This is a genomic window from uncultured Roseibium sp. (assembly GCF_947499295.1).
Classification (GTDB): Bacteria; Pseudomonadota; Alphaproteobacteria; order Rhizobiales; family Stappiaceae; genus Roseibium.
This window is the reverse complement of the sequence record NZ_CANMNP010000006.1, coordinates 57,672-115,020: the sequence shown is the minus strand read 5'-3', so window position 1 is coordinate 115,020 and position 57,349 is coordinate 57,672. Positions and strand designations below refer to the sequence as shown.

Here is a 57,349-nt window from a genome sequence, read left to right as displayed (position 1 = left end):
CGCGCACAGTGCGCACGATGAGCGAACACGTTGACGTGGACGTCTCCGGCATCTTGCGCCGGGAGATGACCATCGATGAGGCCGGCGACGAGTTGATCGATATGATCCGTCGCACTGCCAATGGGCGCAACACGGCTGCAGAAGCCCTCGGTCATAGAGAGTTCTCAATGACCAAACTGTACAGAAGCGCCTGATTTACGGGCCGGATGGCCGGTTCGCCGGCCATCTCTAGGAGTGACGACTTAATGGAAACCTCAGAGCGTATCGGTTTCGCCGATGCAGTCAGTCTGATTTCGGCGGCTTTTGTCGCGGCCGATGTCCCTTCCCCAGTGGCCCAGACAGTCGCCGAGGCCCTGGTTGCCGCCGAAGCAGAAGGTCAGATCGGTCACGGGTTTTCTCGCGTTGAAGACTACGTCGCCCAGGTCCGCTCGGGTAAAATTCGGGCGCAGGCGGCGGTCGACATCAAGGAAATCGGAAGTTCAAGTCTGCTGGCAGATGCCGGCTTCGGCTTTGCCTATCCAGCCCTCGATCTTGTTATTGCGCGTGGGGCTGCCCTAGCACAGGAACATGGATGCGCCACCATGGGTGTCACGCGCTCACATCACTGCGGCGCCCTATCCGTTCAGGTTGAAAAGCTTGCCAGACAGGGACTGCTCGGCATCATGGTCGCAAACGCGCCCGCTGCAATGGCACCGTTCGGAGCCAAGTCGGCGGTCTTCGGAACCAATCCGATTGCCTTCGCCGCACCCAGGGCGGGTCGGGATCCCCTGGTGATTGATTTGTCCTTGTCACGCGTGGCACGCGGCAAAGTTATGAATGCCAGAAAGGCGGGCAAACCAATCCCTGAAGGATGGGCACTCAACAAGGACGGCCAGCCAACCACGGATGCTTCGGAAGCACTGGAAGGCACCATGCTGCCCATAGGCGAAGCAAAGGGCACGGCGCTTGCCTTGATGGTCGAAATCCTGGCCTCGGTAATGACCGGGGCAGCCAAGAGCACTGAAGCATCTTCCTTTTTCAGCAGCGATGGTCCGCCTCCCGGGGTCGGTCAATTCCTGATCGCCATGAAACCTCAGGATCAGGCCCATTTCGCGGACCGTCTCGAAGGCTTGCTACATCTCATTGAGACAATGGAAGGCGCTCGCCTTCCCGGCACAAGACGATCCGCTGCCATTCGAGAGGCGAAAGACAAGGGCATTGAAGTACCGGCCCGGTATCTTGAAGTCGTGAGGGGACTTGCAGATGTCTCCGTCTGACCTCAATGAACAGGCCGCGTCCGGCAGCCCTGAAAACGCCAGCGGGTCAAAGTTCGGCACCAATGTGTTTCGAAAGATTATGCCAGGCGTGCTCGTTGCCCTGGTTATTGCGCTTGCCAGCCAATTCATTGCCGAGCATTACGGCGCTCCGGCAATGCTTCTTGCGCTCCTGATCGGCATCTCGTTGAACTTCCTGTCCGAGGATATCCGCTGCCAGGCGGGTATCGCATTCAGCGCGCGCACTCTCCTTCGACTGGGCGTCGCCCTTTTGGGGCTGCGCATCAGCTTCGATATGGTCAGCGCGCTTGGGTGGCCGGTCGTGGGTCTGGTCGTTGCAGGCGTCCTCCTGACCATCGCCTTTGGCCTTGCAGTTTCGCGCCTGTTCGGCTTCCGCTACCGGTTTGCGTTCCTGTCGGCAGGGTCTGTCGCAATTTGCGGTGCGTCCGCCGCCATGGCCATCGCCGCCATTTTGCCCAAGGATGAAAGATCAGAGGACAGGCTCGTCTTCACCGTGGTCGGCGTGACCATATTGTCGACACTTGCCATGATCCTCTATCCGGTCCTTTCAGATCAGCTTGCACTCAGTGACCGGGCGGCCGGCATCTATCTCGGTGCCACGATCCACGATGTTGCGCAGGTCGTCGGTGCCGGTTTTTCCGTTTCGCAGGAAGCCGGCGAGACGGCAACGCTGGTAAAGTTGCTGCGTGTCGCCATGCTTGCCCCCATCGTGATGACGGCGTTGATCGTGCTTCGCATGACCGTCGGCAGCAGTGCTTCCGGCAACGCCGGCATGCCCCTCGTCCCGGCATTCGTGGTCGGCTTCGTAGCCCTGGCGACACTCAACTCGGTTGTCGCACTTCCGGCAGTGATTACTGAGCTGTCGGCAGACCTGTCGCGCTGGCTTTTGCTGCTGGCAATCGCAGCGGTTGGACTGAAAACAGTTCCGAAAGACTTGATGAAAGTCGGCAAGGCAGCCGCAGGATTGCTGATTGCAGAAACCGTTTTTCTCGCTGCACTGGTCGCAATCGGGCTTCTTGTCCTGCTTCCAGGCCTGCAGGGCGTCTCATAAAAGTTCAGAAATGGAGGCTTCAGGTCGATGTACAAAAATGTTCTCATTCCCGTCGCGCTGGATCACGAAACGCTTGTTCAGCGGAAACTTGAAGTCGCACGGCATCTTTTGACTGACGATGGTCGGATCACCCTGCTGACCGTGCTTGAAAACATTCCAGGCTTCGTCTCCGAGTTCGTTGACCTGAAGATCGACAATCACCTGACTGACAAAGTGGCCGACAAGCTGCAAAAGGCTGCCGCCGGAGACAAGCGCGTCGGCTGCAAGGTCGTCACCGGCAAACCCGGTGTCCAGATTGCAAGCTATGCCAAGGAAAATAAGATCGACTTGATACTGGTCGGTTCCCATCATCCGTCTGCACAGGACTACTTTCTGGGGTCGACGGCGTCTCGTGTGGTGCGGCGCGCTGAATGCTCTGTATTTGTTGTACGCGATGACGACAGCTGAGGCCAGTCACCTCCGACAGACCTGGCACGGACGATACCAGCGAGCCGGTGTCCCCGCTTGTCTCGTCGCTATATGAGCTTGCGCGTTGAAAGGTTGGTCATCAATGCGCGGTTTCCGAAACGCCATTCAGGACAATCGGTTGACAGCCGGACCGTGTTTCGGAGCGTTCCCAGTTGGCGACAGGATATCTCGACGATGTCGCCAAGTTTGTGAGTGAAGCCCTCACCTGGCGTGTCGCGATCTTCCGTTGGCGCAAACAGCGTTCCGAGGAACAGGAAAAAACCGTCTGGATACTGGTGATGGCGGCCACATGCCTGAGCCACAAGATCAAGCGGGTCGCGGCTGATCTCGGTCATGGTCGAATGCCCCGACATCACAAACCCATCTTCACCCGTGACTTTCAGATCAAGTTCCAATCGACGTACATCGTCCATGCCGAACGTGTCATCGAACAAACGCACCGCAGGTCCGATGGACGTTGATGCGTTGTTGTCTTTGGCCTTGCCCAACAGCAATGCGGATCGTCCTTCGATGTCGCGCAGGTTCACGTCATTACCCAGCATCGCACCTTTGACCTGGCCGGAACTGCTGACTGCAAGTACGACTTCGGGCTCTGGATTGTTCCACCGCGAAGCTGGGTGCAGACCGACGGCAGCACCGGCACCGACAGCTGACATGGGCTGCGATTTCGTGAAAACCTCTGCGTCCGGCCCGATGCCAACTTCCAGATACTGCGACCACATATCTTCGGCAACGAGGGCGTCCTTCAGCTGCCCAGCCTTTTCAGAGCCGGGCACCACGGACTTCAGGCTTTCTCCCATGATAGCCGTGCAGCGTTCACGGATCTGTTCTGCCTTGCTGGGGTCTCCCTTCGCCCTTTCCTCGATCACACGCTCAAGCATGGAAGATGCAAACGTCACACCGCAGGCTTTGATTGCCTGAAGGTCCGCAGGTGCCAAAAGCCAAGGCACAGAGGTGTCCGGTGTTTCGCAGGAATTTGATGCGACCTGCTCGAGACTGCCAATCGGCTCACCCTTGGCAGTGGCGAGCCACGCTGCCGGGCTATCGAGCTCAAGAAGATCGTGAACCGTTGGCACAGCCTTGCAGGTGACATCGTGCAAAATGCCATTTTTCAATGCACAGATCGACGGTCCCGAAACATCGGGCCGCCAAACCCTGAATAAAAATGTGCCGTCTTTAGGAAGGTTCAGTGATGAACTCATGATGCTATCGTATCCGCATTTGTAAACACAGTCTGTCTTGCTGCCAGTCTCATTTATGTTGTCAAAGTGCGCCACTCACACCTGTCCGGAAATCAGACATTGGCTGGTTGCAGAAGACGGCACTGAAACATTCAGAACGCATATCATTCGGCCCGGCCTGGAACCAGCACCGACCCATCACCCAGCGTCTGAAAAAATGCAGACCTCTGTGTTCACTAGAAAACTTTATGGCGCTCAGGACTTTCGGACCACAAGCTCAGCCTGAAATTCGAAAATCTGAGCATCATCATCGTCGACTGTACCCGACTTCAAAACCTGAAGCGTCTGGTTGGCAAGAGGTGAAACCGGAACACGGATCGTCGAGATGCCACCTTCAATCCATGTATAGAATGACGGATCGCCATACCCGATAAAGGCAATGTCAGCACCCGGCCTCCGGCCCGACGTCAAAAGAGCGTGCAGAGCCCCATTTGAAATCTCAAACCCACCGCAGACAATTGCCGTTGCCTCTCTTTCTGACAAGAGAGCCTCTGCAGAAGCGCCTCCCATAGAAAACGAAGGTGGTGCTGTCTTGATCAATGCCTGAATTTCGGGAAGCCCGCTCTCGTGAAGCCCTCTGCGATAAGCCTTCAGACGGTTGCGACCGGAAGACAGATCCGCGTTGGCGCCGATATAGGCTATTTTCCTATGCCCTGTTGCATGAAGGTGCTTGACCGCGGCGGAGATCGCTCCGGCATCATCCACCAGGATTGCAGCTTCACGCCCTGTCTCGGAACGTTGGCGGATAAGCTGAATGACGTCGAGCCCGTCAAGATGATGAGGGTCGTGCCCGGTCGTGGCGGGATCTCCGGGGGCCGGCACTACGACAACAGCTTTTGCCTGAACTTCGCGCAGTTGCTGCATTGCCTTGTGTTCCGTTTTCAAATCATCATCGGTCAGATGAATGATCAACTGATAGGAAAAGGCTTCACAGATCCGGGCGAGTTCATTCGCGAAACTGGCATAAAACTCATTGACGATGTTTGGCAGCAGAAGACCAACAATTCGGGTGCCGTCGCCCCGCATGGCCGTCGCCGCTGCGATTTTGACATAACCGAGTTCAGCAGCCCGTTTTTTCACGAGCTCCCGCGTGTCTTTCTGGACATTCGGGTGATCGGAGAGCGCCCGGGAAACAGTCATATGCGAGATCCCGAGGTCCTTTGCGATGGTTTTGATTGTTACCCGAGCCGCCAAATTTCTGCTCTCCATTTTGTCACAGCGCGCAAACTATGACTTGACAGAGGCGAGAGTGCAATGGCAAATGTTCACGTGAACATAGATCAATCAAGTCAAACGAACGGATGAAGATGCCGACCGCGCTCAAAATAAGGTGCGAAGAACTGATTGCCGAGCTTGGACTGGCCGATCCGGCTTCGATCACCGACGTCCAGCCGCTCACCGGAGGCGTTGCTTCCGATATCGCCATGGTCGAAGTTGAAGACCGGCGCATGTGCATCAAGTTCGCCCTTCCGAAACTGAAGGTCGCTGAGGACTGGCAAGCGCCGGTGCACCGGAACAAAGCTGAGTTCGAGTGGCTGAAAGTAGCAGCAGAAATCGCTCCTGAAAGCGCCGTCAGGGTTTTCGGACGGTCGGAAGAAAAACACGGCTTTGCAATGGAGTTCCTTGCTGGCGATGATGTATCCCTCTGGAAGAAGGATCTGCTCGAAGGCCGTCGAATTCCGTCCCGTGCAAAGAAGGTTGGCAACCTGCTCGGAAGCATCCACACGGCCTCGTCCAGACCCGGGTTCGACACTGCCCCCTTCCGGAACAGGGATGACTTTTATGCGCTTCGCATCGAACCCTATCTTGTCTTCACAGCGAAAAAAGTTACAGAAGTTGCCGATCGGCTGACTGCATTGGCTGACCAGCTCTATGAAACCGATACGGTACTCGTCCACGGCGACGTCAGTCCGAAAAATATCCTGTTCAGGGGAGCGCAGCCGGTCGTACTCGATGCAGAGTGCGCCACCATGGGCGCACCTGAATTCGACGCCGCATTTTGCCTGAACCACCTCATCTTGAAAGCTCAGCACGTCCCCTCGCTTCGTCCGGCTCTCGCAGAAGACCTCGCATCGTTTTGGGATGCCTATGCGGCGCATGCCAGCTGGGATGCAGCTGGCCGGATCGAACGCCGCACCGCGGAGCTCCTGCCAGCCTTGATGCTTGCCCGCATCGACGGCAAATCTCCGGTTGAATATCTGGACGAAAGTTCCCGTTCAACAATCAGAGCGGCATCGATCACCTTGCTGAGACAGCCAAAATCAAAAATCGGCGAGATTGCCGAGACACTTGCACAAACATGGAAGGGTAACAGCCGTTGACCGCGATCACATCAGTCAGAGGACGGCGGGTCTGGGACTCCCGTGGCAATCCGACGCTAGAAGTCGACGTTATCCTTGAAGACGGAAGCCTCGGCAGGGCAATCGCTCCTGCAGGTGCAAGCCGGGGCACGCGCGAAGCTGTTGATCTGCGGGACGGAGGAAACAAACTGCGCGGCATGGGTGTGTCTCAAGCCCTGGAAAGCGTCAACAAGACGATTGCTCCGGCACTTGTTGGACTGAGTGCAGACAAGCAGCGAGCCGTGGATGACCGGCTGCTCGAACTGGACCCTTCACCAGTCAAGGAAACGCTCGGCGGCAACGCGATGGTAGCCACTTCGCTCGCCGTTCTTCACGCAGCAGCTGCCAGTACAAAGAAGCCGCTCTGGTGTCATGTCGCGGATCTCTATGAACAAACTCCGTCCATCCCCCTGCCTGAAATTCAGATCTTCGGCGGTGGTGCACATGCTGGACGAAGGGTTGATATTCAAGACTTCATGATCATGGTGCCGGGCGCTCAGAGTTTCGACGAAGTCCTTGAAATAACAAATGAAGTTTATTTCGCGGCGGGAGACATCATGGCTTCGAAAGGCCGGTTGGCCGGTGTCGCCGACGAGGGCGGCTGGTGGCCGGTTTTTGACAGCAATGAAGAAGCCTTGGAGACCCTTGTTAAAGCCATCGAAAAAGCAGGTGAAAAACCAGGCGAGCGGGTCGCGATCTCGCTGGACATCGCCGCATCTGAATTCGGCCAAAACGGAAAATACCGGCTTGCACTCGAAGACAAGGCATTGGACAGTGGCGAGCTGATTGACCTGCTTGGAAACTGGCTTGACACCTATCCAATCGTCTCGATCGAAGACCCGGTTGGAGAGGATGACACTGACGGCATGATTGAATTCACCAAACGGTTCGGCCAACGGGTCCAGATCATCGGCGACGACTATCTGGTGACCAATGCCAAACTGGTGGAAGCAGCAAACGCAGATCAAGCCTGCAATGCTGTCCTGATCAAGGTCAATCAGGCTGGAACCGTCAGCGAGGCTGTAGACGCTTTCGTTGCGGCAAAAAAATCAGACTGGGGGGCAATTGTTTCTGCAAGATCCGGTGAAACTGAAGATGTTTCCATCAGCCATCTGGCGACGGGTCTTGGATGTGGACAATTGAAGGTTGGTTCCTTCACCCGCTCAGAACGGATGGTTAAGTGGAATGAATGCCTGCGTATCCAGGAGCAGCTGGGCAGCGGGAATTTTGCTGCCGGGGCTGCCTTGAAAGGCACCTGGTGGGGCAAAAAACACTAAGGACGAGTACATGAAGTTTTTGAGACTTGGGGCAGTCGGTGAGGAAGTTCCCTGCCTTTTGGACGAGAGCGGCACAGCGCGCGACATTTCTTCTCTGGTGTCGGACATCACCCCTGATACCATTTCCGGGCTGACCACGGCTGTCGCCGGCATTGATCCTGCTTCCCTGCCGGAAGTCGACCAGACAGGTGTCCGTGTGGGACCTCCCGTCAGTCACCCGCGCAACATTTACTGCATTGGCCTCAACTACAGTGACCATGCCAAAGAAGCCGGCATGCCGATCCCCGATGAGCCCATCCTCTTTAACAAGTCGTCCGGCACGTATTGCGCGCCCTTCGATCCGATTCTGTATTCTGACAAGATGACCAAGCTCGATTGGGAGGTCGAGCTCGGCATCGTGATCGGCAAGCGAACCTTCAATATCTCCAAGGACCAAGCGCTGGATCACATTCTTGGCTACACGCTCGTCAACGATGTGTCTGAGCGATCCTGGCAGCTGGAACGCGGTGGGCAATGGGCCAAAGGGAAAAGTTTCCCCAATTTCTGTCCGACAGGTCCATGGATCGTCACCGGAGACGAGTTGGAAGATGCCAACTCCTTGCCGATGTGGCTGGACGTCAATGGCCAGCGCATGCAAAACGGCAACACCGACACGATGATCTTCGATCCGGCAACCATTGTCAGCTACCTGAGTGAATTTCTGCGGCTGGAACCGGGTGATCTGATTTGCACCGGCACGCCTCCAGGTGTCGGCGCCGGGATGAAACCCCCGGTCTGGCTAAAGGTTGGAGACAAGGTCTCACTTGGCATCCACGGGCTGGGAAGCCAGGAACAGATTGTGCAGAAGATCTGAAGGAAAGAACTGTGTCGGAGAGACTGAAGGGAAAAACCGCGATAGTAACAGCCGCAGGCCAAGGCATTGGCCGGGCCGTTGCAGAACGCCTGCGCGACGAAGGTGCCGCGGTATTTGCCAGTGATCTCAATGAAACGCTCTTTGACGGCCTGGCCGGTGTGACGACCGGCCGGCTCGATGCCACTGATCAGACCGCCATTGACGTTTATTTCGGAAACTTTAAACAGGTCGATATTCTCGTTCACTGCGTCGGCTATGTCCATCAGGGAACGATCGAAGAATGCAACGAAACAGAGTGGATGCGGTCCACTGACATAACTCTTACCAGCGCTTATCGCGTCCTGCGGGCTGCGGTCCCTAAAATGAAGACCTCCGGCGGCAGCATCATCACCATCGGGTCAGTGGCAAGCTCCGTCAAAGGCTTCCCCAAGCGAGCTGCCTATGGCGCCGCAAAGGGTGGCGTAATCGGCCTGACCAAAGCCGTTGCGGCGGACTATCTGACCGACAGGATCAGGTGCAATTCTGTTTGCCCGGGTACAGTTGACAGTCCAAGTCTTCGGCAACGCATTGAAGATCTTGCTGAGGAACTCGGCGGCCGAGAGGCGGCGGAAAAGTTCTTCACCAGCCGACAACCATCTGGCCGATTTGGCCAAGTGGACGAAGTTGCATCGCTCTGCGCTTATCTGGCGTCAGATGAAAGTGCCTTCGTTACAGGACAGGCAATAAACATCGATGGAGGCATAACGATTTAAGCAGGGCATATGCAGTCCTGCGAAATTGAAAACCACTTTTTGTTCACGTGCACATCAAATTGTTCACGTGAACTAATAACAGCCTGCATATCCAACAGCGTCATGACCGAGGAGGAAGAACCGATGACGAGCTTGCATAAGAAACTGATGGTAACGGTGGCAGCGGCTGCAGTTACGACATTGGCGATCGCCGGTGGAGCACACGCGGAACCCAAAACCAACCTGCTTCACCAGTGGCATTCGGGTTCGAATGCCGAAGCTATCAATGTGCTTGGCACCATGTTTGAGGAAAAAGGCGGCAGCTGGAAGCAGACGGCCATACCGGGCCACACGTCCAACACGATTGCCCGTCTGCGCGCTGACGTAATTTCCGGCAATCCCCCATCGGCGGTTCAGCTTAAAGGCCCTGAAATCGGCGAATGGGCAAAGACCGGCCTGACGGCCGATCTCAACGCGCTCGCTGAAGAAGAAAACTGGGAAGCAGTCGTTGCCCCTGAACTCGTCAGCGTCATGAAACCGCACGGCACGTGGGTTGCGTCGCCCATGAACATCCACCGCATCGACTGGATGTGGGCGTCCAAATCCGCGATGGACGCGATCGGTGCTGAAGAGCTGCCAAAGACCTGGGATGAGTTCAACGTTCTGGCCGAACAGATGGCCGAAAAGGGCATTGTACCTGTTGCCCATGGCGGCCAGGACTGGATCGACGGAACTCTGTTTGAAATCGTGGCTCAGGGCATCAGCACGGATCTTTTCAGGAAGGCTTTCATAGAACTAGACCTGGAAGCACTTAACAGCCCGGAAATGGTCGCTGCCTTCGACCAGCTACGCAAGATGGTCGGCTGGATGGACCCGGCTTTCCCAGGCCGCGGCTGGGAAGAGCCCCTCAACATGATGGCAAAGGGTGAAGCCGGCTTTTATTTCCATGGCGACTGGGCCATCGGAACCATGAACGCCGCCGGTTATGAATACGGCAAGGACTATCTGTGCGCCGGCGCACCGATGAACAGTGGCGAACCGGGCTACATCCTGAATTCAGATTCAGTTGTCTTCTTCAAGCAAAGTGACCCGGAATTCATCGAAGGTCAGAAAATGATGGCCTCCCTGATCATGTCCCCGGACTTCCAGAAAGTCTTCAATGTGGCAAAGGGCTCCATACCGGCCCGCATGGATGTTGAATTGGGTGACGAATTCAACCCGTGTCAGCAGCTCAATCTGGTTGATCTGAAAAACGCTGCGGAAGCCGGAACCGTGGTGCGGTCAATGGCGCACAACATGGCTGTACCGGAAAAATTCCGCAAAGCCATGTTCACGGTCATCTCCGAGTTCATCACCAGTGACATGAGCTCTGAAGACGCCGCACAGAAAATGGCGGAAGCGGTGATCAACGAATACTGATCGCATCTCCTCAAGGAAGGGGCCTGACGCTGGCTCCTTCCTCTTTCACCGGTACGAAACAACTCAGGCAAGCCATGCAATCTGTTGCACAAATGCCGGAATTCAGAACACGTTCGGTCAGCCGCGCCGCGCGTATGGCACAACTCGTGCCGACCCTTGTTCTGCTCCCGACCCTTATCACCACAGGCATCTACATTTTCGTTTTTGTCTGTTGGAATATCTACCTGTCGCTGTCCAGTTCGACCTTGCTGCCGGTGTATGACTTTGCAGGTTTTGACGCCTACACAAGACTATGGCGCAACCCGCGATGGACAACCGGTGTCAACAACCTGGCAATATTCGGCGCGCTCTATATTGCATTGTCGCTTTTGGTCGGCGTCGTACTTGCTGTCCTGATGGACCAGCGCATCAAGGGCGAAAATTTCCTTCGATCCATATTCCTCTATCCAATCGCAATCTCCTTTGTTGTGACCGGAACGACCTGGCAATGGATCTTGAACCCGTCCACCGGCCTGGAAAAATTCTTCCATGACCTTGGTTGGACGAGTTTCGAATTCAGTCTGATCACCAGCCGCGAAACGGCGCTCTACGCAGTGGTCATCGCCGCAGTCTGGCATGCGTCCGGATTTGTGATGGTGATGGTTCTGGCTGCCTTGCGCGGGGTTGATCATGATGTGGTCAAGGCAGGCCGGATCGACGGCGCGGGCATGTTCAAGATCTACCGCCGGATCATCCTGCCTTCCATCTGGCCGGTCATCATTTCAGTCCTGATCATTCTCCTGCAATTTGCGATCAAGACATTTGATCTGGTCCTGGCTCTGACCCATGGCGGTCCGGGCATCTCGACCACCTTTCCCGCGATATTCGTCTATGACCGCCTGTTTGCCGCAGGGGAGCTTGCACAAGGAGCGGCAGCTGCCGTCTGGCTGCTGATCGGCCTGACCGTCGTGCTTCTTCCGGTGATAGCCCTTGGCTGGGTGCTGCGCAAACAAAGGAACGGAGGCGGCCATGCCTGACACTGACACTCTGCCTGATTTCAATCGGAAAAAACCGTTCAATCCACGCCGGTTTGCAACACGGGTCGCCGTCTATTCGATCCTGATCGTGGTCGGGCTGTTCACTATTATGCCGCTCGCGGTGATCCTTTTGAACTCGCTGCGCTTCAATGCCGACATCTTGCGTGAAAGCTTCATCGGCTGGCCGACCAGAATTACGCTCGAAAACTGGGACGTTGCGTGGAGCTCGGCCTGTATCAACGCAAGCTGTACGGGCGTGAAGCCCTATTTCATCGCATCGATGCTCATGGTTGTCCCGGCAACGCTCATCTCGACTGCAATCGGTCTGGTGAACGGCTTCGCACTCACGAAGTGGAAAATGCCGTTTGCCAGCGTTGTCTTCGTCGCCATTACAATCGGGGTTTTTCTACCGCCCCAGGTGGTTCTGCTTCCCTGGGCGATTGCCCTGTCCTGGCTCGGGCTGTCGAAGTCGCTGGCCGGTTTGGCGCTGGTTCACATCATTCAGGGAACCTGCTTCACAACCCTCTTCTGCCGGAACTATCTGGTCAATCTTCCAGACGACCTGATCAAGGCCGCCCGCATCGACGGTGCCGGCTTTTTCCGAACCTTCTGGAAAATTGTTGTGCCCCTGTCGCCACCGATCATCATCGTGACAATCATCTGGCAATTTACCTTCATCTGGAACGAATTCCTCTTCGCAGTCACGTTCAGCTCCTCTGACTTCCGGCCGATCACGGCCGCACTGATGTCATTGAATGCGGACGACACCGGTGTCAGCGAATACGGCTTCGGCTCCGCTGCGGTCCTGATCGCGGCGATACCGCCGCTCCTCATCTACTTCTTCGGCGGGCGATATTTCGTTCGCGGCCTTACGCAGGGAGCAGTCAAATAATGGCGCGTCTCACAATCGACAGTACCTGGAAAAAATACGGCGAGTTTCTGGCGCTCCGGGACATCAATCTCGACATCAGGGACGGCGAGTTCGTGGTGCTTGTAGGTCCGTCCGGCTGCGGTAAATCCACGTTGTTGTCCATCATAGCCGGCCTGGAGGAAACCTCATACGGCACATTGACCCTGGGCGAAAGAGACGTCACGGATCTATCGGCGAAGGACCGGAACATCGCCATGGTGTTTCAGTCCTACGCTCTCTACCCGACCATGACTGTTCGCCAAAACATCACCTTCGGGATGGAAAACAGGCGTGTCCCGAAGGACGCTCAAAAGAAGGTCGTAGCAGATGTCGCCCGGCTACTTCAGATCGAGCCTCTGCTCGATCGCAAACCATCGCAACTTTCCGGTGGTCAGCGGCAACGCGTTGCGATGGGACGGGCACTGGTGCGCGATCCGCAACTGTTTCTCTTTGACGAACCTTTGTCCAACCTCGACGCAAAGCTGCGCGTGGAAATGCGCACCGAGATCAAGAAGCTGCACAAGCGGCTCGGCCAGACGATTGTCTACGTCACGCATGATCAGATCGAGGCAATGACACTGTCTGACAGGATCGTGGTCATGAATGGCGGTGTCGTGCAGCAATTTGCAGATCCGGACACGATTTACAGGGAGCCTGCCAATAAATTTGTCGCTGGTTTCATGGGATCGCCCTCCATGAACTTCATCGATATGGAAGTTGAAGGCAGACAGAACGATATTCGACTTGTCTATCGATCCAATGGTGCGGAGTTGGCTATTCCACTTGGTAGGCGACATGAAGAACTTCTGCCCTATGTCGGTGGCAAAGTGACCATCGGCGCACGGCCGGAGCACTTCGTTTTGGACAGCAAGCAAGACGGTACCCTTGTTCCGGTAAGCGCCCGCGTGGAAGTGGTGGAACCGACGGGCCCCGACACGATGCTGGTGTTTCAGGTGGCCGATCTGTCGCTGGTTGCGGTTCTGCCTGCCAATTTCCGCCCTGCCGAGGATGAAGTGATCAATTTGCTTCTCGATCTAGAACATGTCTGCTTTTTTGATCCGGAAACAACAGTTCGCATTCCAAGGATCTAAGCGATGTCGACCTTTGCCAACTATCCGAGTCTCACCGGTATGAACGCCTTTGTCACAGGAGGGGCTACGGGGATCGGTGCTGCGCTTGTAAAGGCTTACGCGGCGCAGGGTGCGAAGGTCGGGTTTGTCGACATCAAAGCCGACGCTGGCGACAAGCTCTGCCAGAGCCTGTGCGATGCCGGGGCTTCCGTCTGGTTTCAAGCCGTTGATGTGTGCGACATCCACGCATTGCAGACTGCAATTTCAACCTACAGGGACGCCTCGGCCCCATTGGACATCCTGGTGAACAACGTTGCCAACGATACGAGGCACGACTGGAGGAACGTCACCGTCGATGATTGGGATCGGGCAATGGCCGTAAATCTTCGTCCTGCATTTTTCGCAATCCAATCAGTCGCGGCGGACATGATCCGCAGGAAACAGGGATCAATTGTCAATTTCGGGTCGATAGCCTGGAAGTCCAAACACGGCGGAATGCCCGCCTACACCACGGCCAAGGCTGCCATCCACGGGCTGACCCGGTCCTTTGTCCGTGAACTGGGAACCAGCGGTGTCCGCGTCAATACCGTGTTGCCAGGCATGGTGCTCACCGCTCGCCAACTGGATGAACACTATAGCGAAGATGTGGATGAAATTCTCAAACAGAACCAACCAATGGCCGGCAGGATCACGGAAGAGGATGTTGCATCGCTCGTGATGTTCCTCTCGGCGGACGACAGCAAGATGTGCACAGGCCAGGAATTCACGCTTGACGGCGGTTGGCTCTGATCACCCGATTTTCAGGAGTTTAAAATGAACACATACAATCTTGATGGCCGCGTTGCGATTGTGACCGGCGCCGCCAGAGGCATGGGATTTGCCATTGCCGAACGATTTCTGAAATCAGGTGCCAGCGTAACACTCTGGGACCTCAATGAAGCTGCCCTGTCAGACGCTCGACAGAAATTGAGCCAGTTTGGTGACGTTCAATCCGACAGTGTGAACGTTGCAGATTTCGACACGGTCAAGGCGGCGGCGGAGCGCGTAAAACAACGCTGTGGGCAGATCGACATTCTGGTCAACTCGGCGGGTATTGCCGGTGTGAACACTCCCCTTGCCGATTACCCGTTGGATATCTGGAACCAGGTGATGCAGGTGAACCTCAACGGTATCTTCCACACCTGCAAGGCCGTCGTCCCGCACATGCGGGATATGGCCTATGGCCGTATCGTGAACATTGCATCCATGGCCGGGAAAGACGGCAATCCGAACGCATCTGCCTACTCGGTCTCCAAAGGTGCGGTGATCACCCTCACCAAAAGTCTGGGCAAGGAGCTGGCCCGCGAAGGCATCACGGTCAATGTGGTTGCACCAGCCGTCATAGAAACAGAGATGCTTGCCGACGTAACCGAAGAACAGATCAGCTACATGCTTGCCAAAATACCGATGGGTCGCATGGGTACAGTCGAGGAAATTTCCAGCCTCGTGAGTTGGCTGTCATCGGAGGAATGCTCCTATTCGACCGGCGCTGTCTACGACCTCTCTGGCGGTCGTGCAACATACTGATCAGATAGAGGCAGGCAGGGACAATCGGTCTGCGATTGAAGGACTGATCAGGCATCAGTCCAGGTGAAAGACCTCTTCCATGCTTGCCCACCATTCGTCTGGCTTCCGGCTTTCAAGCGGTCTTTGCATCGGTCCGCAGACTTTCCACCAGTCTCTCGTTTCCGCGTCGGCGGCAATGGCTGCACTGTCCGCTTCAAAATCCGTCCCGGTGTACTCCCAATAGCTGAACATCAGGTTTTCCGGTTCTTTCAGGAAGATCGAGTAGTTCGTAATATTTGAACGCCTGAGCCGCTCAAGGACACCCGGCCACACGGCAGCATGCAGACGTTTGTATTCCGGAATACTTTGCGGATCGATCCCGATCACCATTCCCATTCTTTGCATTTGAGCCACCGTTTCTGCTCCTATTGATTATCGCGTCCAGGACCATCAATCCTGTAAAACCGTGACGCAGTCTCACCGAATACTGCTGCGCGCGCCTGGTCTGAAAGTTGCTGCATCATGGATTGTGCGCAATCGAACCAGTCAGCGTAGCTACCTTCCAATTCGAGAACAGGCCAATCGCTGCCCCACATGATCCTGTCTGCCCCAAATTCTGAAATGACATGATCGACAATCGGCTGCAGCGTTTTTGCCGACCAGCCTGCGCCATATTCGTTGGCAAGGCCCGAAACCTTGCAATGGATCTGTTCGTGACTGGCCAGATGCGCCATGTTGCGGCGCCATACGTCTCCGGCATCTGAACCACCTGCGATGACCGGTTTGGCACAATGGTCGATCACAACCCTCAGGTCAGGTACGGCTCGAGCAAGACCATCGATTGCCTGCAGGTGCCTTGGCTGGATCAGCGCATCAAAGGACAGTCCGAGATCAGCGGCAGTTGAAAGGTTTGACAGGACACTCGCCTGCAGAACCCAGTCCGTAGCTTCAATGTCCTGCAGCATTGGCCTCACGCCTTTGAAAAGCGGATTGGCAGACAGCCTTTTCAGCTCCTTTGCGGCATGGCCGCTTTCAAGATCGACCCAGCCGACAACTCCCTTGATCAGGGAATTCCCTTCGGCAAGCTCCAGCAGAAAACCCGTTTCTGCAACTGTGGGTGCGGCCTGCACGGCAATCGTTGCATGAATGCCGCAAGCCTTGGCATGAGGCATCAGATCTTCAGGCAGTATGTCGCGCCGGATAGCGGCAACGTTGTCGTCCATCCAGAAATAGTCACCGCGGGCGATTTTCCAGAAATGCTGATGGGCATCAACAACCATGACCACTCCCTTTGCCCACCCCCAAGTCTGAAAAATGTTGACGGGCAAGTGTTCTTAATTATAAAAAACAAATAACGACACAGGAGGCTTCATGTCAACATCCCCGATTGTTCAATTTGGTACGAGCCGCTTCCTGCAGGCGCATGTTGATCTGTTCGTTTCAGAGGCATTGGACCGGGGTGAGGCGCTCGGGAAAATTTCGGTCGTTCAAAGCAGCGGGGATGCGGCACGGGCAAATCGCCTCAAGGCTTTGGCGGATCCCGCTGGCTACGAGGTCCTCATCAAGGGCGTCGACGGCGGCAATCTGGTGGACACTACACAGAAGATTAAAAGCATCCGAAAGACCTACAGCCTGCCAGCAGATGTGCAGGACGTGGCCGGGATAATTTCGGAAGATGCCGAGATCATCATCTCAAACACCGCGGATGCAGGTTTCAAACGCCAGCCCCAGGATGCCGGCACCGAGTTTTCAGCTGGTATGTCCTACCCTGCAAAACTGACCTGGTTTCTTCATCAGCGTTTCGGATCAGGCGGCAAGCCACTTCAGGTCATGCCCTGCGAACTCGTGCCGCAAAACGGATTTGTGCTTCGGGACCTCGTCCTGGAAATCGCAGCACTTTATTCTCCCGAATTCCAGGACTGGCTCGGCACCGAGATCCTCTGGGTGAATTCTCTGGTCGACAGAATAGTCTCAGAGCCGCTTGAACCCGCCGGCGCTGTCGCTGAGCCTTATGCGCTTTGGGCAATTGAAGACCAGCCCGGTTTGAAACTTCCGTGCAAGCACCCGAGCATCAAGGTTGTTCAGGATCTGGAGGACGTCGAGACACTCAAGCTCTTCATTCTAAACCTTGGTCACACCTATCTTGTATCGCGCTGGCTGATGTCGAAGGACAGTCCAAAGCAGTTTGTGCGCGATATGATGGACGACCCGGAAGATTTGGCTGACCTTGAAGACCTGTATCGGCGGGAAGTCGTCACCGGGTTCAAGGCACATGGACGCGAACAGGAGGCAGAGGCTTACGTGGCAACGACGCTCGACCGGTTTCGAAATCCCTTCCTCGATCACAGGCTCGCGGATATTGCGCAGAACCATGAAGAGAAGACCCTGCGCCGCGTCGCCGGTTTCCTTGCCTGGGCACGCACGGCAGATCCCGCGCTGGAAATGCCACGGCTTGATAAACTGGCACAAACTCAAGAGATGGCGGTCCCTCATGAAGCTTAACAAGATAGGCAAAACCGATGTCGAAGTAACCGATCTTTCCTTTGGAACATCGGGCATAGGAAACATCGGCCGTGTCGTTTCCGATCTGGAGGCAGAAGATGTCTTGCGGCATGCCTGGAAAGCCGGCATCCGGTACTTCGACACTGCCCCGCACTATGGCCGCGGGTTGGCAGAACTTCGCCTCGGCCGCTTTCTGCAGCAGTTTGACCCGCAGGACTATGTGATTTCCTCCAAGGTCGGCCGCGTTCTATCGCCTGGAACTCCGCTTAAGGAAGCGGACGGCTTTGTCGAACCTTTGCCGAACAGCGTTCGCTATGACTACTCCGGCGATGGCATCGAAGCTTCATTGGAACACAGCTTTGAGCTGATGCAGGTCAGACATCTCGACATCGCCTATATCCACGATATCGGAACCTACACCCATGGCCAGGACAATGAAAAACATATGTCCGACTTGTTGGGAACCGGCCTTGATCGCCTGCAGCAGCTCAAGGACAAGGGCAAGATCCGGGCATTCGGCCTTGGCGTGAACGAAACCCAGATCTGTCTGGATCTCCTGAACCATACGGATCTTGACGCCATCCTTCTCGCGGGCCGTCTGACGCTTCTCGACAGGGGTGCCGAGGAAAAACTGATCGACGTCTGCCGTCAGAAATCCGTGAGCCTTGTGCTTGGCGGGATTTTCAATTCCGGCATTCTGGCGACCGGCCCGAAGGAAGGCGCCTGGTTCGACTATGAACCTGCTTCCGAAGAAATCCTCCAGGCCGTGCGAGACCTGAAGGCAAAGACGGATGCTATCGGCGTCCCTCTGGCCACTGCAGCACTTCACTACGCCCGCAACCATCCTTCAGCCGCATCGGTATTGCTTGGAACGGCACGCGTCTCATCGCTTGACAGGAACCTTGCGGCATTGTCTGAAACACTTCCGCAGGAATGCCATGACCTCTTCTGAACACTGAGACTTCAGACATGCTTGTGACCCCGCAGCGAGGACAACAGTGTTTCTTTCGAGCGCCGCAAGTGCTTCGCCGCCGCTGCCTCAGAGCGCTCCGGATCCTTGTCCATCATCGCGTTGATCCAGTCCAGATGCTCGTCAATGGCAGCCGCATTGCGTTCCCGCTCGTCCCGCTTGTCCCACATGTAGTGGTAGTGGAAAATAAGTGAGATGACCTTCTGCGCTTCAAGAACGAAGCGGTTCTTGACCACGCTGTTGACCGTGGTGTGAAACGTTTCGTCGAGCATTGAAAAGTCGTGATACCTCGCCTCGAGATCTTCCCGCAATGCCTCATGCTGCTCTTTCAAAACGGCCAGTTTTTGCCAGATGTCATGATCGTTAGGCAATTGGAGCAGCTGGCGAACGGCATTCATTTCCAAGAGCATTCTGAAATCGGAAAGCTCAATTGCAAATTCAGCCGTGAAACCTGAAAGCGTCCAACCGCCCCTTGCCCGCCTTTCGACAAGTCCAAACCGGCTGAGGCCCGCAAGAAACTCCTGAAGGCTGTGTGCCGGTACGCCGAACTGACGCGACAGCTGCGCCACATTGAGCGACGTTCCCGCCGGTACGTCGAACCTCAGTATCCATTCCAGAAAGCGCTTTTCCAACTCCTCCGCGGAGATATGCGCATCGACGGGTTCAAGACGATCGCTGGCTTCAGGTTGGCGAATAAGCGTTTTCGTCCGTCCTTCCCAACGCACGATTTTCTCGCGATCCAATTTCTGCAACGCGCTTCTGACAATGGTTCGGCTGACTTCCATCTGGTTGGCAAGCGCGATCTCGGGCGGCAGCTGGTCTCCAACTTCCATACCGCTACAAATGTCGAGCAGTTTATTGTAAGCGCTCCTGAAGCGATCGTCTGTTCTTGCCATGAACGCAACCCAACATGATAGAATCAAAGAGGAATTCCTGTATTTCGTATGATTTAATAAAAAACAATTGACGTCAATATCGCCACCTCGCATATTGTATTTAATAATTAAATTCAATTTGTCGCCTCGGGAGGTTTTATGGCGGATTTTGACCGAAGCGATGCTCCGGCATCCTGGACGTTCAAATTCTCAGCAGGATCACTGCACAAGCTTTCCGCGCTCCTGACGCTGGCAGTGCTCGTATTCGCCTTCTCGTTCGGCAATGACGCTTTCTTCACCGTCAACAACGGTTTGACGATCTTGTTGCAGACGTCGGTCATCGGCCTGCTCGGCATCGGCCTGACGATGGTGATTATCACCGGTGGTATCGATTTGAGTGTCGGTTCGGTTCTCGCACTTTCTGGTGTTGTCACGGGACTTTCCGTCAAGGCGGGCATTCCTGTTGCCCCATCAATGGCACTCGGCGTTCTGACCGGTGCTGCTTGCGGTGCGTTCAACGGCTTTGTCATCACCAAAATGAGGATCACGCCATTTGTGGCCACCCTTGGCATGATGCTGATTGCCCGCGGCGTTGCCCTGCAACTGACCGGCGCAGCACCCATCTCGCGCCTTGGCGAAGCTTTTGGCACACTGGGCAACGGCTCGCTGTTCCGGATTGTAGAGGAAACCGGCGGGATCTTTCCGAAGGTCGTCTTTCCCGGGATCCCCTACCCTGTAATTCTTCTGGCAATTGTTGCGGTTGCTGCGGCCTATTTGCTGAGGCGCCGCAAAACAGGTCGTCACATCTATGCAACCGGCTCGAATGAAGAGGCTGCAAGGCTCTCCGGTGTTCTGGTCGATCGAACCAAGATCTGCGCTTACACCTTGTCGGGTGCACTCGCCGGGTTGGCTGGCAATGTTCTGATGTCGCGACTTGTCACGGTACAGCCGAACGAAGGCGTCATGTATGAACTCGACGCCATTGCCGCTGCCGTGATCGGCGGGGCTTCGCTGATGGGCGGGGTTGGCAACATCTCCGGCACAATGATCGGTGCCTTTATTATCGGCGTCCTGCGCAATGGTCTGAACATGGCCGGCGTCTCCGCCTTCATCCAGCAAATCGTGATCGGCTTCATCGTCATCCTGGCGGTCTACGTCGATCAGATCCGAAACCGGCGCTGACATGCCCGGTCTCTCAACAGCGCATCTTCAAACGGAGGAGAACTTATGAAGAAGCTGATTACGACCGCAATGATGGTAAGTGCATTGGCACTGTCCGGAGCTGCATCCCAGGCAGGCGAAATCGCCGTCATCGTGAAGACAACCAATTCCAATTTCTGGCAGAACGTCAACAAGGGCGCAACAGCGGCCATCGAAGGTGTCGAAGAACACACGATGAGCTTCAACGGCCCGGCATCGGAATCTGCTGTAGCCGATCAGGTCAACCTCGTTGAAAACGCGGTTAACCGAGGCGTCAAAGGTATCGTACTTGCCCCATCAGACCCAGAGGCCCTGGTACCGGCCGTCAAGAAAGCCTTTGAAGCTCAGATCCCTGTCGTGATCATCGACAGTGGCCTGGCCGAAAATGGCAAAGACTACTTCCAGGCGTTCCTGTCGACAGACAACTGCGCGGCAGGTCAACTCGTCGCCGACAAGATGATTTCGGAAGTCGGCAAGGAAGGCAAAGTCGCAGTGATGTCCTATGTCGCCGGCGTCGGCTCTGAAGTTGGCCGTGTCGGTTGCTTCATCGAGCAGATCAACGAGAATTCAAGCATTGAGATTGTCGGGCCCTACTACTCGCAGTCACAGATGGCGACTGCCCTGAACCAGACGACCGATGTTCTTGCCGCCAATAGCGATCTTGTCGGCATCTTCGGTGCAAACGAACCGACTGCAATCGGCATGGGCCGCGCAATCGTTCAGGCAGGTAAGGCCGGCAGCATCACCGCTCTTGGCTTTGACGGCAACGCCGACCTTCAGGATTTCGTCAAGGACGGTACGCTTGCAGGTACGGCAGTCCAGGGCTCATTCCAGATGGGTGAGCTCGGTGTGCAAGCTGTTCTCAAGCTGCTGAACGGTGAAGAGGTTCCGAGCTTCATCGATACGGGTGTTGTCCTTGCTACCAAGGAAAACATCGACAGCCCTGAGGTTCAGAACGTCCTTTACTGACGCACTTGGCCGGGCGCTCCTGACCTGGAGTGCCCGGCCCATTTCCAGACTTTTGCTAGGACCGGCAACATGACCCCGCACACTCAATCTGGACCGCCCCTGGTTCAGATGATCGACATTGAAAAGCACTTTGGCGGCATCCGCGCCGTGAACAACGTGTCGCTTGATCTTTATCCGGGCGAGGTTGTCGGCGTGCTTGGTCACAATGGCGCCGGCAAGTCCTGTCTGATGCGCATCCTGTCGGGTGCAATGATGCCCAATGAAGGCACGATCAAAGTCAATGGGCACTCGGCCCATATTCAAAATCCGCACGATGCGCGCGAGTTTGGCATTGAAACCATCTATCAGACACTCGCCCTTGCCGATCATCTGAACGCTCCTGCAAATCTGTTCCTCGGACGTGAGCTGACGAACCGGTTCGGCGATCTGGATGATGCAAGGATGATGTCGGAATCCGAGCGCGTTCTGAGACGCCTCAATCCAAATTTCAAGAACCTCAACGACCCGGTCGCAAGTCTGTCCGGTGGACAGCGTCAGGTAATTGCGATCGCACGGGCGATCTATTTTGAAGCGAAAATTCTGATCATGGACGAACCGACAGCGGCCCTCGGTCCATCGGAGACGGCAATGGTCGGCGAACTGATCAAGCAACTTCGTACCGAAGGCATCGGCATCTTGCTGGTCAGTCATGACATGCACGACGTTTTTGAACTCTGCGACCGCGTCGTGGTGATGAACAAGGGCCGCGTTGTCGGTGCGCACCACATCGATCAGGTGACAAAGGACGATGTGCTCAGCCTGATTATCAAGGGCGAACTTCCGGCCGACTGGTCCGCTCGCAACCTGGAGCCTCAGGCATGATGGACACAAGAACAGACGTCATGAATTGCCTGGTGTGCGTCGAACCTGGAAAGATGGCGCTGGAAACAAGGCCCATGCCGGTCAGTGCACCGGAAGACTGGGTTCTGATCGATATTGCCGCAATCGGAATTTGCGGGACCGATTATCACATTTTTGAAGGCAAACATCCTTATCTGAACTATCCGCGTGTCATTGGCCACGAATTGTCCGGCTATATCGCCGAAGGACCTGAAGCCGGCAAACTCGTCGTGGTCAATCCTTATGTTTCGTGCGGCAAGTGCCGGGCTTGTGGGCGCGGCAAGCCGAATTGCTGCAGCAACATTGAAGTTCTGGGTGTCCATCGCGACGGCGGCATGTGTTCGCGCCTTGCCGTGCCCAGGCAAAACCTTTATTCAGCCGACGGCCTGACGGCTGAACAGGCTGCAATGGTCGAGTTTCTGGCCATCGGCGCCCATGCGGTCGCCCGATCCGGGATATCCGGTGGGGACCTTGTGCTGGTCACAGGTGCCGGCCCCATCGGCATCGGAACAGCGCTGTTCGCACGCCTAGCCGGTGCTGATGTTCATCTCATGGATCTGAGCCGTGCACGTCTCGACCTTGCAAGCAAGCTGTTCGGCTTCAACGCGGTCCACGTTGCCGGTGATACGGTGCTGGAAGGCGAGATTGCGGACGGCTTCGATGCCGTCTTCGATGCAACCGGAAATGCCAGGGCAATCGAAAACGGGTTTCCCTTGCTCGCGCACGGCGGCAGCGCCGTCCTGGTCAGCGTCGTGAAAGACGACATCACTTTCAATGACGCCGAGTTTCATAAACGCGAAGCGCGCATCATCGGGTCGCGCAATGCCCTCAAGTCGGACTTTGACCGCGTCATGGACGCCATGCGCAGCGGCAAGATCCCGACGGACGCGCTGGCGTCGCGAAAGCTCGGCCTGAGCGAATTGCCGGAAGAGTTCCCGAAACTCGTTGAAGACCGGGAACACCTCGTCAAGGTGCTGGTGACCCCTTAAGAAAGGTCCAAGTGGACTTCCACTGATCTCTTTGCTGAAAAAAATCCGACCCTCAACGGCGCTGAATGCCCAGGGGTACGGACACTAGTGCCAGCCGACTCGCGGTGCGACAGGGACTTTGTCATCCGGTCTGCTGCGGATCATGTCCATATGCTCTTTCACAATCGCAGCGTAGCCTGCATCTTCAAAAAGGTTCGCCGTTTCCGATGGGTCGTCGCGAAGGTCGTAGAGCTCACCCGTTTCCGTTTTCAGGTCGACCGACATACGGTAACGTTGGCTTCGAACTGTTGTCAGGTCCATATCAATGCCGCTTCTGGCAGCATCGACCTCCCATTCGTTAAGCGCAAAGTCCCGGCTTTCCTTTCCAAACATCACCGAACGCAATGACCGGCCATTGTCAGGCGAGGCCTCAATGCCGGCCAGGTCCGCAAGTGTTTGTCTCAGGTCCACAGTAGATACGGGGTCTTGAACAACGATCCCTTCCGGAATGGACGGCCCTCGGATCAGGCATGGTACGCGAAGCAGGCCATCATAAAGCATTGGCCCCTTGAGCAGCAGGCCATGGTCACCAAGCCATTCGCCGTGGTCGCTGATAAAGACGATGATGGTGTTTTCAAGTTCGTTGCTTGCTTCAAGCGCTTCGAAAATCCTGCCGACCTGAGCATCAATCCAGGCAATCATCCCGTAGTAGATCGCGGTGATGTCCCTGAGCTGTTGCTCTTCAAGCGGGTCCACGACACCCCAGTTCTTGCCGCCTTCTGCGTGCTCGCGTTTGAGGTTATGCCGTACTGGACTTTCCAGAAACGCGCGATGCCACCAGGGCCGATTGTCCAGGTCAAGCTGCCAATGGCGCGGAAGATCTACCTCATCGGGATGATACAGATCGCACCAGGGTTTAGGCGCCAGAAAGGGAGGATGCGGATCTGGAAAGGAGACCCATGCAAACAACGGCTTGTCGCCCTTGTTCTTGATCATGTCGATCGCTCGGTCCCCTATCCAGGGAGAAGAATGCCAACCAGGCTCGAGCGCTGAACGCCAGGCCTGATAATGCGACGTTTCCGGAAGCACATGCTCTTTGGCGCGGATCCAGCGAACCCGGCCACCGCCATCATTATCCAGAAAATTCTCGTAATGAAGCGTGTAAGGTGGCTCTTGCCATCCGCAATGGTGGTGCGGGCGCAGCATCAACTCAACCTGCCGGAAACCAAAGTAAGGGCCACCCCAGTCCGCAGGGAAGTCCGCGGTGCTGTGATAACACTCAGGTGCGCCGGTGGGATGGAAGGTTTCGTTGCTGGCAAAATGGGCTTTGCCGATAAATCGCGTTTCATAACCGGCATCTGAAAAGACATTGGCCATGCCCAGGGAACCAATTTTCTCACCGAGGTTTCGACCGTTGTCCCTGACGCCATGGGTATAGGGCAGTTTGCCCGTCAAAATGGAAGCTCTTGCCGGCTGGCACATTGGATGGGGCGTAATGCACTTCGCAAACATTGCCCCGCTCCGGCCGATCCTGTCGATATTGGGTGTCCTCACGTGCCGATTGTCGAGACCAATGCAATCGCCGCGCTGCTGATCTGTCGAAATCAAGATGACATTCGGTTTGCCCGCGCGCGGCTGTTCAATGGTCATGAGGGGTCTGGTCCTAACTCTTTTTTTGAGATGAAAAGATCGTTGCCGGCGGGTCCTTCAGATTTCGCCCGCGAAGTGACAAAGCACGTCCGAATCCTGAACGCGCTTGGCGGGTGGCGCCTCATTGCGGCAAAGGTCCGTTGCGTGCGGGCACCGCGCCGCAAAACGGCACCCTTTGGAACCTGCGCCAACGTCAGCGAGCTTGGAAACCTTGTGTTTGCCACGCCGCTTGCGTGGGTCAGGCACTGGAACTGCATCAAGCAGCGCGCGTGTGTAAGGGTGTTTGGGCGCTCGAAACAGCGCCTCCGTTTCCGCCAACTCAACCACCTGCCCGAGATACATCACGGCAATGCGGTCACAGATGTGCTCAACAACCGCCAGATCATGTGCGATGAACACATAAGTGAGCGAAAACTCTTCCTGCAGATCCTGCAAGAGGTTCAAGATCTGTGCCTGAATGGAGACATCGAGTGCCGAGACCGCTTCATCGGCAATGATCAATTCAGGCTGTGTTGCCAACGCCCTGGCAATGCCCAGTCTTTGGCGCTGCCCCCCGGAAAACGCATTCGGATAACGCATCAGAAATTCGGGTCTCAGCCCAACCTGCCTCAGCAGCTGTGCTACACGCTCAGACAGATCCTTGCCACTCAACCCTTCAGACTTTCGCAGGCTTTGGCCGACAATTTCCAAGACGCGCAGTCGTGGGTTTAGCGAGGACTGAGGATCTTGAAACACCATGCGCATGTCTTTCCAGATATCGCGCAATTCAGCCTTGCCGCTCCGGCAAAGATCCACTTCCTGACCGTCCTTCCGGCGCAGAACAATACTGCCCGAAGACGGCTTAAGCACTCTCATGATGCATCGGCCGAGTGTCGTCTTGCCGCTTCCGCTTTCACCGACGATTCCGAAGGTTTCACGGCGTCGAACGTCAAAACTGATCCCGTCGACAGCTCGAACCACGTCTGTCGACTTGCCGAAGAAACCACCTCCCACGGGGAAATGCATATTGAGGTCCCGGACCTTCAGAATGGTATCAGACACTGGCGGTCTCCTCTTGATAGAGGAAACAGGCAACATCCGTTTTGCCGCTTTTCAAAAGCCCGGGCTCATCCTTGTCGCAAACACCAGCCATGGCCTGGCTGCATCTTGTGCGAAAGGCACAGCCTGAGGGTCGTGCAAGCGGATGGGGAACCATGCCCTTGATCGCTGGCAGTCTATGACGTTTTTCCATTCCCAGCTTCGGAACCGATTGCATCAGGGCCTGAGTGTAGGGATGGCGCGGATCTTCGAAGATCGAAAAGACATCGCCCTTCTCGACGACCTTGCCCATATACGTTACCGAAACATCTTCAGCGACTTCCGCAACCACACCCAGATCATGCGTGATGAGCAGGACACCCATCTCCAGCTCCTCCTTGAGCTCCGCTATCAGATCAAGGATTTGCGCTTGCGTGGTGACATCCAGCGCCGTCGTCGGTTCGTCGGCGATCAACAGGCGCGGCCTGCATGAAAGCGCCATGGCGATCATGGCGCGTTGACGCATGCCTCCCGACAATTCGAAGGGATAAGCCTCGAACCTTTCCGATGGACGGGGAATGCCTACCTTGTCGAGCAGCTCGATCGCCTGTTCCTTTGCTTCTGCCTTGGATACACGGCGATGCAAATGGATCGTTTCGACAATCTGCTTTCCGACCTTCGTAATCGGCCCGAGCGAGGACATAGGCTCCTGAAAGATCATTGCAATATCCTGTCCGCGGATTTCGCGGAGATCCCGAGAGCCAGGCCGCATTTTCGCAAGATCGACAGAGCGTCCGTCTCCGGGCCGGTAAATGATACTGCCCTCTACGATCTTGCCCGGCGCATCAACAATGCGGAGGATCGAGCGTGCCATGATCGACTTGCCACAACCAGACTCCCCCAATATGCAGTGCGTTCTGTTTGCGTGGATGTCCAGATCGACACCTTCGACTGCCTTCACCACCCCATCGTCGGTAAAGAAATGCGTCTTCAAACCCCGGATCTCGACCAGTGGCTGAACGGTATGGCTTGTCTGGTCTGGTTCAGTGTGCATGCGGATCTGCGGCATCACGAAGGCCGTCTCCCAGAAAGTTGAGTGCCAGAACGGCAATCACGATCATCGTTCCCGGCGCAATCAGCAGCCAGGGCGCTTCAATGATCGAGCGGATGTTCTGTGCCTCTTTCAAAAGCGTTCCCCACGACACGATAGGCGGCTGAAGCCCGATACCGAGAAAAGACAAGGACGTTTCGGCCAGGATCATCAACGGAACGGCCAGGGTCAAAGAGGCGATGATATGACTGGAGAACGAAGGCACCATGTGTTTGCGGATAACTTCCCAATCCGTCAAACCGTCAAGACGGGCCGCCGTGATGAAGTCTTCGTTTCTGAGCGACAGGAACTTGCCGCGAACCTCGCGCGCAAGGCTGGTCCATCCGATCATCGAAACGATAATGGTGACCACGAAATAGGTATAAAGCGGTGGCCATCCGAGCGGAATCGCCGCAGCAAGTCCCATCCATAACGGTATGGTGGGTATGGATCGCAAAAACTCAACCAGGCGCTGAATGAGCGTATCGACCCATCCGCCATAGTAGCCTGAAAGCCCGCCCAGAGACACGCCGATCACCAGCGAGACGACAATGCCGACAAGCCCGATGGACATCGAAATCTTGGTGCCGATGATAATGCGGCTCAGGATATCCCGGCCCAATCTGTCCGACCCGAGAAAATAGACGATATCACGCGGGTTCTTCGGGCCGAAGAAGTGGGTCTTTGAGGGGATCAGACCCAGGATCTCGTAGCTGTAGCCTTCCACGAAAAACCCGAGCGGGATGATCTTGTCCGGGTCCTGGACATAGCTGCGCCGCATGGTTGCCCGGTCCACCTGCATTTTTAGCGCCTTGGCGTGAAGCTGGAAGGAACGGCTGCCATCCTCATCTGTCACCAGGAAGTGAATTCCCTGCGGAGGTACGAAAATGCCCCTGCGGTTGGTCTCATCGACTTTTTCCGGCGCCAGGAAGTCGCCGAACAAGGCCATGAAATAGATAAGACCGGTGATCCAAAGACTGACATAGGCAACACGATGGCGCCGGAACTTCCGCCACATCAGAGCCCAGGGGCCTAGCAGCTCCGGCGTGTGTTCTTCTTCAGTGCCCGACGGCCCAAGCGTTGTTTCAACGGTCATTGATAGCGGATCCTCGGATCAATCCAGGCAAGTAGCAGGTCGGAAACCAACGTACCGATCACGGTCAGTATGCTGACCAGGAGGATGAGCGAACCTGCGAGATACATGTCCTGGACCAGCAAAGCCCTGAGGAGAAGCGGTCCGGTCGTCGGCAGGTTCATGACAACCGCAACAATGATTTCCCCGGAAACCAATGTGGGCAGGATCCAGCCAATGGTCGAGACGAAGGGATTGAGTGCCACCCGAACCGGGTACTTGAGCAGAAGCTGGAACTCGGACATGCCCTTGGCACGCGCCGTTACGACATAAGGCCTGTAAAGCTCGTCCAGGAGGTTCGCGCGCATGATGCGGATCAGCGCCGCTGCACCCGAAGTGCCGACAACCACGATCGGCATCCAAATGTGCGCCAAAAGATCCAGAAACTTGTCGAACGTCCAGGGCTCGCCGAGATATTGCGGGCTGACAAGCCCGCCGACACTCTGGCCGAAATACTTGAAGGCCACATACATCATCACCAGAGCGAGCAGGAAATTTGGAACCGCAAGCCCGATGAACCCAAAAAACGTGGCGATATAATCCCCGGCGGAATATTTGCGCACGGCGGAATAGATGCCGATCGGAAGTGCTGTCATCCAGATGAAAAGAAGTGTCATCAGGGAAATGGCGAAGGTCCAGCCGAGCTTGTCCCAGATGATGTCGTTGACGGGAATGTTCTTCTCAAAAGATATCCCGAAATTGCCGTGAAACAGGATCTGGGACATCCATTTGAGATACTGAACATACATCGGCTGACCGAGACCGTACTGATCTCTCAACGCCTGCATGGTGCCCTCGTCAAGGCCTCCGGAATCGCTCAATTCAGCCGCCAACGTGTCCAGATAGTCACCAGGTGGCAGCTGAATGATCACGAAGGTCACGACCGAAATCAGAAAAACGGTCGGGATCATGTAAAGAAGGCGTCGGTATAAAAAGCCAAACATTGCCGATGTTGCCCGCCAGGGATGATACCAGAGAAAAACCGCGAGGTGCCGGGAGGACATGGCAAACCTCGCGGTGGAGTGCACCCGGTCGCAACATTGAGAGACCGGGTGACAAGTTTACTTAAGGCAGGTTGTCGCCGCCTTCGAAGTAAAACTGCGACGTATAGGGTGCCGGCGTCCACAACTGTCCGGCAATTGGCATCGGGTCCACGTGGTTGCGCAGATTGTTCCTTGCGATACCGAATGCCCCGTTGCTCTGGATAAGACCCACTGTCAGCAATTGCTTGCTGGCACTGTCGATGAGTTTCACCAGCGCTTCTTCCTGTTTTGCAGGATCGGCGGTTGAGGTCACGCCACGGTAGATCTCAAAGAGTTCCTTGATCTCTTCCGGAGGTTCCGTTCCAGTGCTCGGATCCGCCCCCCAGGCTGCCCATTTGGGTGCCCAGAACACAGCCTGGCCACGCGGCACGTAACAATCCGGATTGGCATAGGCATCGACCAGTCCACCCGGGCAGTTCCAAAGATAGGCGTCGTGCTCACCAGAACTGACAATCTCGAACAGTCGTGATCTGTCGCTCGCCCTAACCTGGAAATCCAGACCGACATCCTTGGCGTAACCAGCAACCAGTTCCATTACATCCGGGTATTGCCAGCCGAATACATCAGCGACCAGAAAAACAATCGTGAACCGTTCGCCATCGGGGCCAAGTCGAAAACCATCCTCATCCTTCTTGTCCAGCCCGATGCTGTCGAGCAGAGCGCCGGCCTTTTCCGGATCATAGCTTGTGGAGTGCTTTGCCCATTCTTCGTTGTAGAAAGGAGATAGGGGATGCGGCGCAGTCTGAACCGGATTTCCCGCACCAAGGTACACAATGTCGTTGATCGCTTCCCGATCAACTGCATGGCTGACGGCCTTGCGGAAATCGAGGTTGTTGACGATCTCGTTTTTCACCGGATCTGCATTATTCAGATTGAACATGAGCGCCGTCTGGCTGCCGGGAATGTCTCCAACCTGATAGAAATCGTACTTGCCCCGGTCCTTGTTGTCCGTCAGCGCCGCGAGATTGACAGGTCGGCCGATATGGCGCGCCATATAGTCGATCTCTCCATTGAAGGCCTTGAGCAAGATGGCTTCAACGTCTTCCACCTGATCCCACGTGATTTGATCGATGTACGGCAATTGCTGGCCATCCGGATCGACTTTCCAGAAATAAGGGTTGCGCTCAGCAACGACCCGTTCTGTTGCGCCGTAGCCATTTTTCAGATGCCAGGGATGCAACGTCGGACGGTCAGCATTTTGCCAGAATATGGGCGTGTGCATGGGACCGGCCTTGAGATTGAACAGCTGAACCCAATCTGCTGCTGCCGGCTCTGCATCTACCAGTTTCTGAACATCCGGATTGTGGTCGATATGGAATTGAGCGAGGTAGTGCTTCGGAAAGTTGACGACGTAATATCCGAATCCGTAAGCCATGTTCTGAAGGAACAGTCCGTTCGGCTCCTCAAACTTGAATTCTACGGTCGTGTCGTCGATCTTCTTGACCTGCACCGGACCCGCCGTCTCGACAAAATTCGGGTGCTTGCTCGGCGTCAGCCGCTCATCAAGCAGAACCTCATACCAGAACATGATGTCATCGGCCGTGAACGGCTCGCCATCCGACCATTTCATGCCCTCACGCAGCTTGAATGTGAAGGTTGTGGCGTCGTCGGAAACCTCGAAACTTTCTGCAATATTCGGTTCAATAGAAGACCAGTTCGGGCTCCAACGGACCAGGTTTTCAGAGCCAATCAAACGCACAATGTTGTGCTGATCCCCGCCACCGAGAATGGCGCGCCTCAAGGTGCCGCCATATTCTCCAACACTGGTGATCGGCTCCATGACCGAAGGTGACTTTGGCAGTCTTTCCTCAACACTTGGCAACTGACCCGCCTTGACCTTATCGGCAAGTTGCGGTGCTTCCTTGAAGTCCGCTGCGAGAGCAGTTCCCATGTGCAGCATCGTCAGGGATGCCATGGCAACGCCACCGATCAGAACAGACTTCAGATTTCTCTGCTTACTCATTTGCTCCTCCTCTATCAGCAAAGAGAATTCGAACCGTCACCAATTGGTGACCGAACCATCCGGGTGCCGCAGATGCGGCGCTTCGACATGAGCCGGGCTTTGACCTGAGATCGCTTCTTCGTCGACCTCCACGCCCAGTCCGGGCCCTTCGGGGATCTGGTAGTTGGGGCCATCCAGAACGGGCTGGACGGGAAACAATGCGGGGTCGTGAAATCCGAGATCCTCGACCGGGGATTGGCGTGTTTCTAGCCAGCTGAAATTGGACACAGCCGCTGACAGATGAACGGTTGCGGCCGTACAGATGGGTCCAAGTGGATTGTGGGGCATCAGGTCGATGTAAAAACGCTCCGACCATCCCGCGACCTTCATGGCTTCGGTGAAGCCACCGATATTGCAGATATCAAGGCGCATGTATTGTGTTAGCCCCTGCTCCAGGAAGGGAGCGGCGGCCCATTTTGAGGCGAACTCCTCACCAACGGCAAAGGGGATATTTGTCATTGTGCGCAGCGAGGCATAGGCCTCCGGCGCCTCACTGCGAATGGGCTCTTCCAGAAAGTCGAGCGTCCCGGCTGGCAACATGGCACAGAAGCTGGCGGCCTCTGCAACACTCAACCGGTGATGCATGTCTATGCCGAGCGTGACCGCATGCCCGAATGTCTGTCTGATTTCAATCAGATCTCCAGCCACGTCCCCAAGACCGGCCTTTGGATCGAAAATCACATCGTCTCTGAAATTGGAGGGATAGATCCGTATGCAATCCCAACCTGCCTGCACGAGTTCCCGGCATTGCCTCAAAAGCTCAGAGCGTGATGTCGCCATCGTGCTCGCAAATGTCGGAACAACATCTCGCTGCCGCCCGCCAAGCAATTGATAGACCGGCACGCCCAGTCGTTTCCCCAGCAAATCATGAAGCGCGATATCGATCGCGGAAATGGCTGCTGTCAGGACCCTGCCGCCCTCAAAATACTGACTGCGGTAGCATTCCTGCCAGATCCGGCCGATGCGTCTGGAATCCTGGCCGAGAAGAAAGGATGCGAAATGATCGATCGCCGCTGAAACCGCGCCTTCACGGCCGGAAAGGCCACTTTCGCCCCAGCCATGCAATCCGTCCTCTGTTACCAGCTTTACCAGCAACTGATTTCGCTTGCCCACGCGAACGACAAAGGGCGTGATGGATGCAATCCGCGCTGCGCGATCCTCCCACCCCCGCGAGACTGGCGTTGCCTCATAGTCAACAACTCCTGAAGCCTCTTTCATGTCGTTTACCTCTCTTCCAATTGCAGGCAAGCTACACCAAAGATTCAAAATCGTCGACTATTTTTTTATTTTAGTCGATTTTTTTTAGTTTTTAACGCATCTTTTGCAGTGTATTCACGAACAAAATGTGGCAAAAGATCAAAACTACGGATTGAGCGGACGCGTTTCGGTTGCTACCAATGACGCGCGGACGACACGTCACCCAAGGAAAAGCATGAGCACATTCAGCAAATCCGATGACCAGGAAGCTTCGTTGTATGATGCGGTGCTTGATGAGATCTCGACGGGTCGCCTGGAGGCCGGTCAAAGGCTGAAGGTGTCGGAACTGGCCAATCGCTTCGGCGTGAGCACAAGCCCCGTTCGTGAAGTATTGAGGCTACTGCAGGGTGAGGGATTTGTTGAAATTCACCCAAACCGCGGTGCCGTGGTCAAGCAGGCGGATGCCAATACCATTCAGAACATCTTCGAAGTGCTGCAGTTGCTGGAGCCCTATTTTGTTTCCTGGTTCGCCGACTATGCCCAGCCGGAAATGATTGAAGAGATGGAAGACATTCAAAGGCGGATCGAAGAACTGCCAACTGCGGACCTGATTGCCTTTCGGAAACTGGATATCGAATTTCACTGGGCTATTTGCCGCCAGCACTACAATCATGTGGCGGCCGATCTCTGGAGGAAGCTGCGCACAGCGTTGAACGTTCACGGAGCAAAACTGAGAATTAGCCCTGTACGTTACCAGACGATCATGGAAGAGCATCGAGAGCTGATCGCGGCATTCAAGGCACATGACGCGGCTCGCGCGGAAGCAGCGATCAACAAGCATGTTGCGGGGTCATTCACCCAAATGTCGCAACAGATGCGCGCACTCGGCATTTGAACTCCGCCTGGTTTGGAAGGCGCACCTTCTAGTGCTGCAACACAAATTCTGCGCATCTTGAGCCCAGCATCATTGCCGGAGCGTTCGTGTTGCCCGCGTTGATATCCGGCACAGCAGACATGTCGCAAACGCGCAGTCCCTCGACACCCCTTACCCTGAGCCTGGCATCAAGTACGGCCATATTGTCACTGTCCGCGCCCATGCGCGCCGTGCCGGCGGGATGATAGTTTGTTTTGACAAATCTCTTGCAGTGCTGCCTGAGCGCCTCATCCGACGTGTCGGCTGCATCCGGAATGGCCACGCCCTTCAACCTTGAGGCAAGAGGCTCCGCGCGAAAAGCTTCCAGGAAGAACCGCTGCCCCGCGATCATTTCCGCCATATCCTCTTCGTGCTTCAGAAGATTGGGGCACACGACCGGCATTTCAGCAGGGTCGGCGGACGCCAGCCTCACCTCTCCTCGAGATTTCGGTTTTACAACGACCGTTGTAACGGTGACACCGTGGCCGTCTTTCAGCTCTGACTGCGCATCCCGGTCAAGATAAACGATCGGTACGCAAAATGCCTGAATCGTCGGATTTTCCGTTCTATTGCTCGGATTGACAAATGCCCCGGCCTCAACGCCTGCGGATGTTATGCGACCACTGCCGAATATCTTATACTGGATCCCGTTCCACAGCATTCGCCACCCTTCACCCTGACGGTAGTAGCCGTGAGGACCATTGGCATATGCAGTGATTGGCACTTCCGGGTGGTCGATCAGGTTCTGCCCGACACCCGGCAAGTCCGCTTCCACCTTGATATCGTGCTCTGCAAGATGAGCCGGATTGCCGATACCCGACAACATCAGAACTTTGGGCGTGACCAGTGCACCGGCGGCGAGGATCACTTCGCCATCCGCATGGGCCGTTTCCACACCGTTCTGATCTCGGTACCTGACGCCGACAACGCGTCCGTTTTCGACAATAACCTTTTCCACTTCAGCCTGAAGTTTGATGGTTAGCCGGCCATCGCCCTTCAACGGCTCAAGAAAAGCATATGCAGTCGAGCTGCGCCTGCCATTGCGGTTTGTGAACTGATAAAATCCAACACCGCGCTGCGAAACTCCGTTGAAATCGGTGTTATAGGGCTCGCCGAGCGACTGCACCGCCTGGACGAACCAGCGCGACATCGTATCGACATATCCTGGGTCAGAGACTTTCACTTCGCCGTCGGTTCCGTGAAGATCGCCCGCCAACCGGTTGTTGGCTTCCATGCCTCTGAAATGCGGCAACACATCGGACCAAGACCAACCCGGATTGTCGTTGTTTTCGCGCAGAAGTTCGTTCCAGGCATCATAGTCGCCCGGCCTGCCGCGCATATAGACCTGAGCATTGACCGAGGAACCGCCCCCAAGAACATGCCCTTGCGGGATGTCATGCACGCGGCCATCAAGATGCGGTTGAGGGACCGTTTTATGGTACCGCATGTACTTGGAGCCATTGATCATTTTGAAGATACCAGGAGGCATGTCCAAGAGCGGGTGGCGATGGGAATGGCCGGCCTCTAGCAGAAGCACCCGTGCATTGCCTTTTGTGACCAGCCGCGCCGCAGCAACTGCTCCACCGGACCCTCCCCCGACAACGATATAATCATAGGCTGCAGTCATTCCTCCCCCCAGTCAAATGTCACCCGGACAAACTCCCATGCCGCTTTGAGGTGATTGGTCAGCGCTTCTTCTGCAGCTGCCGGATCCCGCTCCAGGATGGCATCCAGAATTGCCTTGTGAGCGATGTAGTTCACCTCGTTCCGTTCCGGAGAGCGGAGCATCTGGTCCCACTGCGGAGCCAGCCATGAGGTGTAGCCTTCGTGAATAGCCGGAAAGATCGGGTTTCTTGGTATCCGGTAAAGAACACCATGAAACGCCACATCGGTTTTGTAGAATTCCAGTGAATCCGGGATGGCGTTTCGGTTGTTCTCAAGCGCGGCTTTCAGGTCGACGATGTCTTCCTTGCGAGCCGACATGGCGGCATCGCGAACAAGAGCCCGCTCCATAAAGACGCGGCTGTCATAGAGGTTCTTGATGCCGGTCTTGTCCGTTAGAAGATGCTGCACAACATTCCCACAGGCGTGTAGGACAGTCGCATAGTCAGGCTTGCGCACGATCGGCCTGAAGCGCGGTCGCGTTTCGACCAGCCCGAGGCTCGAGAGCTTTGAAATTGCTTCTCGGATCACCGTTCGGCTGGTACCGAACTGTTCCATCAACTCACGCTCGGCCGGTAACGGCGCTTTGTTTTTGAGTTGCCCTGACACGATCTGCGCTTCGAGTGCCGCGACGACGTTGTCAGCCGCACGCCCTGCGTCGTTACCGATCTCCACGGAAGTTCTGTTTTCCATCTCAATCCTCTATTGATCGCTTTTTTGGTATGACAGAAAATACCTCTTGGTAAAACCATTTTTTCAAAGCTATTTTCCAGCAGATGTTTTTATTGTTTATTTTCAATATTTTATCATTTTATCTATATCGCTGATCTAAATTTGGTTTGACATTCGAACGCATCTGCATCTTATTACTTTTAGTTTGGTCATACCAAAAGGCGTTGACTCAGTGTTTGATTTCACACTCTCCGATGGACAAACCGTTTCGGCGGGCATGTACATCAATGGCCGTTGGATAATGCGCGATTCCAGCGCGGCAATTGAAGTCGAAAATCCGGCGACCGAGGCCGTTTTGGCCACGATCATCGACGGAACAGAGGAAGACGCGGTCACCGCACTTAGATCCGCGCAGGCCGCACAGCCGGCATGGGCCGCGTTGCCTGCGATTGAACGGGGCAAAGCAGTTGCGGCACTGGCAGATGAAATAGCAGCACATGAAGATGCTCTGGCTCGGTTGGTTAGCCTTGAGCAGGGCAAACCTCTTGCACATGCCCATGACGAAATCGGAGCAACGCAAACTTTCTTGCGGTACGCGGCCGAAAATGCGCGGCGGATCGAAGGCGACATCGTCACCTCCGACAATACATCTGAGGAAATCCACATCCGCCGCCATCCATACGGCGTGGTTGTCGGCCTGACAGCTTGGAACTACCCGTCTGCGCTCGCCGCCAGAAAACTCGGCCCGGCACTGGTCGCCGGCAATACCTTTGTGCTGCTGGCCCACGAAATAACACCTCTGTCCGGTCTTGCCCTGGCAACGCTGAGTGAAAGAGCCGGAATTCCAGCCGGCGTTTTCAATGTCGTTACGGGCCGCGGCCGCGTCGTCGGCGAGACGCTCGTCAAAAGCCCGCTTTCGAACCTCGTCACGATGACAGGCAGCACCCGAGCGGGCCAGGAGATCTACCGGGCCAGTGCCGACCTCATCAAGGTTGTCCGGTTGGAGCTCGGCGGCAAGGCTCCTTTCATTGTCATGGAGGATGCTGACATCGACGCGGCGGTCGGCGCTGCGGTTGCAGCCCGTTACACCAATTGCGGACAGATCTGCACCTGCAACGAACGCATGTATTTGCACCGTGGGATCGCCGACGAATTTCTCGACAAGTTCGTCAAGGCCTCAAAGGACCTGACCATCGGCGACCCGCTGCGTCCGGTTGATCTAGGCCCAAAGGTGAGCCGGCTGGAGCGTGACAAGGTCGCACAGATAGTCGCCACCAGCATCGACGCGGGTGCCGACGTGCTTTTGGAAGGCGGTATCCTGGACAGTGGCCCTTACCAGAAGGGACACTGGCTTGCGCCAACTGTCCTGGAAGCCAAAAACAACAGCCTCCCGGCAATACGTGATGAAGTATTCGGCCCGGTAGCAACCGCGATGCGGATAGACAGTTTTGAGGAAGCCGTTCAACTGGCCAACGACACCCAGTTTGGTCTCTCGGCTTACCTCTTCACCAATAACTACAAAAGACTGGCACGTGCTCCCTATCTTCTGAATTTCGGCGAACTCTACCTCAACCGGTCGAACGGTGAAGCCGTCCAAGGTTTCCATACCGGCTGGGGCATGTCCGGACTTGGAGGTGAAGACGGCCGCTATGGCTTCGACAACTATCTGCGCAAGCAGACAGCTTATCTGAATTGGGGTTAGCGCCTCATAGAAGCGGCCCGGAGGATTTTGGCCGCACCTTTGTGGAGGAAAAAATGAAACGTACTCTCTTGATGGCAACCGCCATTGCAATCGGCGCGATGACGACAATGGCATCGGCATCCGGACTTCCGCCTCTGGAACAAAAAGACCGCTACAAGGTCGGGTTTGCCCAGATGGAATCCAACAACCCTTGGCGCATCGCGGAAACCAAGTCCTTTCATGACACTGCTGAAAGCTGCGGTTGGGATTTGATCGCGACCGACGCTGCAGGCTCTGCCGCAAAGCAGGTTGCGGATGTCGATAGCATGATCGCACAGGGCATCGATGTCCTCTTCTTGCCGCCACGCGAAGAAAAGCCGCTCATTCCTGCAGTCAAGAAAGCCAAGGCTGCCGGTATTCCGACATTCCTGGTTGACCGTTCCGTCGACCCCAATGCGGCAAAACCGGGCGAAGACTTCGTTGCCTTCCTGGGCTCCGATTTTATCGACCAGGGCCGCCGCGTTGCCGAGTGGACCATCGAAAAATTCGAAGGTGACAAGGGCATTATCGTTCAGCTTGAGGGCACGACCGGGTCTTCACCGGCCAACGACCGCAAGAAGGGTTTTGACGACCGCATTTTGCAGGACAGCCGCTTCGAGATTGTTGCGTCTCAGTCAGGCGATTTTGCCCGCGACCTCGGGCGTCAGGTCATGGAGACCCTCCTTCAGGCTCATCCGGACGTGAACATCGTCTATGCCCATAACGATGAAATGGCGATTGGAGCCATTCAGGCACTCGAACTTGCCGGACGCAAGCCTGGCGAAGACATCCTGGTTGTTTCGATCGACGGAACACGTGATGCGCTCCAGGCCATCATCGACGGCAAGATGGGCGTCACGGTTGAAAGCTCGCCGTTCTTCGGACCGCTCGCTTGCGAGACCATGAAGCGCTACGCGGCTGGCGAAACCATCGAACCCTGGGTTCAGGTCAAGGACCGCATCTTCACTCCCGAGAATGCAGCGGATCACATCGACGAGGCTTACTGAACCCCGCCTGCCGGAAGGGACACCCCTTCCGGCATTTTCTTGAATTCTGAAGTCCGAACTGGAGTGGATATGGCGCCGCTATTAGCCATGTCTGGGATAAAGAAGCATTTCGGTGGGGTGCCTGCGCTCAGGAGCGCTTCACTCGAAATCAAGCCGGGAGAAGTCCACGCCCTGATCGGTCAAAATGGTGCGGGCAAATCTACCCTCATCAAGATTCTGACCGGCCTGTATAGGCGCGACGAAGGCGAAATTGAATTCGCCGAAGCACCCAGCCACCTGACCTCTCCCAGAGAAGCACAGGAAACCGGTATCGCAACGATTTACCAGGAACTGAACCTGGTGCCGCTGCGTTCTGTCAGCGAAAATGTCGTCATGGGCCTGGAACCCAGAACACTTGGCTTTCTGATCAACTGGCCTGAGGCCCACAGGCGGACCCGGGAAATTCTGTCGCGATTTGGTATCGACATCGATGTAACCGCCCCGCTCGGCAGCTATTCGACGGCCATCCAGCAACTTGTCGCGATTGCCAGGGCGGTGTCCATGGATGCCAAACTGGTCATCATGGATGAACCGACATCGTCCCTCGACAGTTCAGAAGTCGAGATCCTGTTTGGTGTTGTCCGTGAGCTCAAATCCTCAGGTGTTTCCGTTCTTTACGTTTCACATTTTCTCGATGAGCTGTTTCAGATCTGCGATCGCGTCACCATCATGCGCGACGGCCAGACGGTCGGATGCGAGACGATTGAAGATACGTCCAAACTGGACCTGATCGCAGCCATGCTTGGCCGCAATGCCGAGGAAATTGAAGCCGAAGGCCTGACGGAACTTGCCAGTGGCAAGCAGGCTTACGAAGAAATCGTGCTTCAGGTGGACAAAGTTTCCACCGGTCCTCGCCTGAGCGAATTTTCCATGACCCTTCATCGCGGCGAAATTGTCGGCCTTGGCGGCCTGCTCGGCGCGGGACGGACGGAAGCTGCCCGATCCATTTTCGGACTGGATCCCTTGACCGGCGGCAACATGCATTTGAAAGGTGCACCATATGCACCAACTGAGCCGGCGGAGGCCATAAAGGCCCGGATCGGATTTCTGACCGAAGATCGCAAGGCTGAGGGCATCATCCCGCATATGTCAGTGCGGGAAAATCTCACGCTGGCCCTGCTGCCGCACCTTCGAAAAAGCGGCCAGATAGACCTTGAACGCGAAAAATCGCTTGTCGAAGACTTCATCAGTCAGCTCGGGATCAAGACAGCGCATATGGATCAGCCGATCCGGGAGTTATCCGGAGGCAATCAGCAAAAGGTCCTCCTTGCGCGCTGGCTGGCGACCAAGCCCGACATTCTCATTCTGGATGAACCGACGAGAGGGGTCGATGTCGGTGCAAAACGCGAGATTCAGACCATCATCCGAAACTTTGTCGATGAAGGTCACGCGGTCATATTGATCAGTTCCGAGTTCGAGGAGCTGGTCGAAGGCGCCAATCGCATTGTCGTAATGCATGAAGGCAAGGCGGTTTCAGAACTCACCAACCCCGGCATCACCGAGAACGCGCTCGTCAGGGCCCTCGCTCATCACGAGGAGCCTGCACCATGACAAGCCTTACGTCGGAAGAACCCATGCGAACAGATTTCACGAACCGGTTGAAGCAGCATGGTGGGCTCGTCGCCCTGGCAGTCATTCTGATCTTCAACATCCTCGTCACGCCTAATTTCCTTCAGGCGCAGACACTGGCCGTCAACATTTCTCAAGTGGCAACAATCGCCATTGTTGCCATGGGCATGACGTTGGTGATAGCGACCGGTGGCATTGACCTGTCCGTCGGTGCCGTCATGGCACTGAGTGGCGCGCTTGCACCGCTCATATTCCTTTCCGAATTCGGCACCGCCTATCCGGTGCTAGGACTTCTGGCTGCGCTCTTCTTTCCTCTCGTCGCGGCACTTGTCTGCGGATTGTTCAACGGCGCAATCGTCGCTGTCTTGAAGGTTCAGCCGATTATCGCAACGCTGATCCTGTTCATTTCAGGCCGCGGCATTGCCCAGGTACTGACCAACGGCAATCTTCAAACCTTTTCCAATCCCGAGTTCAGCTATCTCGGCACAGGAAAGATCCTCGGTTTTCCGTTCCAGGGCTGGCTGGCCATCGCAATTGCGTGCTTGTTGTTCTGGCTGGTCAACAGAACCATCTTCGGCCGCTACCTGCTGGCAATCGGCGGCAACGAGCGGGCTGCGAAACTCTCCGGTGGACCGGTCCGCCGCGTCAAGATTGGCGCATATGTCATCTGTTCAGTGCTGTCCGGCCTTGCAGGACTTATTGTTGTTGCCATCAATTCGGCCTCGGACGCAGCCCGTAACGGCAACCTTATGGAACTTGATGCAATCGCGGCAGCGGTTGTCGGTGGCGCACTGCTTCAGGGTGGCAAGGCACCGATCTTCGGCGCTATTCTCGGCGCGGTCATCATCCAGCTTGTCAAATACACGCTGCTTGCCAACGGTGTTGAAGACGAGGTCGCCCTGATTGCCAAAGCGGCAATCATTCTGGCAGCGGTCTATATCCAGCAAGCGCGAAAGGAATGATCCGTGCTTGATCAAAACGCTTTTGACCTGCGGAAATATATATCCCGCAACCCGCAATCTGTTGCCGTCTGGATCGCGCTGATCGTTTTGATCGCGTTCGGACTGATGCGCTACGACAACTTCGGCAGCGCCTACAACATCACGTCCTTCCTGAACTACAATGCGATGTTCATCGCAATCTCGGTCGGCATGTGCTTCGTGATCTTGACCGGCGGCATAGACTTGTCGGTCGGCTCCGTTGCCGCATTCACCTCGGTCGTTGCGGCTTACCTCAGCCCTTACGGGATTGAAGTCGCAATGCCATTGGCAATCCTCTCCGGCGTTGCTTTCGGCATCTTCAATGCGATCTGCATCGTTTATCTGCGAATTCCTCCTTTCATAACGACACTGGCGACGATGCTCGGCGCCAAGGGAGGCTCGCTTGTGATTTCCGGGGCACAAACCATCTCGGTCGATTGGGGATCCAACTTCACCAAGCTCGGAATGGAAAAGGCATTTGATGTTGTGCCCTGGACGATCGTGCTCGTCGCAATCCTGGTCGTGGCGCTCTGGGTCGTGCTGGAGATGACAAGCATCGGCAGAACCATTCTGGCTGTCGGCGGCGGTGAGGACGCGTCCGTAATGATGGGGCTGAAGGTCAATCGGGCCAAGATCTTCGCCTATTCCGTGTCAGGTGGCTGCGCTGGCCTCGCCGGTGTGTTTCTCGCGTCCGGTTTCGGAGCCGGACAGCCGCTGGAAGGTGTCGGCTGGGAGCTTTCAGCCATCGCCTCCGTCGTGGTTGGCGGCACATTGCTGACCGGCGGACTTGGATCTATCCCGGCAACGGTCGCTGGGGCCTTGTTGCTTGGCCTTGTCTTCAATATTCTCAACTTCGAAAACGGCAAGGGCTGGATCAGCTTCAGTGCTTACTGGCAGATGGTTATCCGTGGTGCATTTCTCTTTGCGGTCATTTTGTTCCAGACCCGTGTGATGAACCGCAATTCGGTTGTGGGGCACGGCTGATGGCAACAATCAAATCCATCGAGACAAAGCTCTTCCACGTTCCGCTGGCCGAAGTGCTGGTTGACGCAAAACACGGCACGCACACGCTGTTTGAGCTCGTAACGGCAACAGTCACGCTTGAGGACGGTTCTACCGGAACGGGTTACACCTACACCGGAGGCAAGGGCGGTTATGCCATAGCGGCCATGATCCACCACGACCTCGCACCGTTTCTGATCGGGCAGGACGCTGCCTGCGTCGAGGGGCTGTACGACGGCATGCAATGGCATGTCCATTATGTCGCCAGGGGCGGCATCGCTTCCTTTGCCATTTCCGCGCTCGACATCGCCCTGTGGGACATTCGCGGCAAAGCCCGCGGGTGGCCATTGTGGAAACTTGCCGGTGGAGCGGACAAGTCCTGCAGGGCCTATTGCGGCGGCATTGACCTGAATTTTCCGCTGCCAAAGCTTCTCGACAGTATTCAGGGCTACCTCGATCGCGGGTTCAATGGCGTCAAGATCAAGATCGGGCAACCGACGCTTGAGGAAGACGTCGAGCGTGTGGCCGCGGTCAGAAACCTCATCGGTCCTGACGTTGCCTTTATGGTCGATGCAAATTATTCGATGTCCGTCGACGAGGCGATCAAGGCTGCCAAGGCCTTTGAACCTTTCGACCTCCTGTGGTTTGAGGAACCCACTATCCCCGACAACTACAAAGGTTATGGCCAGATCGCAGATGCAACGGGCATGCCCCTCGCAATGGGAGAAAACCTGCACACGATCCATGAATTTGAATATGCCTTCGACCAGGCAAAGCTGAGCTTTGTCCAGCCGGATGCGTCCAACTGCGGCGGCATCACAGGCTTCCTGCAAGTCGCGGATCTTTCCAGGCAACATAATGTGCCGATCTGCAGCCACGGCATGCAGGAGCTTCATGTCAGCCTCGTGTCTGCGCAGTCGAATGCAGGCTGGATCGAAGTTCATTCCTTTCCGATTGACCAGTACACACGGCAGCCGCTAGAGGTGAAAGATCATCTGGCGCGCGCACCGGAGACGCCGGGGACCGGCGTCAGTTTCGACTGGTCGCTACTCGACCCCCACAAAGTGCTTACCTTTCAGAGGCCAACATGATCATCCAGGCAGCCGTCTATCGCGGCGACAAGACCTTTTCACTTGAGCAAAAGGACGTTCAACCACCGGGCCCCGGTGAGGTGCAGATCAAAGTCGCCTATTGCGGCATTTGCGGAACCGACTTGCACATCTTTCTCGGGCACATGGACCAGCGTGTCGGTTTTGAAAGAACGATCGGCCACGAAATGTCCGGCACGATTTCCGCAACCGGCGAAGGCGTAACAGGACTTGCGGCAGGACAGCACGTGGTTGTCAGGCCCCTCGACCACTGCGGTGACTGCCCGGCCTGCAACGCGGGACATGAGCACATTTGCCACAAGCTCAAATTCATCGGGATCGATTCTGAAGGAGCCTTTCAGGAATACTGGAACGTACCGGCGCATACGATCCACGTTCTGCCCGAAGGCCTGAATCTCTCGCATGCTGCATTGATCGAGCCATTGGCTGTTGCCTGTCATGACGTTGAGCGTGCCAAACTGGTCAAAGATGAAGACGTGCTCGTGATCGGCGGAGGCCCCATCGGCTTGCTGGTCGCGCTTGTCGCCCGCCAGGCAGGCGGCAATGTCATCATCAGCGAAATCAGCGATACCCGACTGGCCTACGCGGAAAAACTTGGCTTCAAGACCATCAATCCGAATTCCGACGACCCCGTTGAAAAGGTCAATGCTCTGACCGGAAACAAAGGGGCTGACGTTGTTTTTGAAGTATCCGGCAGCCAGCCCGGTGTCGACCTGATGACCGCAGCAGCTGCCACCCGGGGCCGGATTGTCATGGTCGCCATTCATGCAAGCAAACCGACGATCGACCTGTTTCAATTTTTCTGGCGAGAACTTGAACTGTTCGGTGCGCGCGTCTACCGGCCAGAAGACTACGACACGGCGATGCGTCTCTTGAACGAGGGTGTCGTCGACTGCGCATCCTTCATAACGGACATAAAGCCACTCGGTGAAATTCAGTCAGCCTTTACGGCACTAACGCTGAACCCGAGTGCCATCAAGTCCATGATCCAGATTGCCAGGGATTGAAAATGAGCGTTTTGGACACCTTCAACCTTGCCGGAAAAACCGCACTTGTCACCGGTGCAAAACGGGGTATCGGCAAAGCCATGGCCGTGGCACTTGCAGAAGCAGGTGCCGATATTGTTGCCGTCAGCGCGAGCCTGGAAGCCTCGGGCAGCGATGTTGAGCGGGAAGTAAGAGCCTTGGGGCGGCAGTTTTCCGCCTATCAATGCGACTTTTCGGATCGGGCTGCCCTTAAATCCTTTGCGGAAGCCGTCAACCGGAACCATCCGGTGATCGACATTCTGATCAACAATGCCGGCACCATAAAACGCGCTCCGCTGCAGGAACACGGCGATGAAATCTGGGATGAGGTCATTGAGGTCAATCTGTCATCCCAGTTCATACTCACCCGTGAGATCGGCAAGGGTATGGTCGAAAGAGGATCTGGGAAAGTCATCTTCACGGCATCATTGCTGACATTCCAGGGTGGCATCACCGTACCGGGCTATGCCGCTTCGAAAGGCGGCATCGGCCAGTTGACCAAAGCCTTTGCGAACGAATGGGCAGCCAGCGGCATCAACGTCAACGCCATTGCGCCGGGTTACATCGCAACAGACAATACGGAAGCATTGCGGAGCGACCCGGTCAGATCCAAATCGATCCTGGAGCGCATTCCGGCCGGACGATGGGGCAAGGCTGAAGACTTTGCAGGCCCGGCGGTTTTTCTGGCGTCTCCGGCATCCGACTATATGCATGGCACCGTAATGACAGTGGACGGCGGCTGGATGGGCCGCTGATACCCTTTCAGGGATGTGGCTCGAGAGGCGAGCCCCTTTCGGCCATGTCCCTGAGCCATTGAACAACACGCAACACCGCCGATGATCGCTGAACGCCCTTGCGATGCAGCAGATAGAGCGCAGACGAACTATCCAGATGCGTCTTGGCAACCACAACCAGCCTGCCGCTTTCCAGATCACGGTTGACAAGGAAACCGCTTGATAGCGCGATCCCCTGTCCCGCAATGGCGGCATCGAGCGCCAATGCGGTCTGGTTAAACCGCATGCCACGCACGCCCTCCCCGCTGCCGGCGTCACTTTCGCGAAGAATGAGCGGCCATAAATCATGATCGTCATGCAGTCTTGGCAGCGCAGCAAGCTTCGAAACGGACAGCGGCAACTCCCGATCCTTGACGAGCGACGGGGCTGCGACGGCAAGAATGTCGTTTGAGAATAGCAAGTGCTCTTGAAGGCTGGCGCCGAACGGCGGGCTACCAAGGCGAACAGCCAGATCAATACCGTCGCTGCGAAAACTGGACACCTTGTCCGTGGCCATGACCCTCAGATCTATGTCCGGATGTGCTGCACTCAAGTTAGGCAAATTTGGGATCAGCCATTTTGCCGCAAAACTGGGAGGCACGCTGATGATCACGCGAGCGCTGCCAGGACGAAGGTCTTCCATCGCCCCCCGCATCACGGCAAAGGCTTCGGATATCCGGCCATGAAAGCTTCGCCCGGCGGAGGTGAAAGACAAGCCCTTCGAGTGCCTCTCGAACAGCATCAACCCGAGCCCGGCTTCCAGCGCCCTGACCTGCTGCGCGACGGCCCCTTGCGTGACACCGAGCTCCTGCGCAGCGGCCCGAAAATTCAGATGCCGGCCGGTTGCCTCAAACGCCTTGAGCCCGTTCAGATTTGGCAATTGGGATATCATGGCAATAGTTTTTCTACATTCACAGCACGCAAAACATAACTCGTAAACGTGAAAAATGCGAGCTACCTTGAAAAAAACAGGTCAAGGGAAATACGATCATGACTGTAGAAAAAGTAGCTCTCGTAACCGCTGGCGGCAGTGGCATGGGCGCGGATGCAGCAAAACGGCTCGCGCAAGACGGCTTCAAGGTCGGTATTCTTTCCTCTTCCGGCAAGGGCGAACGGCTCGGCCAGGAATTGGGAGGTTTCGGTGTTACAGGCTCAAATCTGGAAACCAGCGACCTGCAGCGCCTCGTCGACGGCGCGATGGAACGCTATGGGCGCGTCGATGTGCTGGTCAATTCAGCCGGTCACGGACCGAAAGGCCCCGTTCTGGAGATTTCCGACGACGACTGGCACAAGGGCATGGATGTCTACTTGTTGAATGCAATCCGCCCGACGCGTCTTGTGACGCCTATCATGCAGAACCAGGGCGGCGGCAGTATCATCAACATTTCCACGTTCGCGGTTTTCGAACCCGATCCGTTGTTTCCAACATCAGCCGTTTTCAGGGCGGGGCTTGCAGGGTTCACCAAGTTGTTTGCTGACAAATACGCAGCCGACAATATTCGCATGAACAATGTGCTGCCTGGCTTCATCGACAGTCTTCCGGAAACAGAAGACAGACGCGCGCGTATCCCGATGGGCCGCTACGGTCACGCCCACGAGGTGTCATCGCTCATTTCCTGGCTTGCCTCGGAAGGCGGCACCTACATGACAGGACAGAACTTGCGCATTGATGGTGGCCTCACCAGGTCGGTCTAGATTGCGCCCAACCGCGCCGACATGCCCTGATCGGCGACGATTTCAGCACCGGTAATTGCCGCCGCGTTCCTGCTCAGCAGGAACGCGGTGAGCTTGCCGATGTCATCGACGCTGTTCACACGGCCCAACGCGTGCCAGCTGTTGAACTCTTTGCTTCGAGCAGGGTCTTCCGCGAGGTCAGAGACCGTCTCCGTCATTGTCAGGCCCGGAGCAAGTGCGTTGACCCTGATGCCGGCAGGTCCAAGGCTCCAGGCCATGGCCCGGGTCATGGCAACAATTGCCCCCTTGGTACCGGCATAAGCCTCATACCCCTGATCGGAGGCCCGGGCATGGTTGGACGCTATGTTCACGATCGAACCTTCTCCGGCCTTTTCCATCAATGGCGCTGCTGCTTGAACACCGACAAGAACAGACCTCTGATTAACCTGCCATAGCAGCTCCATCTCATCGAGACTGAGCGCGTTGAGCGGCTTTTGAATGGTGATACCGGCATTGTTGACCAACCCGTAAATCGGCCCGTAGCATTCGTCTACTGCGGTAATCGCCTCGCTCAGGCCGACAGGATCGGCGACGTCTACCCGATGAAATACACCACCCGTTTTTTCGACGGTTTCCGCCTTGCCGGGGTCAACCTCAAACACAATGACTCGCGCACCTGCCGCCCGGCATTGCCTGACGACACCAAGCCCGATCCCTGCGCCACCACCGGTCACGATAATCGTCAGATCGTCGAGAAGCCCCGTCACTTGACCGCTCCTGCTGTGACGCCGGAAACAATCCGGCGCTGAAAAATCATAAAGAGCACCAGTAGAGGTGCCGACCCCAGAACGGCTGCTGGAAAAAGCATGTCCGGCTGAATGTTCAGGTTGCCGACGAAACGATAGACGCTGATCATGACTGTAAACTTTTCAGGCGATGACAACAGGAGCAGTGGATAGGTGAAATCGTTCCAGACCATCAGTGTCACGAACAGCGACAGTGTAGCCGTCGCCGGTCCGAGAAGCGGGCGCACAATGTACCAGTAGACTTGCCAGTCCCCACAATTGTCCAGCCGCGCGGCTTCTTCCAACTCCTTCGGAATTGCGCTGATGAAACTGGTATAGAAAAACACGGCAAGCGGCAGGTTGAGCGCCGTGAAGGCGATTACGATGCCTGGATAGCTGTCGAGCAGCCCGAGGTTCCTGAAAATCACATAAATCGGGGTGATCGTGACGAAGGGCGGGGTCGCAAGGCCAAGCGCGACGATCAGGATAACGCCACGGGTAAACCTGTTGGTGCGGCGGGCCAACGGATAGGCTGCCATGGACCCGAGGAGTGCAACCAGCACGGTCACGGTCAATGTGATGCCGAGCGAATTGAGCACTCCTTGCCAGTAATTCATGTTCTCCAGCGCATTTGCATAATTGCCAAGATAGAGAGCTTGCGGCATCGCGAGCGGTTCTTCGGCAATTTCCGCTGATGTCCTGAACGACATCATGATCATGTAAAAGACCGGTGCGAGCATCGCCAGCGTTACAACCACGACGGATGCCTGCCCGAAAATCGAAACGACGCGGCGGATCATGGGTCTCACTGATTGTCCTCCCGGCGTTTCAGGTAGATGTTCTGCACGATAGCAACAGCCACGACGATCAAGAGCATGACGATCGACAAGGCACTGGCAAAACCGAATTTGTAGCTGCCGAAAAGGTTGTTCACGATCTCAAGACTGAGTGTGTTGGTTGCCCTGTCCGGGCCCCCTCTGGTCATGATGAAGGGAAGTTCAAAGGTCTTCAGCGTTCCAACGGTCGACAGAATGATATTGACGGTGAAGCTCGGTGCCAGAAGCGGCAGTTCGAGGTAACGGAATCGCTGCCAGGACGACGCTCCGTCCAGACGCCCTGCTTCTTCAATGTCTGAGGGAATGTTGGCAAACCCAACCAGAAAGATCGCGGTCGTATACCCGACAAACATCCAGACATGCGTTGCCGCAATGGCAAAAAGCGCCGTTGAAGGATCCCCAAGCCAGCCGCGTGCGAGACTTTCAAGACCGATCGCGCTCAAAAATGCGTTCAGGCCACCGGTATAAGGTGCGTAAATGAACTGCCAGACATAGCCCACAATCACAAAGGACATCATTGCAGGCGTAAAAAGTACAGCCCTGCAAAAATTTCTGATTGCAGGCATACGGTGCAAAAGAGCTGCGAAAACAAGACCGATCAATGTCTGAAACACCACCACCAGGAAGGTGAATTTGATCGTGACCCCAACACTGTTCAAATAGCGTGAGCGAGAGAGAAATCTCTCGTAGTTCGCCCAACCGATATAGTTCGCAACACCCACGCCAGTGAAGTTGGTGAAACTCAGATTGACGGACAGCAGGATCGGATAAACGAAAAACGCTCCGATCACCAGCAGGGCCGGCACTGTAAACAGGTAAATGCGAATTGGCTGCAACACCCGACCCCACGCTTCCGGCACAAGGGCCTCACCGCGCCTGACGCGGCAAGGCCAAGTCATCTGTAGTCAAACCCGGACCTAACTGTCTTCGACAGCTTCGTCCCAGCGCTCAAGAACTTCGTCGTTGGATCTGTCGGTATTGAGCAGAAAACCGGTCAGACTGTCCCAGATCTCCTTTTCAAGCGGCTTCGGCCAATCAAGAACCGCGAATGGATACATGATGACACCGCCTTCAGCGCGAGAGGCATCGTAGGGCTTGGTCACATCCGATGTTCCACTCTGACCACCGACAAATGGGCTATAGGCAGATTCAGCATCAAGCATGATCTGAAGATTTTCTTCCTCGGAAAAGAAGGAGACGAACTTGCGAGCTGCCTCTTGGTGTTGACTGTTGGCGCTCACCGACCAGCCAATTCCGAAGAGATCGAGCGCAACACCGGTGTCCTTGCCAGACGGGATCGGAGCAAAGGCAAAATCGAGATCGGCTACGCTCGAAAAATCTGCGATGTTCCAGGCCCCCTGAGGCATCATGGCAAAGTCACCAGACTTGAATGCCGTGAGTGCTGTTGACCAAGGGTCCAGACCTGCCTGCCCCTTTGGATCAAGGCAACGTGCGTCGATCAACTCTCGAACCGTATCAAGAACGGACCCGAAAGCCGCGTCTCCGGCAAAGGTCTTGTCGGGCGATCCATAAGGCGCAGCCTGACCCTCGGCCCGCTCAATACCATTTGCAATGACAAAAAGAGGCGCCGAGAAACTGCCGGTAAAGACCAGCGGCTTGATGCCAGCATCGGCAAGTTTGCCGCAGGCATCCTTGAGCCCGTCCAGGGTCGTCGGAATGTCTTCGACACCTGCCTGTTTCAACAAGGACAAGTTCACGAAATTGCCCATGCCGATCACTTCCAGAGGCATAATGTAGACGGCCTCACCCGCCGTCACAGATGGCTGCAAGGCAGGTTCGATATTGCCATACCAGGGACTGTCCTTGCCAAGATCCGCGAGCAGTCCGGCCTCTGACCAGATCTTGACCAGTGGCATGTCCGTCATCATGACGTCGGGCGCATTGTTTCCCTGTAGTCGAGGCGGCAATACGACATCGGTGTCCAGGCGGCTGATATAGGAAAACTCCACATCAATCTCCGGGTTTTCCGCCTCGAACTTTTCAATGAGTTCCGGCAAACCTGCAGGCTCAGCTTCGTTACCCTTCCAGGCGGTGACGTCCAGCACGATTTTGTCCGCATAAGCGGTTCCACACAGCGTTGCCGTCAAAACGGCACCTGCAAGACCAATCTTAAGAGATTTCACACGCTCCTCCATAAATCATAGGACGTTTTTATAAAAATAAAATATTATTTTGTTTAGATCAAGGATTTTCTCGCTACCATCCTCATTCCTTGCAGCAAATTTGTGTGCTGGAAGTTTCTGCAACTACCTTTCAGAACGCACGAGACAGGGCATCTGCATCAAGTTTGCCGACCAAGCCGATGTGTAAAAGACACTGTTCCTGAAAGCGCCCGCCCTGAGCAGCGGCCTTGAACGACCCCAACGAAGGCGGGATTATCCGGCATAATTGATCGATCAAGGTGACCCGTCCCCACGCGAAGTCTCTAGGGGGTATTTGTTCGCACGGGAGGGCGCGGTGCCGGCCCTTTTTCACTGGACACCGTTACGAAATAGCAAGATGGATCGCAACCCGTTTCAGGTCGATCCGATCGGTCAGGTCATCACATCAGGAGCGGTTCGACCGGTATAATGTGTCAACTTGCCGAGCTGCGCGACCGCCTCGGCAATGTCCTTCAGTGCAGCCTGGGTCTCAATGCCAAGGTCGCCATCCACTGGTGCATAGCGTTCCAGATAAACGCGCAAGGTCGCGCCTTCCGTTCCGGTCCCAGAAAGACGCAACACCCCACGCCCGCCACCTGTAAACCAGATCCGGATGCCCTGATTGTTGCTGACGGAACCATCTACCGGATCCTGATAGGAAAACTGGTCGGCCGCGGTCACCTGACAGTTGCCCGCGGTCTTTCCCGCAAGCTCAGGCAGTCTGGCGATCAGATCGGTCATCATCTCCTGCGCGGCATCTGCATTGACGGCTTCATAGTCGTGACGCGAATAGTAGTTCCGACCATAAGTTGCCCAATGATCTTCCAGGATTTCACGCACGGAGACGGCACGCTCCGCCAAAATGTTGAGCCAAAGCAGAACGGCCCAAAGACCATCCTTTTCCCGAACGTGATCGGAACCGGTACCTGCACTTTCTTCACCGCATAACGTCACCCGGCCAGCATCGAGCAGATTGCCGAAGAATTTCCACCCCGTTGGCGTTTCAAAGCAACCGATGCCAAGTTTTTCCGCGACCCGGTCACAGGCCGAACTCGTCGGCATGGACCGTGCAACCCCTGCAAGCCCTGCGGCATAACCCGGCACGCGATGTGCGTTGGCCGCTAGAACTGCCAGACTGTCGGAAGGCGTGACATAGATGCCTTTGCCAAGGATCATGTTTCGGTCGCCGTCACCGTCGGATGCGGCAGCGAAATCAGGGCCATCGCCAGACATCACCAGATCGACCAGCGGCTTGGCCCAAATCGGATTGGGATCAGGATGCCCCTTGCCGAAATCGACCGAGGGAACCGCGTTGATAACGGAGCCGGCCGGGGCACCCAGTTCGTCTTCCAGAATTGCCTTTGCATAAGGACCGGTCACGGCATGCATGGCGTCAAAGCGCAAGGTGAATCCGCCCGCGATCAAATCTCGGATTTTGCCGAAATCGAACAACTGCCGCATCAGCTCCGCATAATCCTTTACCGGGTCGACCAACTCGACCGTCATTGACCCCAAGAATTGCTCTCCGAGCCTTTCAAGGTCCAGATCATCCGTTTCCAGCGTGTGATATTTCGCAATTTTAGAGGTCTCTTCGAAGATCGCAGCTGTCACGCCTTCAGGCGCCGGTCCACCGTTTGAAATATTGTATTTCAGTCCGAAGTCTTCATCGATACCGCCGGGGTTATGACTGGCCGACAAGATCAGACCGCCATCGGCGTTGCGTTTTCGTATGAGGTTCGACGCAGCAGGTGTTGAAAGCAGTCCGTTCTGACCAACGATTGCCCGGGCCGCACCATTTGCAGCGGCAATACGCAGGATTGTCTGAATGGCCTCGGCATTGAAAAATCGACCGTCTCCACCCACCACCAGTGTCTTGCCTTCTACACCGTCAATCGCATTAAAGACAGACTGAACGAACGTCTCCACGTATCCGGGCTCCATGAAGACACGGGTCTTTTTCCTTAAGCCGGAAGTGCCTGGCTTTTGACCTGCAAAAGGTGTGCAGGAGCGTGTCACTTTGGACATGGTTCCAGTCCTTTCTGTTCGTTCTCATGGATTGAATTACGCGTGGAGGGCATCAGATCGCGAAGTCGCGCTGGAGATGCGGCAATGGGAAATTGTTCAATGGGCACCGGGAGCCTCCGGCGCCAGTTTGGATGCTGGTCGATGGTACCGGGAAGGTTTTGCGCTTCCGTGACACCGAACAGGTCATCTAGTTGAATGGCAATCATTGCAGCTTGGGATCCCGCAAGACCGGCATGTATGGTATCGCCGATACGGCTGGTATCCATTTCTGTACCCAACTCACAAAGCCTACGCAGGCCATTGCGCTGATGCGCACGCACCCCATGACGATCGTGGGCCTCGCTTGAATTGAGCCAACCGATTTCGCGCCACCAGTCAATATCAATTCCATGCCAGAACCCTGCCATCGTGGGCGTGTCATGTGTCCCGAAACAGGCAAGACTGAAAGAACGAAGATCCCGTGGCGCAACCAGCTGCTCCTGATCGTCCGTTTCGTATTGCCAGACCGCATAACTATAGAGCCCGGCCTTGTTCAAGCCTTCCCGGAAACCATCCGGCACGAGGCCGAGATCCTCACCGACGACAACACAGCCGTTTCTGCAGGCTTCAATCGCGATCACCGCCAGCAGTGCCTCAAAGGGTTGCGAAACATAGCCACCTGGGCTGCCGTCATCCGGAAGCCAATAGCTGCGCAAAAGACCAAGTGCGTGATCGATGCGAAGCAGTCCGCACTTGTTCATCAACGAGCCAAGCATGGACCGGAGAGGCTGATAATGGTTGGCGGAGAGCTTGTTCGGCGCATGGGCGGCAAGATCCCAGGACTGGCCTTTCGGGCTCAGATGATCAGGAGGAGCGCCAATGGAGATCCCCTCGGCAATTGTTTTGCCGTTCGTCCAGACTTCAGCACCGCCGCGTCGCGGTCCGACGGCAAGATCAAGATAAAGGCCGAGCTGCATGCCGCTCGATGTTGCACTTTGCTGCGCGGCCCCGATCTGTTCTTCTGCCCGCCATTGCATCCATTTGTGAAACGTTGCGCGTTCTCCGGCCTCCGACTGTGCCTGTCTGCCCGGAGTTTGAAGCGCTTTCGGCCATCTCTGGAATGCCTCACCATGCTTCTCGCTCAAGGCTTCGAAGGTTGCAAAATCGCTCAGTGCTTGGCCGGAAAGCTCACAATAGGTTCGAAAAGCTATCTGTTCCGCATCGGAACTCTTCTGCGCAAATACGGCATATTCAGTTTCCAGAACGGCGCGATGCATCGCTCGGAAACCTTCATAGTCGATCAGCTCCTCCCGCGGTCCCGACCCAAGGTCGCTGGCAGCCGACAGATGATCGGTGTTGAAGAAGCCGCGATGCGTCGGTGAGTACGGGCTAATTGTATCTTGGGCGGCCCATCCAAGCGCATGAATGGGATTGATACCGAAAAACTGCGCTCCACTTCGGCCAAGAGCCGCAGCTGCGACACCAAGATCTGAATAATTTCCGAGCCCGCCGTTGGTTCGCGATCTGAGGCCATAAAGCGCTCCGCACACTCCCCAGCAGCGGTTGGTACCGGCTGCCTCTGAAAGGCTCGGCGACCGAGTTGGAGGTGACAACAGGAACAGATCTTCAGACCAGCCCTCGCCTGCAGCGTGAAGCAGAAAATAGCCCACTGGCAAATCGGCGATCGAAATTGCCGTACTGCCCGTACCTGTCTGAACTTCATCACCATTTTCGGAGGCAATGCTCCAGTCACATCGTGTTGGAACGGCAATGCTGGTTGAGCTCCCCGCCTCCAAGACCAATTCTTCAGGCAGTTTGCGACCGTGTCTTACCGCCTGGCGTTCCGCCAATGCTTCGGAAATCTCGGCATCCGTCGCAGTCGGGTATCCGAGCCCACCAAGAAGTGCCCGAAGGGTTGGCGGCTCGGCTTCCAGCTTTTGCCCTGCAAGGTTTCGGAACTCAAGATAAACGCCGCATTCCCGAGCCAACGCCCGCAGCTTGACGTCCGCACTCATCATGCACCCTCGTGACGGCGCAGTGTGAAGGCGGCAACCGATTGCGGAGCAACCAGTACGCTCTGGCCCACTACAGGTTCGGCGGCCTGGATGTCTGAAGAACTGTTGATTTCCCAAATCCATTGCCCGGAGCCGCAGTCAGGCAAGACGAGCTCCAAATCTCTTGGCTCCCGATTGAAGGCAAGCAGCACTTCATCTTCAGACTGAAGACCGGCCGAACATTCAGCACATCCACGCAGCAACAGGCACAAGCTGGAAAGACCGGGATCGCGCCAATTGAGCGCCGATCCGTCAAAATCCCGCCATTCCACATCAGGTCTGCCATCGGTTGTACGGGTCATGCCGTGCAGAAAACTGTTTTGCCGGATGGCCGCATGACTGCGACGGAAGCAGGAAAGAGCCGATGTAAATTCGATCAGCCCCCCATCAAGCGTCTGCCAATCGATCCAGCTCGTCTCGTTATCCTGACAATAAGCGTTGTTGTTGCCATCCTGGCTGTTGCCCCCCTCGTCACCGGCAAGGATCATAGGTGTTCCCTGCGACAACAGAACCGTCGCCAGGATATTGCGAATCCGCTGGCGCCGAGCCTCGACAATGACCGTATCGTCGCTCTTCCCCTCAATGCCGAAATTGTCGCTGTAGTTGCTTTGGTGGCCGTCGCGGTTGTTTTCGCCGTTTGCTTCGTTGTGGCGCTTCACATAGTGCGTGGTATCAGCAAGCGTGAAGCCGTCATGAGCCGCCGCAAAATTGATCGAAGACCAGCTGCGCCGCCCTCCTGAATCAAAGAGATCGGCAGACCCCAGGAGCGCCGAGCCAAGATCCTGTGCGCTGTGCCCGTCGCCACGCCAGAAACGGCGGACCGTATCCCGGTACCGGTCGTTCCACTCGGCAAAAGGGGGTGGAAATTTGCCAAGCTGATATCCCCCCGGGCCGACATCCCAGGGTTCGGCAATCAGCTTGACACCCGCAAGAACGGGGTCCTGACGCAAAGAGTCTAGAAAACCACCATGAATATCGAAGCCATGTCTTTCCCGGCAAAGACTGACGGCGAGGTCGAACCGGAAACCGTCGACACCCATCGCCTGAACCCAGAAACGCAAACTGTCCATAACCATGCGCAACACGAACGGATGGCTCACATTCAGTGTGTTCCCGCACCCGGTATCGTTGACATAGTAGCGGCGTTGGCCGTCCAGAAGCCTGTAATAGGACGCATTGTCCAGCCCACGAAAACTGAGGGTTGGACCCAGGTGATCGCCTTCACCGGAATGGTTGTAGACCACATCGAGGATCACCTCTATCCCGGCTTTGTGGAACCGGTCCACCATCGCTCGAAACCCAAGGATCCCGGAAGTTCCGAAGTAGCGCGGTTCGGGCGCGAAAAAACCGATTGTGTTGTATCCCCAGTAGTTGACGAGGGATCGCGCCTGAAGCGCACCTTCCGACTTCAATGCCTGGACGGGCAACAATTCGACGGTGGTGACACCCAGTCGGGTGAGATGTTCCAGAAAGGCGGGTGAAGAAAGGCCGTCATATGTGCCGCGCAGAGTTTCTGACACTGCGGGATGAAGCTTGGTTGCTCCTTTCACATGGGCTTCATAGCAAAACGCATCATCCCATCCGCGGTCCAGCGTCTTGGCATCAAGTGGGAAACTTTGCGGATCGGAAACCACGGACTTGGGGACATGCGGAGCGCTGTCCCGGTCATCAAAGGAAAGATCCACCTGTGGAGAGCCCACTTGATATCCGAAGGTTGATGGATGCTCGGAAAAGACGCCATGGAACTCGCGGGTATAGGGATCGAGCAGCAACTTGTTCGGATTGAACCGATGTCCGTTTTCCGGGGTGTAAGGGCCCTCGACCCGGTAGCCATAAAGCGTCCCGGGCTTCAAGCCCGGTACATAGCCGTGCCAAACGGAGCCAGTTCGTTCCGGCAGGTCGATCCTTTGCAGCTCGTGAAGCCCATCCGCCGAAAAGATGCAAAGCTTTACTTGTGTTGCATTTTCCGAGAAGACGGCAAAGTTCGTGCCGTCTCCATCAAAATGCGCGCCAAGATGATGCGGACTGCCTGGCGCAATTTCCAGGGCGACCCGGCACTGATCATTCATTCAGCGATTTCTCCGTAAAGGTTCGCATAAGCTTGGGCCGACTGCTCCCAGTCCACCTGCTGCCGCATCGCGGCACGTTGCATGGATTGCCAGGCGAGCTTGTTGGAATAACAGCTCACGACCCGGTCGATGGCGGCTTGTACGCCGGCGATGCTGACATCGTCAAAGACAAAACCAGTGGCACATTTGGCAGAAAGCGCCGCTGCATTGGCGTCGATCACCGTGTCGGCCAGGCCGCCCGTGCGGGCGACGACTGGCAGGGTTCCATAGCGCAGCGCACAAAGCTGGGTCAATCCACAAGGCTCGAACCGCGAGGGAATGAGAATGGCGTCGCTGCCGCCTTGCAGCAAGTGCGCAAGGCCTTCGTCAAATCCAATATGGACACCCACATTTGACGTGAATGTGTCGGCCGCCTCCCGGAACGCATCTTCAAGACCGGGATCACCGGTCCCAAGGACCGCCAATTGCCCACCACGCGCCACAATATGAGGCACGGCTCCCGCCAGGGCATCCAATCCTTTTTGATGTGTCAGGCGACTGATCACACAAAAAAGCGGCCCATTGCACTTCGGATCAAGACCGAGACGTTTGCTGATCTCTTGCCGG

53 protein-coding genes (2 of these 53 only partly in view) are annotated in these 57,349 nt (G+C 55.9%); 30 read left to right on the top strand and 23 right to left on the bottom strand.

Features of this window, described 5'->3' with window-relative positions:
• The 4 genes in view from Q0835_RS11815 to Q0835_RS11800 are tightly spaced (at most 51 nt apart) and all read left to right on the top strand, a layout consistent with a single transcriptional unit that may run on beyond the window.
• Positions 1 to 194, top strand: the 3' end of a protein-coding gene (locus Q0835_RS11815) for a UxaA family hydrolase (RefSeq protein WP_298961346.1). It extends 988 nt beyond the left edge of the window; 194 of the gene's 1,182 nt are visible here — the last part of the coding sequence; the start codon falls outside the window, past its left edge; its stop codon occupies positions 192 to 194.
• A 51-nt stretch (positions 195 to 245) separates the two neighbouring features.
• A complete protein-coding gene (locus Q0835_RS11810) occupies positions 246 to 1,256 on the top strand; it encodes an Ldh family oxidoreductase (RefSeq protein ID WP_298961344.1) in 1,011 nt (336 codons plus the stop codon).
• Positions 1,243 to 2,325 carry a putative sulfate exporter family transporter gene (locus Q0835_RS11805; RefSeq protein ID WP_298813092.1) on the top strand — a complete coding sequence of 361 codons (1,083 nt, stop codon included), beginning with the start codon at positions 1,243 to 1,245 and terminating at the stop codon, positions 2,323 to 2,325. The genes Q0835_RS11810 and Q0835_RS11805 overlap by 14 nt, the downstream gene beginning before the upstream one ends.
• Positions 2,326 to 2,352: 27 nt before the next feature.
• Positions 2,353 to 2,772, top strand: coding sequence for a universal stress protein (locus Q0835_RS11800; RefSeq protein WP_298813094.1), 420 nt, complete (start codon positions 2,353 to 2,355; stop codon positions 2,770 to 2,772).
• 68 nt (positions 2,773 to 2,840) lie between these two features.
• Here Q0835_RS11800 and Q0835_RS11795 read toward each other — a convergent pair whose 3' ends face one another.
• Positions 2,841 to 3,995: a fumarylacetoacetate hydrolase family protein gene (locus Q0835_RS11795; protein ID WP_298813096.1), complete on the bottom strand. Its 1,155-nt coding sequence runs from the start codon at positions 3,993 to 3,995 to the stop codon at positions 2,841 to 2,843.
• 234 nt (positions 3,996 to 4,229) lie between these two features.
• Positions 4,230 to 5,243 (bottom strand): LacI family DNA-binding transcriptional regulator, encoded by a 1,014-nt coding sequence (locus tag Q0835_RS11790; RefSeq protein ID WP_298961340.1) that lies wholly within the window; start codon positions 5,241 to 5,243, stop codon positions 4,230 to 4,232.
• A 98-nt stretch (positions 5,244 to 5,341) separates the two neighbouring features.
• On the opposite strand from Q0835_RS11790, the gene Q0835_RS11785 reads away from it, so the two are divergent.
• From Q0835_RS11785 to Q0835_RS11740, 10 genes are all read left to right on the top strand, one after another.
• Positions 5,342 to 6,355 (top strand): aminoglycoside phosphotransferase family protein, encoded by a 1,014-nt coding sequence (locus Q0835_RS11785; RefSeq protein ID WP_298961337.1) that lies wholly within the window; start codon positions 5,342 to 5,344, stop codon positions 6,353 to 6,355.
• Positions 6,352 to 7,650: a phosphopyruvate hydratase gene (gene eno, locus Q0835_RS11780; RefSeq protein ID WP_298961334.1), complete on the top strand. Its 1,299-nt coding sequence runs from the start codon at positions 6,352 to 6,354 to the stop codon at positions 7,648 to 7,650. The genes Q0835_RS11785 and eno overlap by 4 nt, the downstream gene beginning before the upstream one ends.
• A gap of 10 nt (positions 7,651 to 7,660) precedes the next feature.
• Positions 7,661 to 8,503: a fumarylacetoacetate hydrolase family protein gene (locus tag Q0835_RS11775; protein ID WP_298813104.1), complete on the top strand. Its 843-nt coding sequence runs from the start codon at positions 7,661 to 7,663 to the stop codon at positions 8,501 to 8,503.
• 11 nt (positions 8,504 to 8,514) lie between these two features.
• A complete protein-coding gene (locus tag Q0835_RS11770; protein WP_298961331.1) occupies positions 8,515 to 9,255 on the top strand; it encodes an SDR family oxidoreductase in 741 nt (246 codons plus the stop codon).
• A 123-nt stretch (positions 9,256 to 9,378) separates the two neighbouring features.
• Entirely contained in the window at positions 9,379 to 10,653 is a 1,275-nt protein-coding gene (locus tag Q0835_RS11765; protein ID WP_298813108.1) for an ABC transporter substrate-binding protein, read from the top strand.
• A gap of 74 nt (positions 10,654 to 10,727) precedes the next feature.
• Positions 10,728 to 11,669, top strand: a complete 942-nt coding sequence (locus Q0835_RS11760) for a sugar ABC transporter permease (RefSeq protein WP_298961328.1) — start codon at positions 10,728 to 10,730, stop codon at positions 11,667 to 11,669.
• A complete protein-coding gene (locus Q0835_RS11755; RefSeq protein WP_298813111.1) occupies positions 11,662 to 12,561 on the top strand; it encodes a carbohydrate ABC transporter permease in 900 nt (299 codons plus the stop codon). The genes Q0835_RS11760 and Q0835_RS11755 overlap by 8 nt, the downstream gene beginning before the upstream one ends.
• Complete coding sequence (gene ugpC / locus Q0835_RS11750) at positions 12,561 to 13,670, top strand: sn-glycerol-3-phosphate ABC transporter ATP-binding protein UgpC (protein ID WP_298961325.1); 1,110 nt, start codon at positions 12,561 to 12,563, stop codon at positions 13,668 to 13,670. Before Q0835_RS11755 ends, ugpC begins: the two co-directional genes overlap by 1 nt.
• 3 nt (positions 13,671 to 13,673) lie before the next feature.
• Complete coding sequence (locus Q0835_RS11745; protein ID WP_298813115.1) at positions 13,674 to 14,438, top strand: SDR family oxidoreductase; 765 nt, start codon at positions 13,674 to 13,676, stop codon at positions 14,436 to 14,438.
• 24 nt (positions 14,439 to 14,462) lie between these two features.
• On the top strand, positions 14,463 to 15,215 hold the full coding sequence (locus tag Q0835_RS11740) for an SDR family NAD(P)-dependent oxidoreductase (RefSeq protein ID WP_298961322.1): 753 nt from the start codon (positions 14,463 to 14,465) through the stop codon (positions 15,213 to 15,215).
• 54 nt (positions 15,216 to 15,269) lie between these two features.
• Here the strand turns inward: Q0835_RS11740 and Q0835_RS11735 are convergent, their stop codons facing one another.
• Both Q0835_RS11735 and Q0835_RS11730 read right to left on the bottom strand, forming a co-directional pair.
• Entirely contained in the window at positions 15,270 to 15,599 is a 330-nt protein-coding gene (locus Q0835_RS11735; RefSeq protein ID WP_298813119.1) for an L-rhamnose mutarotase, read from the bottom strand.
• Positions 15,600 to 15,619: 20 nt separating this feature from the next.
• Positions 15,620 to 16,474, bottom strand: a complete 855-nt coding sequence (locus Q0835_RS11730) for an amidohydrolase family protein (protein WP_298961319.1) — start codon at positions 16,472 to 16,474, stop codon at positions 15,620 to 15,622.
• Between the two features lie 91 nt (positions 16,475 to 16,565).
• On the opposite strand from Q0835_RS11730, the gene Q0835_RS11725 reads away from it, so the two are divergent.
• Both Q0835_RS11725 and Q0835_RS11720 read left to right on the top strand, forming a co-directional pair.
• The gene (locus tag Q0835_RS11725; RefSeq protein WP_298961316.1) at positions 16,566 to 17,696 is read left to right on the top strand and encodes a mannitol dehydrogenase family protein; all 1,131 of its coding nucleotides are present in this window, start codon (positions 16,566 to 16,568) and stop codon (positions 17,694 to 17,696) included.
• Positions 17,686 to 18,648 carry an aldo/keto reductase gene (locus Q0835_RS11720; RefSeq protein ID WP_298961313.1) on the top strand — a complete coding sequence of 321 codons (963 nt, stop codon included), beginning with the start codon at positions 17,686 to 17,688 and terminating at the stop codon, positions 18,646 to 18,648. The genes Q0835_RS11725 and Q0835_RS11720 overlap by 11 nt, the downstream gene beginning before the upstream one ends.
• 11 nt (positions 18,649 to 18,659) lie before the next feature.
• Here the strand turns inward: Q0835_RS11720 and Q0835_RS11715 are convergent, their stop codons facing one another.
• Complete coding sequence (locus tag Q0835_RS11715) at positions 18,660 to 19,562, bottom strand: GntR family transcriptional regulator (RefSeq protein ID WP_298961310.1); 903 nt, start codon at positions 19,560 to 19,562, stop codon at positions 18,660 to 18,662.
• Positions 19,563 to 19,700: 138 nt separating this feature from the next.
• On the opposite strand from Q0835_RS11715, the gene Q0835_RS11710 reads away from it, so the two are divergent.
• The 4 genes from Q0835_RS11710 (at position 19,701) to Q0835_RS11695 (ending at position 23,578) form a co-directional block, all read left to right on the top strand.
• A complete protein-coding gene (locus Q0835_RS11710) occupies positions 19,701 to 20,723 on the top strand; it encodes an ABC transporter permease (protein WP_298813129.1) in 1,023 nt (340 codons plus the stop codon).
• 45 nt (positions 20,724 to 20,768) lie between these two features.
• A complete protein-coding gene (locus tag Q0835_RS11705) occupies positions 20,769 to 21,710 on the top strand; it encodes an ABC transporter substrate-binding protein (protein WP_298961307.1) in 942 nt (313 codons plus the stop codon).
• A gap of 69 nt (positions 21,711 to 21,779) precedes the next feature.
• Positions 21,780 to 22,571 (top strand): ATP-binding cassette domain-containing protein, encoded by a 792-nt coding sequence (locus Q0835_RS11700; protein WP_298813133.1) that lies wholly within the window; start codon positions 21,780 to 21,782, stop codon positions 22,569 to 22,571.
• Positions 22,568 to 23,578, top strand: a complete 1,011-nt coding sequence (locus Q0835_RS11695; protein ID WP_298961304.1) for a zinc-binding alcohol dehydrogenase family protein — start codon at positions 22,568 to 22,570, stop codon at positions 23,576 to 23,578. Before Q0835_RS11700 ends, Q0835_RS11695 begins: the two co-directional genes overlap by 4 nt.
• 84 nt (positions 23,579 to 23,662) lie before the next feature.
• On the opposite strand, the gene Q0835_RS11690 is transcribed toward Q0835_RS11695, so the two are convergent.
• The 7 genes from Q0835_RS11690 to Q0835_RS11660 all read right to left on the bottom strand — a co-directional run bounded on the left by Q0835_RS11690 (position 23,663) and on the right by Q0835_RS11660 (position 32,709).
• Entirely contained in the window at positions 23,663 to 25,207 is a 1,545-nt protein-coding gene (locus Q0835_RS11690) for a sulfatase-like hydrolase/transferase (RefSeq protein WP_298961301.1), read from the bottom strand.
• Positions 25,208 to 25,264: 57 nt separating this feature from the next.
• On the bottom strand, positions 25,265 to 26,248 hold the full coding sequence (locus tag Q0835_RS11685; RefSeq protein ID WP_298961298.1) for an ABC transporter ATP-binding protein: 984 nt from the start codon (positions 26,246 to 26,248) through the stop codon (positions 25,265 to 25,267).
• Complete coding sequence (locus Q0835_RS11680) at positions 26,241 to 27,293, bottom strand: ABC transporter ATP-binding protein (protein ID WP_298961609.1); 1,053 nt, start codon at positions 27,291 to 27,293, stop codon at positions 26,241 to 26,243. The genes Q0835_RS11685 and Q0835_RS11680 overlap by 8 nt, the downstream gene beginning before the upstream one ends.
• Complete coding sequence (locus tag Q0835_RS11675; RefSeq protein ID WP_298813140.1) at positions 27,268 to 28,410, bottom strand: ABC transporter permease; 1,143 nt, start codon at positions 28,408 to 28,410, stop codon at positions 27,268 to 27,270. Before Q0835_RS11675 ends, Q0835_RS11680 begins: the two co-directional genes overlap by 26 nt.
• Entirely contained in the window at positions 28,407 to 29,390 is a 984-nt protein-coding gene (locus tag Q0835_RS11670; protein WP_152504166.1) for an ABC transporter permease, read from the bottom strand. The genes Q0835_RS11675 and Q0835_RS11670 overlap by 4 nt, the downstream gene beginning before the upstream one ends.
• A gap of 121 nt (positions 29,391 to 29,511) precedes the next feature.
• Positions 29,512 to 31,452, bottom strand: coding sequence for an ABC transporter substrate-binding protein (locus Q0835_RS11665; protein ID WP_298961295.1), 1,941 nt, complete (start codon positions 31,450 to 31,452; stop codon positions 29,512 to 29,514).
• A 36-nt stretch (positions 31,453 to 31,488) separates the two neighbouring features.
• Positions 31,489 to 32,709, bottom strand: coding sequence for a mandelate racemase/muconate lactonizing enzyme family protein (locus tag Q0835_RS11660; RefSeq protein WP_298961292.1), 1,221 nt, complete (start codon positions 32,707 to 32,709; stop codon positions 31,489 to 31,491).
• A gap of 214 nt (positions 32,710 to 32,923) precedes the next feature.
• Here Q0835_RS11660 and Q0835_RS11655 point away from each other — a divergent pair, with 214 nt between their 5' ends.
• On the top strand, positions 32,924 to 33,583 hold the full coding sequence (locus Q0835_RS11655; RefSeq protein ID WP_298813144.1) for a GntR family transcriptional regulator: 660 nt from the start codon (positions 32,924 to 32,926) through the stop codon (positions 33,581 to 33,583).
• A gap of 28 nt (positions 33,584 to 33,611) precedes the next feature.
• Here the strand turns inward: Q0835_RS11655 and Q0835_RS11650 are convergent, their stop codons facing one another.
• Positions 33,612 to 35,228, bottom strand: a complete 1,617-nt coding sequence (locus Q0835_RS11650; protein WP_298813146.1) for a GMC family oxidoreductase N-terminal domain-containing protein — start codon at positions 35,226 to 35,228, stop codon at positions 33,612 to 33,614.
• Positions 35,225 to 35,956 carry an FCD domain-containing protein gene (locus tag Q0835_RS11645; protein ID WP_298813148.1) on the bottom strand — a complete coding sequence of 244 codons (732 nt, stop codon included), beginning with the start codon at positions 35,954 to 35,956 and terminating at the stop codon, positions 35,225 to 35,227. The genes Q0835_RS11650 and Q0835_RS11645 overlap by 4 nt, the downstream gene beginning before the upstream one ends.
• A 211-nt stretch (positions 35,957 to 36,167) precedes the next feature.
• On the opposite strand from Q0835_RS11645, the gene Q0835_RS11640 reads away from it, so the two are divergent.
• The 8 genes from Q0835_RS11640 (at position 36,168) to Q0835_RS11605 (ending at position 45,141) form a co-directional block, all read left to right on the top strand.
• On the top strand, positions 36,168 to 37,637 hold the full coding sequence (locus Q0835_RS11640; protein WP_298813150.1) for an aldehyde dehydrogenase family protein: 1,470 nt from the start codon (positions 36,168 to 36,170) through the stop codon (positions 37,635 to 37,637).
• Positions 37,638 to 37,690: 53 nt separating this feature from the next.
• The gene (locus Q0835_RS11635; RefSeq protein WP_298813153.1) at positions 37,691 to 38,662 is read left to right on the top strand and encodes an ABC transporter substrate-binding protein; all 972 of its coding nucleotides are present in this window, start codon (positions 37,691 to 37,693) and stop codon (positions 38,660 to 38,662) included.
• Between the two features lie 69 nt (positions 38,663 to 38,731).
• Complete coding sequence (locus tag Q0835_RS11630) at positions 38,732 to 40,252, top strand: sugar ABC transporter ATP-binding protein (RefSeq protein ID WP_298961289.1); 1,521 nt, start codon at positions 38,732 to 38,734, stop codon at positions 40,250 to 40,252.
• Between the two features lie 23 nt (positions 40,253 to 40,275).
• A complete protein-coding gene (locus tag Q0835_RS11625; protein WP_298961606.1) occupies positions 40,276 to 41,232 on the top strand; it encodes an ABC transporter permease in 957 nt (318 codons plus the stop codon).
• Between the two features lie 3 nt (positions 41,233 to 41,235).
• Positions 41,236 to 42,234 carry an ABC transporter permease gene (locus Q0835_RS11620; protein ID WP_298813156.1) on the top strand — a complete coding sequence of 333 codons (999 nt, stop codon included), beginning with the start codon at positions 41,236 to 41,238 and terminating at the stop codon, positions 42,232 to 42,234.
• Positions 42,234 to 43,343, top strand: coding sequence for a mandelate racemase/muconate lactonizing enzyme family protein (locus Q0835_RS11615; RefSeq protein ID WP_298813158.1), 1,110 nt, complete (start codon positions 42,234 to 42,236; stop codon positions 43,341 to 43,343). The genes Q0835_RS11620 and Q0835_RS11615 overlap by 1 nt, the downstream gene beginning before the upstream one ends.
• Positions 43,340 to 44,368 (top strand): alcohol dehydrogenase catalytic domain-containing protein, encoded by a 1,029-nt coding sequence (locus Q0835_RS11610; RefSeq protein ID WP_298813160.1) that lies wholly within the window; start codon positions 43,340 to 43,342, stop codon positions 44,366 to 44,368. Before Q0835_RS11615 ends, Q0835_RS11610 begins: the two co-directional genes overlap by 4 nt.
• A 2-nt stretch (positions 44,369 to 44,370) precedes the next feature.
• Positions 44,371 to 45,141, top strand: a complete 771-nt coding sequence (locus Q0835_RS11605; RefSeq protein ID WP_298813162.1) for an SDR family oxidoreductase — start codon at positions 44,371 to 44,373, stop codon at positions 45,139 to 45,141.
• A 7-nt stretch (positions 45,142 to 45,148) separates the two neighbouring features.
• Here the strand turns inward: Q0835_RS11605 and Q0835_RS11600 are convergent, their stop codons facing one another.
• On the bottom strand, positions 45,149 to 46,051 hold the full coding sequence (locus Q0835_RS11600) for a LysR substrate-binding domain-containing protein (RefSeq protein ID WP_298961287.1): 903 nt from the start codon (positions 46,049 to 46,051) through the stop codon (positions 45,149 to 45,151).
• 98 nt (positions 46,052 to 46,149) lie between these two features.
• On the opposite strand from Q0835_RS11600, the gene Q0835_RS11595 reads away from it, so the two are divergent.
• Positions 46,150 to 46,854, top strand: a complete 705-nt coding sequence (locus Q0835_RS11595) for an SDR family oxidoreductase (protein WP_298961284.1) — start codon at positions 46,150 to 46,152, stop codon at positions 46,852 to 46,854.
• On the opposite strand, the gene Q0835_RS11590 is transcribed toward Q0835_RS11595, so the two are convergent.
• From Q0835_RS11590 to glgA, 8 genes are all read right to left on the bottom strand, one after another.
• The gene (locus tag Q0835_RS11590) at positions 46,851 to 47,600 is read right to left on the bottom strand and encodes an SDR family oxidoreductase (protein WP_298813168.1); all 750 of its coding nucleotides are present in this window, start codon (positions 47,598 to 47,600) and stop codon (positions 46,851 to 46,853) included. The two genes, Q0835_RS11595 and Q0835_RS11590, sit on opposite strands and share 4 nt — an antisense overlap.
• Entirely contained in the window at positions 47,597 to 48,418 is an 822-nt protein-coding gene (locus Q0835_RS11585; protein WP_298961603.1) for a carbohydrate ABC transporter permease, read from the bottom strand. The genes Q0835_RS11590 and Q0835_RS11585 overlap by 4 nt, the downstream gene beginning before the upstream one ends.
• A 5-nt stretch (positions 48,419 to 48,423) precedes the next feature.
• Positions 48,424 to 49,353, bottom strand: coding sequence for a sugar ABC transporter permease (locus tag Q0835_RS11580; RefSeq protein ID WP_298813169.1), 930 nt, complete (start codon positions 49,351 to 49,353; stop codon positions 48,424 to 48,426).
• 18 nt (positions 49,354 to 49,371) lie between these two features.
• Positions 49,372 to 50,598: an extracellular solute-binding protein gene (locus tag Q0835_RS11575; protein WP_298961281.1), complete on the bottom strand. Its 1,227-nt coding sequence runs from the start codon at positions 50,596 to 50,598 to the stop codon at positions 49,372 to 49,374.
• Between the two features lie 411 nt (positions 50,599 to 51,009).
• Positions 51,010 to 52,641 (bottom strand): alpha-D-glucose phosphate-specific phosphoglucomutase, encoded by a 1,632-nt coding sequence (locus Q0835_RS11570; protein WP_298961278.1) that lies wholly within the window; start codon positions 52,639 to 52,641, stop codon positions 51,010 to 51,012.
• Complete coding sequence (gene malQ, locus Q0835_RS11565; protein ID WP_298961275.1) at positions 52,629 to 54,635, bottom strand: 4-alpha-glucanotransferase; 2,007 nt, start codon at positions 54,633 to 54,635, stop codon at positions 52,629 to 52,631. Before malQ ends, Q0835_RS11570 begins: the two co-directional genes overlap by 13 nt.
• The gene (glgX, locus tag Q0835_RS11560; protein WP_298961272.1) at positions 54,635 to 56,743 is read right to left on the bottom strand and encodes a glycogen debranching protein GlgX; all 2,109 of its coding nucleotides are present in this window, start codon (positions 56,741 to 56,743) and stop codon (positions 54,635 to 54,637) included. Before glgX ends, malQ begins: the two co-directional genes overlap by 1 nt.
• On the bottom strand, positions 56,740 to 57,349 hold the final stretch of the coding sequence (glgA, locus tag Q0835_RS11555) for a glycogen synthase GlgA (protein ID WP_298961269.1). 827 nt of this gene lie beyond the right edge of the window; 610 of the gene's 1,437 nt are visible here — the last part of the coding sequence; its start codon lies beyond the right edge, outside the window; the stop codon is at positions 56,740 to 56,742. Before glgA ends, glgX begins: the two co-directional genes overlap by 4 nt.

What these genes read in the sequence shown, in the direction of transcription:
- Q0835_RS11605 (WP_298813162.1), top strand. Translation starts at nt 44,371, where the DNA reads ATGAGCGTTTTGGACACCTTCAACCTTGCCGGAAAAACCGCACTTGTC.
- Q0835_RS11755 (WP_298813111.1), top strand. Translation starts at nt 11,662, where the DNA reads ATGCCTGACACTGACACTCTGCCTGATTTCAATCGGAAAAAACCGTTC.
- Q0835_RS11730 (WP_298961319.1), bottom strand. Translation starts at nt 16,474, where the DNA reads ATGGTTGTTGATGCCCATCAGCATTTCTGGAAAATCGCCCGCGGTGAC.
- Q0835_RS11610 (WP_298813160.1), top strand. Translation starts at nt 43,340, where the DNA reads ATGATCATCCAGGCAGCCGTCTATCGCGGCGACAAGACCTTTTCACTT.
- Q0835_RS11765 (WP_298813108.1), top strand. Translation starts at nt 9,379, where the DNA reads ATGACGAGCTTGCATAAGAAACTGATGGTAACGGTGGCAGCGGCTGCA.
- Q0835_RS11715 (WP_298961310.1), bottom strand. Translation starts at nt 19,562, where the DNA reads ATGGCAAGAACAGACGATCGCTTCAGGAGCGCTTACAATAAACTGCTC.
- Q0835_RS11725 (WP_298961316.1), top strand. Translation starts at nt 16,566, where the DNA reads ATGTCAACATCCCCGATTGTTCAATTTGGTACGAGCCGCTTCCTGCAG.
- Q0835_RS11645 (WP_298813148.1), bottom strand. Translation starts at nt 35,956, where the DNA reads ATGGAAAACAGAACTTCCGTGGAGATCGGTAACGACGCAGGGCGTGCG.
- Q0835_RS11680 (WP_298961609.1), bottom strand. Translation starts at nt 27,293, where the DNA reads ATGCCGCAGATCCGCATGCACACTGAACCAGACCAGACAAGCCATACC.
- Q0835_RS11580 (WP_298813169.1), bottom strand. Translation starts at nt 49,353, where the DNA reads ATGACTTGGCCTTGCCGCGTCAGGCGCGGTGAGGCCCTTGTGCCGGAA.
- Q0835_RS11805 (WP_298813092.1), top strand. Translation starts at nt 1,243, where the DNA reads ATGTCTCCGTCTGACCTCAATGAACAGGCCGCGTCCGGCAGCCCTGAA.
- glgX (WP_298961272.1), bottom strand. Translation starts at nt 56,743, where the DNA reads ATGAATGATCAGTGCCGGGTCGCCCTGGAAATTGCGCCAGGCAGTCCG.
- Q0835_RS11665 (WP_298961295.1), bottom strand. Translation starts at nt 31,452, where the DNA reads ATGAGTAAGCAGAGAAATCTGAAGTCTGTTCTGATCGGTGGCGTTGCC.
- Q0835_RS11615 (WP_298813158.1), top strand. Translation starts at nt 42,234, where the DNA reads ATGGCAACAATCAAATCCATCGAGACAAAGCTCTTCCACGTTCCGCTG.
- Q0835_RS11745 (WP_298813115.1), top strand. Translation starts at nt 13,674, where the DNA reads ATGTCGACCTTTGCCAACTATCCGAGTCTCACCGGTATGAACGCCTTT.
- Q0835_RS11655 (WP_298813144.1), top strand. Translation starts at nt 32,924, where the DNA reads ATGAGCACATTCAGCAAATCCGATGACCAGGAAGCTTCGTTGTATGAT.
- Q0835_RS11785 (WP_298961337.1), top strand. Translation starts at nt 5,342, where the DNA reads ATGCCGACCGCGCTCAAAATAAGGTGCGAAGAACTGATTGCCGAGCTT.
- Q0835_RS11740 (WP_298961322.1), top strand. Translation starts at nt 14,463, where the DNA reads ATGAACACATACAATCTTGATGGCCGCGTTGCGATTGTGACCGGCGCC.
- Q0835_RS11675 (WP_298813140.1), bottom strand. Translation starts at nt 28,410, where the DNA reads ATGACCGTTGAAACAACGCTTGGGCCGTCGGGCACTGAAGAAGAACAC.
- Q0835_RS11695 (WP_298961304.1), top strand. Translation starts at nt 22,568, where the DNA reads ATGATGGACACAAGAACAGACGTCATGAATTGCCTGGTGTGCGTCGAA.
- Q0835_RS11775 (WP_298813104.1), top strand. Translation starts at nt 7,661, where the DNA reads ATGAAGTTTTTGAGACTTGGGGCAGTCGGTGAGGAAGTTCCCTGCCTT.
- Q0835_RS11600 (WP_298961287.1), bottom strand. Translation starts at nt 46,051, where the DNA reads ATGATATCCCAATTGCCAAATCTGAACGGGCTCAAGGCGTTTGAGGCA.
- Q0835_RS11630 (WP_298961289.1), top strand. Translation starts at nt 38,732, where the DNA reads ATGGCGCCGCTATTAGCCATGTCTGGGATAAAGAAGCATTTCGGTGGG.
- Q0835_RS11710 (WP_298813129.1), top strand. Translation starts at nt 19,701, where the DNA reads ATGGCGGATTTTGACCGAAGCGATGCTCCGGCATCCTGGACGTTCAAA.
- malQ (WP_298961275.1), bottom strand. Translation starts at nt 54,635, where the DNA reads ATGAGTGCGGACGTCAAGCTGCGGGCGTTGGCTCGGGAATGCGGCGTT.
- Q0835_RS11570 (WP_298961278.1), bottom strand. Translation starts at nt 52,641, where the DNA reads ATGTCCAAAGTGACACGCTCCTGCACACCTTTTGCAGGTCAAAAGCCA.
- Q0835_RS11635 (WP_298813153.1), top strand. Translation starts at nt 37,691, where the DNA reads ATGAAACGTACTCTCTTGATGGCAACCGCCATTGCAATCGGCGCGATG.
- Q0835_RS11650 (WP_298813146.1), bottom strand. Translation starts at nt 35,228, where the DNA reads ATGACTGCAGCCTATGATTATATCGTTGTCGGGGGAGGGTCCGGTGGA.
- Q0835_RS11595 (WP_298961284.1), top strand. Translation starts at nt 46,150, where the DNA reads ATGACTGTAGAAAAAGTAGCTCTCGTAACCGCTGGCGGCAGTGGCATG.
- Q0835_RS11585 (WP_298961603.1), bottom strand. Translation starts at nt 48,418, where the DNA reads ATGATCCGCCGCGTCGTTTCGATTTTCGGGCAGGCATCCGTCGTGGTT.
- Q0835_RS11625 (WP_298961606.1), top strand. Translation starts at nt 40,276, where the DNA reads ATGCGAACAGATTTCACGAACCGGTTGAAGCAGCATGGTGGGCTCGTC.
- Q0835_RS11790 (WP_298961340.1), bottom strand. Translation starts at nt 5,243, where the DNA reads ATGGAGAGCAGAAATTTGGCGGCTCGGGTAACAATCAAAACCATCGCA.
- Q0835_RS11720 (WP_298961313.1), top strand. Translation starts at nt 17,686, where the DNA reads ATGAAGCTTAACAAGATAGGCAAAACCGATGTCGAAGTAACCGATCTT.
- Q0835_RS11810 (WP_298961344.1), top strand. Translation starts at nt 246, where the DNA reads ATGGAAACCTCAGAGCGTATCGGTTTCGCCGATGCAGTCAGTCTGATT.
- Q0835_RS11700 (WP_298813133.1), top strand. Translation starts at nt 21,780, where the DNA reads ATGACCCCGCACACTCAATCTGGACCGCCCCTGGTTCAGATGATCGAC.
- ugpC (WP_298961325.1), top strand. Translation starts at nt 12,561, where the DNA reads ATGGCGCGTCTCACAATCGACAGTACCTGGAAAAAATACGGCGAGTTT.
- Q0835_RS11690 (WP_298961301.1), bottom strand. Translation starts at nt 25,207, where the DNA reads ATGACCATTGAACAGCCGCGCGCGGGCAAACCGAATGTCATCTTGATT.
- Q0835_RS11800 (WP_298813094.1), top strand. Translation starts at nt 2,353, where the DNA reads ATGTACAAAAATGTTCTCATTCCCGTCGCGCTGGATCACGAAACGCTT.
- Q0835_RS11705 (WP_298961307.1), top strand. Translation starts at nt 20,769, where the DNA reads ATGAAGAAGCTGATTACGACCGCAATGATGGTAAGTGCATTGGCACTG.
- Q0835_RS11670 (WP_152504166.1), bottom strand. Translation starts at nt 29,390, where the DNA reads ATGTTTGGCTTTTTATACCGACGCCTTCTTTACATGATCCCGACCGTT.
- Q0835_RS11760 (WP_298961328.1), top strand. Translation starts at nt 10,728, where the DNA reads ATGCAATCTGTTGCACAAATGCCGGAATTCAGAACACGTTCGGTCAGC.
- Q0835_RS11660 (WP_298961292.1), bottom strand. Translation starts at nt 32,709, where the DNA reads ATGAAAGAGGCTTCAGGAGTTGTTGACTATGAGGCAACGCCAGTCTCG.
- Q0835_RS11735 (WP_298813119.1), bottom strand. Translation starts at nt 15,599, where the DNA reads ATGCAAAGAATGGGAATGGTGATCGGGATCGATCCGCAAAGTATTCCG.
- Q0835_RS11795 (WP_298813096.1), bottom strand. Translation starts at nt 3,995, where the DNA reads ATGAGTTCATCACTGAACCTTCCTAAAGACGGCACATTTTTATTCAGG.